At 65.1% G+C, this 47,444-nt stretch carries 41 protein-coding genes and 1 tRNA gene (1 of these 42 running past the window's edge); 16 read left to right on the forward strand and 26 right to left on the reverse strand.

All coding sequences use genetic code 11. The features are described 5' to 3' along the window. The 3 genes from ASG32_RS08840 to ASG32_RS08845 form a co-directional block, all read right to left on the reverse strand. A protein-coding gene (locus tag ASG32_RS08840) for a helix-turn-helix domain-containing protein (RefSeq protein ID WP_056524687.1) crosses the window boundary here: on the reverse strand, window positions 1-42 show its 5' portion. Its footprint begins 165 nt before the window's first position; 42 of the gene's 207 nt are visible here — the first part of the coding sequence; the start codon lies at window positions 40-42; its stop codon lies off the left edge, out of view. A gap of 652 nt (window positions 43-694) precedes the next feature. Next, entirely contained in the window at window positions 695-1,273 is a 579-nt protein-coding gene (locus ASG32_RS32295) for a MucR family transcriptional regulator (RefSeq protein ID WP_082557798.1), read from the reverse strand. Window positions 1,274-1,749: 476 nt separating this feature from the next. Then, a complete protein-coding gene (locus tag ASG32_RS08845) occupies window positions 1,750-2,619 on the reverse strand; it encodes a LysR substrate-binding domain-containing protein (RefSeq protein WP_056524691.1) in 870 nt (289 codons plus the stop codon). Between the two features lie 96 nt (window positions 2,620-2,715). On the opposite strand from ASG32_RS08845, the gene ASG32_RS08850 reads away from it, so the two are divergent. The 6 genes from ASG32_RS08850 to ASG32_RS08875 all read left to right on the forward strand — a co-directional run bounded on the left by ASG32_RS08850 (window position 2,716) and on the right by ASG32_RS08875 (window position 9,737). After that, on the forward strand, window positions 2,716-3,363 hold the full coding sequence (locus tag ASG32_RS08850; protein ID WP_056524694.1) for an RraA family protein: 648 nt from the start codon (window positions 2,716-2,718) through the stop codon (window positions 3,361-3,363). A gap of 165 nt (window positions 3,364-3,528) precedes the next feature. Then, window positions 3,529-4,518, forward strand: a complete 990-nt coding sequence (locus ASG32_RS08855; protein WP_056524698.1) for a phosphoglycerate dehydrogenase — start codon at window positions 3,529-3,531, stop codon at window positions 4,516-4,518. Further along, a complete protein-coding gene (locus ASG32_RS08860; RefSeq protein WP_244491863.1) occupies window positions 4,496-5,893 on the forward strand; it encodes an MFS transporter in 1,398 nt (465 codons plus the stop codon). The genes ASG32_RS08855 and ASG32_RS08860 overlap by 23 nt, the downstream gene beginning before the upstream one ends. 130 nt (window positions 5,894-6,023) lie before the next feature. Then, window positions 6,024-7,310 (forward strand): MFS transporter, encoded by a 1,287-nt coding sequence (locus ASG32_RS08865; protein ID WP_056524704.1) that lies wholly within the window; start codon window positions 6,024-6,026, stop codon window positions 7,308-7,310. Further along, window positions 7,303-8,295, forward strand: a complete 993-nt coding sequence (locus tag ASG32_RS08870) for an SMP-30/gluconolactonase/LRE family protein (RefSeq protein ID WP_244491864.1) — start codon at window positions 7,303-7,305, stop codon at window positions 8,293-8,295. The genes ASG32_RS08865 and ASG32_RS08870 overlap by 8 nt, the downstream gene beginning before the upstream one ends. A gap of 65 nt (window positions 8,296-8,360) precedes the next feature. Continuing rightward, on the forward strand, window positions 8,361-9,737 hold the full coding sequence (locus tag ASG32_RS08875; RefSeq protein WP_056524706.1) for an MFS transporter: 1,377 nt from the start codon (window positions 8,361-8,363) through the stop codon (window positions 9,735-9,737). Window positions 9,738-9,820: 83 nt separating this feature from the next. Here the strand turns inward: ASG32_RS08875 and ASG32_RS32300 are convergent. The 4 genes from ASG32_RS32300 to ASG32_RS08900 all read right to left on the reverse strand — a co-directional run bounded on the left by ASG32_RS32300 (window position 9,821) and on the right by ASG32_RS08900 (window position 13,624). Beyond that, a protein-coding gene (locus ASG32_RS32300; protein ID WP_107351937.1) for an IS630 family transposase occupies window positions 9,821-10,917 on the reverse strand; the annotation gives its coding sequence in 2 pieces (ribosomal slippage) (window positions 9,821-10,386 and window positions 10,386-10,917; 1,098 coding nt in all). Window positions 10,918-11,145: 228 nt separating this feature from the next. Continuing rightward, window positions 11,146-11,865 carry an amino acid ABC transporter permease gene (locus tag ASG32_RS08890; protein WP_056524712.1) on the reverse strand — a complete coding sequence of 240 codons (720 nt, stop codon included), beginning with the start codon at window positions 11,863-11,865 and terminating at the stop codon, window positions 11,146-11,148. Further along, entirely contained in the window at window positions 11,865-12,563 is a 699-nt protein-coding gene (locus tag ASG32_RS08895) for an amino acid ABC transporter permease (protein ID WP_056524716.1), read from the reverse strand. Before ASG32_RS08895 ends, ASG32_RS08890 begins: the two co-directional genes overlap by 1 nt. A 41-nt stretch (window positions 12,564-12,604) precedes the next feature. Then, entirely contained in the window at window positions 12,605-13,624 is a 1,020-nt protein-coding gene (locus ASG32_RS08900) for an ABC transporter substrate-binding protein (RefSeq protein ID WP_244491865.1), read from the reverse strand. 26 nt (window positions 13,625-13,650) lie between these two features. Here ASG32_RS08900 and ASG32_RS08905 point away from each other — a divergent pair, with 26 nt between their 5' ends. Continuing rightward, entirely contained in the window at window positions 13,651-14,628 is a 978-nt protein-coding gene (locus ASG32_RS08905) for a LysR family transcriptional regulator (protein ID WP_082557801.1), read from the forward strand. Between the two features lie 114 nt (window positions 14,629-14,742). On the opposite strand, the gene ASG32_RS32305 is transcribed toward ASG32_RS08905, so the two are convergent. Continuing rightward, window positions 14,743-15,509, reverse strand: a protein-coding gene (locus tag ASG32_RS32305) for an IS5 family transposase (protein ID WP_107351938.1) whose coding sequence is annotated in 2 segments (ribosomal slippage) — window positions 14,743-15,194 and window positions 15,194-15,509 — 768 coding nt in all. Because the reading frame shifts where the segments join, the coding sequence is not laid out codon by codon here. A gap of 193 nt (window positions 15,510-15,702) precedes the next feature. Between ASG32_RS32305 and ASG32_RS08920 the strand changes: the two genes are divergently transcribed. Further along, window positions 15,703-15,957 (forward strand): hypothetical protein, encoded by a 255-nt coding sequence (locus tag ASG32_RS08920; RefSeq protein WP_244491866.1) that lies wholly within the window; start codon window positions 15,703-15,705, stop codon window positions 15,955-15,957. 136 nt (window positions 15,958-16,093) lie between these two features. On the opposite strand, the gene ASG32_RS32310 is transcribed toward ASG32_RS08920, so the two are convergent. Beyond that, window positions 16,094-16,912 (reverse strand): helix-turn-helix domain-containing protein, encoded by an 819-nt coding sequence (locus ASG32_RS32310; RefSeq protein WP_244491867.1) that lies wholly within the window; start codon window positions 16,910-16,912, stop codon window positions 16,094-16,096. A 308-nt stretch (window positions 16,913-17,220) separates the two neighbouring features. On the opposite strand from ASG32_RS32310, the gene ASG32_RS08930 reads away from it, so the two are divergent. The 3 genes from ASG32_RS08930 (at window position 17,221) to ASG32_RS08940 (ending at window position 21,375) form a co-directional block, all read left to right on the forward strand. Beyond that, window positions 17,221-18,540, forward strand: a complete 1,320-nt coding sequence (locus tag ASG32_RS08930; RefSeq protein ID WP_056524739.1) for an MFS transporter — start codon at window positions 17,221-17,223, stop codon at window positions 18,538-18,540. A 181-nt stretch (window positions 18,541-18,721) separates the two neighbouring features. Continuing rightward, window positions 18,722-19,969, forward strand: a complete 1,248-nt coding sequence (locus ASG32_RS08935) for an alpha-hydroxy acid oxidase (protein ID WP_082557809.1) — start codon at window positions 18,722-18,724, stop codon at window positions 19,967-19,969. Between the two features lie 239 nt (window positions 19,970-20,208). Beyond that, on the forward strand, window positions 20,209-21,375 hold the full coding sequence (locus tag ASG32_RS08940) for a beta-propeller fold lactonase family protein (RefSeq protein ID WP_244491868.1): 1,167 nt from the start codon (window positions 20,209-20,211) through the stop codon (window positions 21,373-21,375). A 109-nt stretch (window positions 21,376-21,484) separates the two neighbouring features. Here ASG32_RS08940 and ASG32_RS08945 read toward each other — a convergent pair whose 3' ends face one another. The 8 genes from ASG32_RS08945 to ASG32_RS08980 all read right to left on the reverse strand — a co-directional run bounded on the left by ASG32_RS08945 (window position 21,485) and on the right by ASG32_RS08980 (window position 31,805). Next, entirely contained in the window at window positions 21,485-22,447 is a 963-nt protein-coding gene (locus ASG32_RS08945; RefSeq protein WP_056524742.1) for an amidohydrolase family protein, read from the reverse strand. 29 nt (window positions 22,448-22,476) lie between these two features. Further along, complete coding sequence (locus tag ASG32_RS08950; RefSeq protein WP_056524745.1) at window positions 22,477-23,415, reverse strand: amidohydrolase family protein; 939 nt, start codon at window positions 23,413-23,415, stop codon at window positions 22,477-22,479. 13 nt (window positions 23,416-23,428) lie between these two features. Beyond that, complete coding sequence (locus tag ASG32_RS08955; RefSeq protein ID WP_056524748.1) at window positions 23,429-24,349, reverse strand: SMP-30/gluconolactonase/LRE family protein; 921 nt, start codon at window positions 24,347-24,349, stop codon at window positions 23,429-23,431. A 34-nt stretch (window positions 24,350-24,383) separates the two neighbouring features. Then, the gene (locus ASG32_RS08960; RefSeq protein WP_244491869.1) at window positions 24,384-25,658 is read right to left on the reverse strand and encodes an MFS transporter; all 1,275 of its coding nucleotides are present in this window, start codon (window positions 25,656-25,658) and stop codon (window positions 24,384-24,386) included. A 125-nt stretch (window positions 25,659-25,783) separates the two neighbouring features. After that, entirely contained in the window at window positions 25,784-26,458 is a 675-nt protein-coding gene (locus ASG32_RS08965) for an RraA family protein (RefSeq protein ID WP_056524754.1), read from the reverse strand. Window positions 26,459-26,494: 36 nt separating this feature from the next. Next, entirely contained in the window at window positions 26,495-27,403 is a 909-nt protein-coding gene (locus ASG32_RS08970) for a DUF1932 domain-containing protein (RefSeq protein ID WP_056524757.1), read from the reverse strand. Window positions 27,404-27,420: 17 nt separating this feature from the next. After that, window positions 27,421-30,474 carry an FAD-binding and (Fe-S)-binding domain-containing protein gene (locus ASG32_RS08975; protein ID WP_056524760.1) on the reverse strand — a complete coding sequence of 1,018 codons (3,054 nt, stop codon included), beginning with the start codon at window positions 30,472-30,474 and terminating at the stop codon, window positions 27,421-27,423. 5 nt (window positions 30,475-30,479) lie between these two features. Beyond that, on the reverse strand, window positions 30,480-31,805 hold the full coding sequence (locus ASG32_RS08980) for an MFS transporter (RefSeq protein WP_056524763.1): 1,326 nt from the start codon (window positions 31,803-31,805) through the stop codon (window positions 30,480-30,482). A 174-nt stretch (window positions 31,806-31,979) separates the two neighbouring features. On the opposite strand from ASG32_RS08980, the gene ASG32_RS08985 reads away from it, so the two are divergent. Further along, on the forward strand, window positions 31,980-32,684 hold the full coding sequence (locus ASG32_RS08985; RefSeq protein ID WP_056524766.1) for an IclR family transcriptional regulator: 705 nt from the start codon (window positions 31,980-31,982) through the stop codon (window positions 32,682-32,684). Between the two features lie 271 nt (window positions 32,685-32,955). Here ASG32_RS08985 and ASG32_RS08990 read toward each other — a convergent pair whose 3' ends face one another. The 3 genes from ASG32_RS08990 to ASG32_RS08995 all read right to left on the reverse strand — a co-directional run bounded on the left by ASG32_RS08990 (window position 32,956) and on the right by ASG32_RS08995 (window position 35,895). Beyond that, window positions 32,956-33,306: a hypothetical protein gene (locus ASG32_RS08990; protein ID WP_244491870.1), complete on the reverse strand. Its 351-nt coding sequence runs from the start codon at window positions 33,304-33,306 to the stop codon at window positions 32,956-32,958. 59 nt (window positions 33,307-33,365) lie between these two features. Next, window positions 33,366-33,767, reverse strand: coding sequence for a hypothetical protein (locus tag ASG32_RS34970; protein WP_244491871.1), 402 nt, complete (start codon window positions 33,765-33,767; stop codon window positions 33,366-33,368). Between the two features lie 82 nt (window positions 33,768-33,849). Beyond that, a complete protein-coding gene (locus ASG32_RS08995) occupies window positions 33,850-35,895 on the reverse strand; it encodes a TonB-dependent siderophore receptor (protein WP_244491873.1) in 2,046 nt (681 codons plus the stop codon). Window positions 35,896-36,233: 338 nt separating this feature from the next. On the opposite strand from ASG32_RS08995, the gene ASG32_RS32320 reads away from it, so the two are divergent. Both ASG32_RS32320 and ASG32_RS09000 read left to right on the forward strand, forming a co-directional pair. Next, entirely contained in the window at window positions 36,234-36,986 is a 753-nt protein-coding gene (locus tag ASG32_RS32320) for a helix-turn-helix transcriptional regulator (protein WP_082557805.1), read from the forward strand. A 692-nt stretch (window positions 36,987-37,678) separates the two neighbouring features. Further along, a complete protein-coding gene (locus ASG32_RS09000) occupies window positions 37,679-38,380 on the forward strand; it encodes a recombinase family protein (RefSeq protein WP_056524773.1) in 702 nt (233 codons plus the stop codon). A 74-nt stretch (window positions 38,381-38,454) separates the two neighbouring features. Here ASG32_RS09000 and ASG32_RS09005 read toward each other — a convergent pair whose 3' ends face one another. The 4 genes from ASG32_RS09005 to ASG32_RS09015 all read right to left on the reverse strand — a co-directional run bounded on the left by ASG32_RS09005 (window position 38,455) and on the right by ASG32_RS09015 (window position 44,147). Then, complete coding sequence (locus ASG32_RS09005) at window positions 38,455-38,718, reverse strand: hypothetical protein (protein WP_056524776.1); 264 nt, start codon at window positions 38,716-38,718, stop codon at window positions 38,455-38,457. A gap of 546 nt (window positions 38,719-39,264) precedes the next feature. Then, on the reverse strand, window positions 39,265-42,036 hold the full coding sequence (locus ASG32_RS09010; protein ID WP_056524779.1) for a DUF3987 domain-containing protein: 2,772 nt from the start codon (window positions 42,034-42,036) through the stop codon (window positions 39,265-39,267). Between the two features lie 612 nt (window positions 42,037-42,648). Beyond that, window positions 42,649-42,996, reverse strand: a complete 348-nt coding sequence (locus ASG32_RS33735) for a hypothetical protein (protein WP_157861922.1) — start codon at window positions 42,994-42,996, stop codon at window positions 42,649-42,651. Further along, the gene (locus ASG32_RS09015) at window positions 42,993-44,147 is read right to left on the reverse strand and encodes a tyrosine-type recombinase/integrase (RefSeq protein WP_244491874.1); all 1,155 of its coding nucleotides are present in this window, start codon (window positions 44,145-44,147) and stop codon (window positions 42,993-42,995) included. The genes ASG32_RS33735 and ASG32_RS09015 overlap by 4 nt, the downstream gene beginning before the upstream one ends. Before the next feature lie 222 nt (window positions 44,148-44,369). Between ASG32_RS09015 and ASG32_RS33740 the strand changes: the two genes are divergently transcribed. Further along, a tRNA-Ser gene (locus ASG32_RS33740) sits at window positions 44,370-44,471 on the forward strand. Between the two features lie 276 nt (window positions 44,472-44,747). Here ASG32_RS33740 and ASG32_RS09020 read toward each other — a convergent pair. After that, on the reverse strand, window positions 44,748-45,854 hold the full coding sequence (locus ASG32_RS09020; RefSeq protein ID WP_056524787.1) for a ring-opening amidohydrolase: 1,107 nt from the start codon (window positions 45,852-45,854) through the stop codon (window positions 44,748-44,750). A 331-nt stretch (window positions 45,855-46,185) separates the two neighbouring features. On the opposite strand from ASG32_RS09020, the gene ASG32_RS33745 reads away from it, so the two are divergent. Then, window positions 46,186-46,347: a hypothetical protein gene (locus tag ASG32_RS33745; RefSeq protein WP_157861924.1), complete on the forward strand. Its 162-nt coding sequence runs from the start codon at window positions 46,186-46,188 to the stop codon at window positions 46,345-46,347. Between the two features lie 9 nt (window positions 46,348-46,356). Here the strand turns inward: ASG32_RS33745 and ASG32_RS09025 are convergent, their stop codons facing one another. Continuing rightward, window positions 46,357-47,301: a LysR family transcriptional regulator gene (locus ASG32_RS09025; RefSeq protein WP_056524790.1), complete on the reverse strand. Its 945-nt coding sequence runs from the start codon at window positions 47,299-47,301 to the stop codon at window positions 46,357-46,359. Window positions 47,302-47,444 lie beyond the last annotated feature (143 nt).

The following is a 47,444-nucleotide window of genomic DNA, read 5'->3' on the forward strand; positions in this document are numbered from 1 at the left end:
GCCTTCCACGGCCCAGTTTTTGATCGGTCCGTGGTCGCTCATAAAGGCCTCTCGTTGCTCCTCGCGGCCACCTGCCCCCGATGGAACACTGGCAGCTTCGTCCTCTTCATCGGCCGCAACGCGCGGTTACTGCCGGGAAGTAGCCCGCTACGGCGCTGCGCAGAGCGGGCTGAGGAGGTTCGTGGCCTCAGGGACGAACTAGGAGTCGCTATGGCAAGGCTCGTTCCACAGCCTGTGGCTGGCGGATCACTTTGAGCCGCCGCTGCCGGTCGAGCCGACGCGAGACGGCTGTCCCTCGTTGCCTGCTGCCGCAGAATCGGTCGCAACGCCATCCGCCGCGCGGCCGGTCGGCGAATAGGTAACTGCGGGCACCGACCCTGTTGAGCCAGGCTGCTGGGTTACGACACCGGGAGCGCCCGGAGGCGGAACGGCGACGGCGGCACCGGTTGGGGTCTCAACGACACCCTGGGCGAGCGCAGGGCTAACGACGGCGAGTACGATGGCCGTGGCGTAAACAATTTTGGTCAAGACGTTCTCCTGTCGGGAGTGGCGCGGCAGGAAACTCCTGGGGCGGCGGACAAACTCCGGTTGTGGCAAAGGGATCCGAAGTGAAACGAAAAAGCCCCGCGCGGCGGTGCCGGCGGGGCTGAAGGGTCTATGCTTGGGATGCCTGGGTAGACGCGCGGGAGGCGCATCAGTTCCGCCTCCGGATCTGGCCGCAACAGCTGCGCCTACTTGGCTTTACGAGTCCGCGAGGGCTTCTCGGCCGACGTAGGGCCACCTTCTTCCGGCCACGGGCCTTGGGCGCCTCCGCAACTGTCTCATCGGCGGCAGCAGCCTTCGGGGCCGCATTCCGGCGCTGAGTTCCTAGCCCCGCCTTGCGAGCGAACTCGGCGCGCATGGCTGAGTAGTTGGCCGCCGTGGACGGGTAGTCCCGCGGTAGGCCGAAGCGCTCCCGGTAATCCTCGAACGTCAGGCCGGCGCCGGTCAGGTGGCGCTTGAGCGTCTTATACGGCTTGCCGTCGATGAAGCTGATCAGGGCGTCGGGTGTGATGGATTTACGGATCTGCGAGGGCGTCGCTTTCTCCACCTTGGGCTCGGCAGAAGCAGAGGGGCCATTGAGACCAGAGAGCGCGCCGTGAACCTCGGCTAGGAGATTCGGAAGGTCCGCCGGTCGAACCGAGTTCTTCGACACGTAAGCCGCTACGATGTCGGAGGTGAGCTCGATGAAATTGGTATGTCCCGACGCGGAAATTGAAGTGCTCTTGTCCATTTGCAACTCCTCGATGGATGCGCCACGAACGAGACCAATGTGAATGATAGTCAAGAGACATTCGCGGTTTTCTGCGAGAATGCGGCGGATATCGATCTCTTCCTTAGAAGATGTCTGATTTGCATCAGCGGAAACGCTCGCTTAGCTCCAGTCGCACAGGTTTCCCCTCCGCTTCTGACTCGCTGATGCCAAGGTTCATCGACATGCCACCTAACCCGCAGATCTTGAGTGCCGAAGCCCAGCAGTCGCTCAGGTTCGGGCCCATGACCTCAATCTGGGCTTGAAATCTCATGCCTGTCGGTGTCATCGCCGGAAGCAGACATGCCTTCCGAGGCGTCATCGAACTAGCCCTGAGTGTACAGGTGCAGCCTTGAAAACCTGCGAGGCCGTCGAATTACCTGCCGTATAGTCCGAGATTGTTCAACAACAAAGTCTCTGGACTCGAATTTTGGAAGAAGACCTATTCCGTGCGGCGTCTACGAGATCGAACCATTCTTGATTGCTGCGTGGAAGGCCTCAATGAGTGAGATACGCGCACCCCGCCGATAGAGGATGCCGACCGGCCTGCTATAAGCGCGGTCACCGACGATCACTTTCCGGATGCGGCGCTCCCGGCTCGACTCGAAGCCGTAATCCGGTAGAAGTGAGACGCCGAGGCCCTGCGAGACCAGAACGAGAATGACTTCGGCGGCCTCGATTTCGAAAAGTTCCTTCGCAACAATCTTCTTGTCCTGAATAAATCTCTCCGCGATCCGTCCCGTCGGCGAATTCCTGTACATGCGGATGATCGACGACGTGGATAGGCACGCCTCGACTCCCTCGAAAGGAAGGTCGGCCGGGCATACCAGCGTCAAGGGCTCCTCTCGGATCAGGTGCCAGCCGAATTCCTTGGCGATCTCGAAGGTCGGCCTGATCGTGATGGCGCAGTCGATCGCACCGCTCTCCAACATGTAGAGAAGCTGGGATGATGTGCCGGGTATGATCTTGAGGGCAATCTCCGGGTGATGCTCAGCCATGTATCGCAAGGTCGGCGGCACGACCGACATCAGTGCGGTCGAGACCGATCCGATCCGCAAGGTGCCGCTGAGCCGCCCAAGTTGGGCGACCTGTGTCAGGTCCGCGACCCGCGTGAGGATTTCTCGACCCGCAGCGACGACGGCACGACCCTCGTCCGTCAGGGCGACGGCGCGTCCAAGTCGGGTGACCAGCCGGACACCGAGTCCTCGTTCGAGGGTCTGGATCTGCTCGGCAACGGCGGCGCTCGATAGCCCAAGGGCGCGTGCCGCCCCGGCGAGCGAGCCGGACTCGGCCACGACGCAGAGGGTGCTGAGGAAGCGTGTGTTCAAGGCCTGGAATTTCCTGCGCCAGAAGCTGGGAAAACACTGGTTCTCCTGTCCCCTCAAGCCCGTACTCTCCCCGGCCAAAGAAATTGGAGGAATGCCGTGGCGAATGTCAGCCTCAACCCGCCCGCCCCGGCGGTCGACCCAGCCACGATCGCGGCCTTCCGCGACGCCACGACGCCGTCGATTAGCGACAACCTTGATCGTCTGCCCGGACTCGTCGGGCTGCGCCCATTCCATCGCGGCGGCAAGCTCGTCGGTACGGCCTTCACCGTGCAGGTCCGCTCCGGTGATAACCTCGCCATCCATCAGGCCCTCAACGAGGTCCGCCCGGGCGACGTGCTGGTCGTCGCCGGCGGCGGCGACACCAGCCGGGCGCTCGTGGGCGACATCATGAAGGCCATCGCCGAGAGCCGGGGCTGCGCTGGCTTCGTCATCGACGGCGCGATCCGCGACGCGGGCGTCTTCGCCGCCTCCGATTTCCCCTGTTACGCGCGGGCGGCGATCCATCGCGGGCCCTACAAGCAGGGCCCGGGCGCAACCAACGTGCCGGTTTCCATTGGCGGTTGGACCGTAAATCCAGGCGACGTGGTGGTGGGCGACGAGGACGGCGTCGTGACCTTCCCGGCCTCGGTCGCACCCTCTCTGATCGAGGCGGTGCGCGCGCAGGACCAGCGCGAGGCCGAGGTTCTCCAGATGATTCGCGAGGGTCGCTATGACGGCCGTTACGGCAAGGTCCCCGCCGCTTAAGCAGGGCGCCCTTCCCCCGGCCATCCCTCAATCCGAAGTAACGGCCCCCGGCGCACGCGGCGCGGGCCCTCGACCGGCCAAGCCCCACGAGAGGGATGCCGGCGATGGGGTCAAGCCACCCCGGCGAACCAGGAGGAAATAACCTTGAACCCAATCGAGAACCGGATGCGGGTGCTCGTCACGCCGCGGGGCTTCGACTCGGAGGCGCGGGCGTATCTCGAAGAGCAGGGCTTCGAGGTGCGCCAGCCCGACCTCAACAACACCGACCCCGCGCCCGACACGTTGCCGGACCTGCTGGAGGGTGTCGACGGCTGGATCGTCGGAAGCACCTTCGTTGGCCACGACCTGATGGCGCGCTTTCCCAGGCTGAAGGTGCTGGCGCGGCGGGGCGTCGGCTTCGAGCAGATCGACCATCTCGCTGCGGCGAGGCTCGGCAAAGTTGTCACCATCGCCGCCGGTGGCAACAGCCCTTCTGTGGCCGACCACACGATCGGCCTGATGCTCGCGGTGGCCAAGCGGCTGGCGACCTTTCCCCTGTCCCTCCGGGCGGGCGACTGGACCTACCGCATCGGCGAGGAGCTGACGGGCAGCACGGTCGGTATCATCGGGATCGGGCGCATCGGCCGGGGCGTCGCTCACCGCTTGGCCGGCTTCGATGTCAAGATCCTCGCCACGGACATCGTGCCGGATGACGGTTTCGCTGCCGTCCACAAGGTTGCGCGGGTTGATCTGGATACACTGTTGCGCGAGTCGGATTTCGTCACCCTGCACGCGCCCCTCGACGCGTCGACCAGGCATCTGATCGACAGGAGCGCCCTGACCCGGATGAAACCGGGCGCGATCTTCATCAACACCGCCCGGGGCGGGCTGGTGAACGAGCGGGATCTCTACGAGGCGATCGTCTCCGGCCACATCGCCGGAGCGGGCCTCGATGTGTTCGAGGCCGAGAAGGACCCCGCGGCCAGTCAGGCCGCCAAGGCGCTGATCGGGCTGGAACGGGTCGTCGCCACGCCGCACACGGCCGCCGCCACCTATGGCGGCCTCGCCCGCACCAACCTGATCGCGGCCAGGACTGTGGTCGACGTCCTCACCGGCCGGTCCCCGCCCGCCGACTGCATCGTCGCCGACGGCCGTGCCGCGCTGGAGATGTGCTGACGTGCGTGCCAACCTCGCCCTCGACACCCCCGCCGCGGCTACGGCCGCGGCCCGGCCGGCCAAGAGCGGCTTCCGCTGGGTCGTGCTGACCCTGTGCTTCCTCATCTACCTCGTCGCGGGGGCCGACCGTGCCAATATCGGCGTCGTCGTCCCCTATATGAAAAAAGAGTTCGAACTCTCGAACACCGATATCGGTGCGCTCGCGAGCCTCTTCTATATCGGATACGCCATCATCCAGGTTCCGTTCAGCCTGCTCTATCAGCGTTTCGGCGTGCGCTGGCCTTTCAGCATGGCGATGATCGCGACCTCGATCGCGACCTTCTTCATGGGTTTCGCCGGCAGCGCCCTGCAACTCAAGATCGGACGGGCCGCCTTGGGCGTCGCCGAGGGACCGATCAACATCGGCATCCTCACCATCATCAACCGGTGGTTCCCGTCCCAGGAGAAGGGTACGGCGACTGGCGTGTTCATGGCCTCGATCAAGGCCGCGCCAGCATTGGTGCCGCCGCTGTGCGCCCTCATTATCTATCATTTCGGATGGCGCGAAGTGTTCTTCATCTTCGCAGTGCCGGGGTTCGTGCTGGCCGTGGCGTGGCTACTGATGGTCCGCGATACCCCAAAGGACAGCCGGTTCGTCTCAGAGGTCGAACTGGCGCGCATTGAGACGGGGCCGGGTGCGGCGGCGGGCAAGCCAGTGCTGCTGCACCGGGAGATGCCGCGCCTCGACCGGCTGATCAGGGCCCGCGCCTGCGCGCCGCTCTCCACAACCCGGGACGTGCTGCGCTCCTGGGACGTCTGGGCCTGCGCGATCGGGTACTTTTTCATGGTGGGCATCGCCTACGCCATCATGACCTGGGTGCCGACCTACCTCGTCACCGTGAAGAAGTATCCGCTGTTCGCGATGGGCTTTGTCGCCTCGACGCCTTGGATCGGCGCCATCATCGGCAACGTGCTCGGCGGCCTGATCTCCGACAAGCTGCTCGGCGGCCGCCGCAAGCCGATGATGCTCCTGACCTCGGCGGCGACCATTGTCACGATGTACGGCCTGATCTACTCGCCGGCAGATCCGTGGCTGCTGGCACTATTGTTCACCGCGACCGGCCTTCTACTCAACCTCGGCTATTCGACCTTCCTCGTCTACCCGATGGGGCTGACCGCCAAGGAGAAGACCCCGCTAGCGGCGGCGATCGTCAACACTGGCGGCTCGCTCGGCGGCGCCTTCGCGCCCTTCGTGGTCGGGGTGGTGCTCGATTGGGCGAGCTGGGACGCCGTGTTCCTATTCCTCGCCTCGACCTCGCTGCTGACCCTGCTCACCGTGGTCAGCATGCGCGAGCCGATCCTCCGCGGCACCGTGGCGGAGCCCCCGGAACGCTAAGAGCGGCCTGGCGGCTCATAAGGACGCCGCAGAGCGTCATGAGACCACAGAGGGTTTCCATGCAGAGGCGCCGCACATGCGCCACTGAATGCAAAATAACAATAAGCATATCTATACAATTGGAGGGAACATGAGCAAGAAGCGCTATCTCGTATATTTAGGAATTTTTCTTCTCGTCGCGTTCAACTACGTCGACCGGGTCGCCCTGTCCGTGGCGGCGCCCTCGATCGCCAAGGAACTCGGCCTCAGCCCCGTCGAGATGGGCTACCTATTCTCGTCCTACATCTGGACCTATCTGCTCTTCCTGATTCCCTGTGGGTTCCTGACGGACCGCTATGGTGCCAAGCTCGTCAACGGCGTCGGCGTAGCCTTCTGGTCGGGCGCAACGATCCTCACCGGGCTGGCCGGCACCTTCGCCGGGCTGCTCGGCTCGCGCATGCTAATGGGTGCGGCGGAAGCGTCCACTTACCCGGCCGGCGGTCGCGCGTTGCGCGATTGGGCGCCGCGCTCAGAGTTCGGTCTCGCCGCGACGATGCTCAACAGCGGCGGCTATGCCGGGCCGGCTTTCGGGACCCTGCTCCTCGGGTGGGTCGTCTCGATCTCGGACTGGCGCTGGGGCTTTTACACGGCCGGCTTCATCGGCTTCGCTTGGCTAGTGGGCTGGCTGGTCTGGTACCGGAAGCCTGAGACGGCGACGTTCGTCTCCGAAGAAGAGCGCGCCTTCATCCTGCGGGAACGCGACACGGCGGCCAAAGTCGACAGCCCAGCTGGCGGCTTCGGGCGGCTCCTACGCTCGCGGAGCATGATCGCCATTGCATTCGCGCACGGCTGCGCGGTCTACACTCAGATCGTGTTCCTGACCTGGTTGCCGAGTTACCTCGCCAATGTGAAGGGGCTATCGATCGTGAAGTCGGGCCTGTTCACGGCGTTCCCGTATTTCCTCGCGACGGTGCTCTCTTGGTGGCTCGCCCATCTCAGCGACCGAATGCTGACCAGGCAGGGCGGCTCGGCCACCGGGCGGCGGCGCCTGATCATCGTCGCCTCGATGCTAAGCGCGGCGGTGATCCTCGCCGCGCCCGTCATCGACAGCGTGCCGCTGATCCTCGCGCTGATCACCCTTTCGCTGACCGGCCTCGCCACCGGCATATCTCTGAACATCGCGTTGACCGCCGACCTGCTGCAGTCGCCTCAGGATGCCGGTAAGGCGATGGCCATCCAGGTCAGCGGTGGCAACGCGTTCGGGATCGTTGCGCCGATTGCCACGGGCTACATCATCGCCGCCACCGGAAGCTACGACCTGGCCTTCGTGGCCGGCGGCATCCTGCTCGTCATCGGCGCGGCCGTGACTTTCTTCCTGACACGTGCCCCCATCGGCGCTGAGATCGCACCGGTCGCCGTCACCCTACGACATGCGTGAGGCCACCATGTATGCAGCACCGCCCCAGCGCGAGACGACGGTCTTCGCCACCTATCCGCAGGCATGGCGGGTCGCCACGCCGGACAACGAGTGGATCCGCAACCAGCCGCGGGGCATGCCGCTCGGCTCGTTTCTGGAGGGGCCGTCCTTCGACCGCGACGGCAACCTCTGGTGCGTCGATATCCCCAACGGCCGCATCCTACGGGTCGCCCCAGACGGCGCCTTCACGATCGTGGCTGAGTACGACGGCTGGCCGAACGGCCTCAAGATCCACAAGGACGGCCGGGTGTTCGTCGCTGATTACAAAAACGGTATCATGGTCGTCGATCCGGTCTCCGGCGCGGTGGAACCGTTCCTAGTCCGGGCCGGGATCGAGCGTTTCAAAGGCGTCAACGACCTGTTCTTCTCGCGGGAGGGCGACCTCTACTTCACCGACCAGGGACTGACAGGCTGGCAGGACGCGAGCGGCCGGCTCTTTCGGCTCAGAGACGACGGCGGCGGTGTCACCTGCTTGCTCGACGGCATCCCGAGCCCGAACGGGCTCGTCATGAACCTTGCCGAGGATTCCCTGTACCTTGCCGTGACGCGGGCCAATGCGATTTGGCGGGTGCCGCTGATGCCGGACGGCACCACCGCCAAGGTTGGCACGTTCATCCAGATGTCGGGTGGAGCCGGGCCGGATGGCCTCGCCCTCGACGCGCGCGGGTGCCTGGCCATCGCGCATGCGGGCAAGGGCACGGTATGGCTGTTCGATGCCACCGGCGAGCCAGTCCTGCGCATCGCGTCCTCCGCCGGCCCGCACACCACCAATGTGGCCTTCGGCGGCCCGGACGGACGCTCGCTATTCATTACGGAGTCCAGCTCGGGAACCATCCTGCGGGCCGACCTCGACACGCCGGGGAAACCAATGTTCTCGCACTGGGAGGTCGCCGACGGATCAAGATTCGCTCGTGAGCCGCGTCTCCAATGCTCCTCCTCGCCCTAAGGCAACGACCTGAGCACGATCGCCGGACTCAAACGGGGCGCGGCACCCCATCAGAGGACACGGACATGGCCAAAGGTGCAGCCCCGACGGCGGCGGCTCCCGCGATAGCGAGGATGACCCGATATCGCTGGGTCGTGATGGGCCTGATCTTTATTGTCTACACCTTGGCCGCGGCCGACCGGGCCAACATTGGCATCGTACTCCCCTTCGTGAAGAAGGAGTTCGCAATGACCAACACGGAGGCCGGCGCAGTCGTCAGCCTGTTCTTCGTTGGCTACTCGGTCATGCAGATCCCGGCAGGCCTTCTAGTGAAGCGGCTCGGCACGCGGGTCGTCTTCCCGATCTTCATGATCCTGACCTCGCTGTTCACTGGGCTCCTGGGCACGACAGGCTCGGCACTGGCGATGAAGCTCAACCGGCTCGCCCTTGGCTTCGCCGAGGCGCCCCTTCCGGTCACCATGCTCTCGACCATGAACCGGTGGTTCCCGGCCCAGGAGAAGGGTACCGCGGTCGGCCTCTTCCTCGCGGCCGCCAAGTTCGGTCCCGTCATCGTGCCGCCGCTCGGCGCGCTGATCATCGCCACGCTCGGCTGGGAGTACGTCTTCTTCATCTGTGCGCTGCCGGGGTTGGTCTTCGCCGTGCTCTGGTACATCCTCGTGGTGGACGAGCCGGCCCGCAGCCGTTTCGTGTCCCCGGCCGAGGCTGCCCATATCGGGAGCGGCCTTCCGTCCGCACCCGCCAACCGTACGCCGTCGACGGCGCCGGCTTCGACTGGAGCGCCGCGCTTCACTCGCCTCGACCGCGTCATCCGGGGTCGGCCGGTTCGGCCCATCGCCACCGCGAAGGAGACGTTCGCGTCCGGCAACATCTGGGGGTTGGCCATCGGCTACCTGATGATGACCGGCATCATCAACGTCATCCTCGCCTGGCTCCCGACCTATCTGACCAACGTCAAACAGTTCTCACTGATGAACGTGGGGTTCGTCGCCTCGGCCCCCTTCGTCGGCGGCGTGCTCGGCAACATCATGGGCGGCCTGTTCTCCGACCGGATCGTCGGCAAGCGGCGCAAGCCGACCATCCTCATCAGCACGATCTCGACCGTGTTCATGATGTACGCGCTCATCCACGCGCCGAACGAGCCCGTGACGCTCGCGTTCCTGCTGTTCCTCACCGGCTTCCTGCTGAACGTGGGCTACTCCTCCTTCACCGTCTATCCGGCCGGGCTGACGACCAAGGATGCCTATCCTCTAGCTGTGTCGGTGGTGAACACCGGCGGACAGGCCGGAGGCGCGCTGTTTCCCTTCCTAACCGGGCTGATCCTCGACGCCTACAGCTGGGATGCCGTCTTCCTGTTCCTCGGCGCGTCGTCGCTCCTGGCGTTGGGGGTGATGCTGCTGGTGGTCGAGCCAATCGAAACCAACGTTCAGGCGCAGGTCTCTTAGGCACCGGACTCTGCGGATCGGCATTGCAGCCCGATTCGGCTGCGAACCCCTTCAGAACCCTGGTTAATACTAACTCTCACTGATCAGAACTCATGAGCCCAGGCGCGCAGGCCGATGGACATGATGCGCCAGGGCTGGTCGATGAGCTTGTTCCAGGCGTCGCAGCAGTGGTAGAGGATGGCCTCGTATGAAGCAAAGATCCGATTGCCGAGCCAGTTCTCACGGATGAACTGCCAGAGGTTCTCGACTGGGTTCAGTTCGGGCGAGCGGGCTGGCAGCGGCAGCAGGGTGATGTTGGCAGGGATCACGAGCTTCCGGGTCATGTGCCAGCCGGCCTGATCGAGCAGGAGCACGGCGTGCGCGCTCGACGCGACGGCCCTGGCGATCTCGGCCAGGTGCAGGTTCATCGCCTCGGTGGTGCAGTGGGGCATAACGAGCCCGGCTCCCGTGCCACGAGCCGGGCAGATCGCGCCGAAGAGGTAAGCGGAGGCGGTGCGCTGGTCCTTCGCGGCCACTGGGCGCGTGCCACGGCGTGCCCAGCGGCGGCTGATCGTGTTTTTCTGCCCGATCCGAGCCTCGTCGGAAAACCAGATCTCTATCGGCTTGCCGCCCGTGGCCTGCGCGATCTCTGCCAGGCGGGCGGGAAAGGCTTTTTAAAAACCGGGATGGCGTCCTGATCCTGCGCGTGATGGCGCGGACGAGCCGAGAGCTTGCGGTAGCCCATGCTCCGCAGAACCCGGCTCAGCGTCTGCTCGGAGACCGAGACCCCGTGATCTTCGAACAGGATCTGGGCGAGATCGATCAACCGCCAGCGCACCACCCCGTGGGCGGCCGGCATCGGACCCTGCTCGACCAAGGCACGCAGCGCCTCCCGCTGCTCGACGTTCAGGCGCGGGCGAGCGCCGGGAGCCTTGCCGCCGATCAGCCCATCTGGCCCCTCAGCGTTGAAGGCGAGCACCCAGTCCCGCACGGTCTGGAGCCCGACGCCGCCGAGAGCGGCCGCCTCGGAGCGCGGGCTGCCCGCGTAGATCGCTGACAGGGCCAGCAGGCGGCGGGTCTGATCCGGCTCAAGCGAACGCTTCGCCAGGGCACGCAGGGCCGCGGCATCGAAGTCTGGCCGCAGCGGTATAGGAGCCGCCATCCCATCCTCCTCAGGCTCGAAACCCGAGGACAGAATCACACCCCTGTCCGAACCGCTACCCCGCGTGAGTCCCGCTCAACGAGGCTTGGTATAAGTCCGTCTCTGAGGGTCCTCCGAACCGAGATCCGGCGGACCCTCAAAACAGCCCGACAATTTGGACGGGCCATGGGCCAAAAAAATCTACTTTTATGCTTCAAAAGCTTGCGCTCGGCGTGGATCAGTTTGCTGGGTCTGGGTCATACAGAAGCCTGCCGCCCGATCTGCCGCTCAGATGTTCGCGCTCTGGATCTGCGTTACGCCGGCTTGTCGGCGGCTCTGGGCGAGACGCCATTCGAGGAGGCGCGCGCAGGATGTGAGCGTGAAGCAGAGCGTGAAATAGGTCAGCGCAAGAAGCCCGTAGACCTCGAAGGGCTGCGTCAGCAGCACATTGTTGACCTGCGCCGCCGCGAACGTGACCTCATGGGCGCTGATCACGTAGCCGAGGGACGTTTCCTTGATGGTCGAGACAAATTGGCTGACCATGCTCGGCAGCATGTTGTGGAGGGCCTGCGGCAGTACGATCGACAAGGTCGTCGGCCAGTAGCCTAGCCCTAGGGCCGTCGCCGCCTGCACCTGCCCCTTGGGTAAGCCCTCGATCCCGGCCCGGATGACCTCGGACAGGTAGGCGGCCTCATACACGACGAGGGTGATGATCAGCGTCTCGACACCGCCGACCGGGCGCCCCACCACCAGGGGGGACAGGAAGTACGCCCAGAACACGAACATGATCAGGGGCAGGCCGCGCACGACATAGACGATCGCGGTCGCCGGCAAGCGCAACAAGCGGTACGGGCTGAGGCGCGCGAGCGCCAACCCCACCGCGAAGGGGAAGCAGAGCGCGAGCGACGCGATTGCCATGAACAGCGTCATGGCGAGGCCGCCGATGGGACCGTAGGGATATTGCCCGATCAGGAAGAGGAGCCAGTTGTCCTTCAGGATCTCCAGCATCAGCGTGCCCCGACCTTGAGGTGTCGGGCACAGGCGGCGCCGATCAGCATGATGCCGAGGGAAACGGCGAGGTAGATCACGGTGGCGACCGCAAAGGCGTCGAAGGTCTGGAACGTGTCGCTCTCGACCGCGCGGGCGCGATACGTGAGCTCGCCGACGCCGATCGCCATGGCGAGGCTGGTGTTCTTGAACAGCAGCAGGGTCTGGTTGATCAGCGGCGGGATCGCGTGCCGCAGGGCCTGCGGCAGCACGACATTGCGCATCGCGCCGAGATACCCGAAGCCGAGGGAGAGCGCGGCCTGATACTGGCCCTTCGGGATGGAGCGAATGCCGCTGCGGATGTCCTCGGCAACATAGGCCGCGGCCGCGAGCCCCAACGCCGTGGTGGCGAGCAGGAACTGGCCATCATGGGCGTTTAGCCATTGGCGCGCAGGGCGCGGCAGGAGCGACGGCACGCCGAAGTACCACAGGAAGATCTGCACCAGGAGCGGCACGTTGCGGTGGTATTCAACGTAAGCACCAACGAACCACGCGCAGAGTCGCGCCGGGAGCATCCGGATCAGGGTGAGCAGGATCCCGACCGTGAGGGCGATGCACCACGCCGCCGCGGTCAGGACGAGGGTCGTCCCGATGCCGATGGCGAACCAGTCCAGGTACCGGCCCTCGAGCACGCCGCCCGATTCGAACAGGTGGATCATCGGGTCCTGCCCAGGTTCCCGCCGGAGTTCGCTAGGGCGCCTCAGTCCTTGATCGGGGTGACCGTGAAGTCGCGCTTGATCTTGTAGGGCGTGTCCTCGCCGAGCCATTTAGCGTAGATCGCGTCGAGTTGGCCGGACTCGGCGAGCTTGGTCAGGGTGGCGTTAACCGCAGCGGTGAAGGCCAGCTCATCCTTGCGCATGCCGAGGCCCCAAGGCTCAACGAACAGCGCCTTCGGGATGATGAACATCGGCACCTTCGACTGGTGCTGGAGCTTCACGAGGATCAGCTCGGAGGCGCACAGGGCGTCGACCTTGTCCTGTGCCAGGGCCAGGAAGGCCGAGGACGTGTCCTGGAAGGTCACCGTCTCGGCGGTTGGGATGAGGCGGCGCACGCCCTGTTCGGAGGAGGAGCCCTTCAGGGCGGTGATCTTCTTGCCGGCGAGCTGATCGATCGCGGTAAGGCCGGATTCCTTCGTGGTCATCAGCTTCTGCTGACTGACGAAATACGTGTCGGAGAACTGGATCTGCTTGCCGCGCTCGGCCGTGTACCCGAGGTTGGCCGCGAGGATGTCGACGCGCCCCTGGGTCAGTTCGGGGATCCGCGCCTCGACCGCGATGGTCTTGAGTTCGAGCGGCACGCCGATCGCGTCGGCAACCTTCTGGCAGATATCGACGTCGTAGCCGACGATCTGGCGCGATTGCGGATGCTGAAACGAGAACGGCTCGACGGTCCCGAGCGTCCCGCAGATCAGCTTGCCTCGGGCCTTGATGTCGGCAAGCTGATCGGCCTGGGCGGCACCGGCAACGGCGACGAGTGAGGTGACGAGGACGGTCAGCGCCGCCAGGATTGAACCGAGCCCGGAAGGAGTCAATCGCGAAATCAGCTTCATGGAAGAGCCACCGTCTGATTGTGCACGTGGAATTGCGACCGCGCCGTCGCCGGAGGCTTGTGCCCTCAGGATCTCGGCGCGCGGCCCGCGCTTTCCGCCGGGACCGGGGCATTGCTGGGAGGGGCACGCCAGTCGCTGGACGGCATGGGAGGCCCGCCGTGAAAGAATCACAAACGTTGTGATGAAGCTTGACTACCATGAAAGAAAGCGAAGAAAATTCGCTGCCAGCATCGCCTTTTTTCATGCGCGGCCGGTTCGGCGAGATGGCAGCCAGCATCAAACAGCTCGAAGCGTTCTACTGGGCGGCGACGCTGGGCGGCTTCACGGAGGCGGCCCGGCATCTGAACCTGGCGCAATCGACGGTCTCGAAGCGGATCATCGAGCTTGAGAGCGTGGTCGGGGGTGCGCTGTTCGACCGTGGCGCCTCCGCGCTCGCCCTGACGCGTGCAGGCATGGCAAGCCTCCCGATCGCCGCCGACGTTCTGGCAGCGGAACTGCGGTTCCGCGAGGCTGCGAGCGGCACGGCGCCGTTCACCGGGGCATTCCGGTTCGGAACCACAGAGCTCGTGGCGCTGACGTGGCTGTCGAGCCTGATCGTCGCTCTGAAGCGCACGTATCCCAATGTCGTGCCCATGCCGGACGTGGCCGCCAGCCGCGACCTCTTCGCCCGGCTCGGCGCCAACGAACTCGACCTCGTCATCGCGCTCGATCCGCCGCCACGCCCGGACTTCAAGGCCATCCCGTTGGCGAGCGTGACCCTCGAATGGGTGGCGGCACCGGGCTACGGGCCTGCTTCGGACCAGGTCCCGCTGGCCGAGATGGCTCGATACCCCATCCTGAGTCAGGCCCACGGATCGGGCCTGCAGGCTCTCGTGCTGGACTGGGCCGCTGCAAACGGCCTGACCTTCAACCGCGTGGCCGAATGCAACAGCCTGAACGTCCTGGCCGGTCTCGCCGCGGCGGGGCTCGGCGTCACCTATCTGACCGCGAGCTATTTCGAGGCCGATATCGCGCGCGGCTCGCTCCGGATCATCCGGACCGATCCGCCCATCCCGCCCATCCGCTATTTTGCGGTCTATCGCGCGCTGGACGTTTCGCCACTGCCCGCCCGCATTGCCGCGATCACACAGAAGATTTGCGACTTCTCGGCGCGGAGCCTGCACGGGAAGAATTGATCCTTTAGGAGCCCCGCAGACCCACGCGGGAGTCGCTCACTCAGCCAAGAGCAAAGCGGGTAGGCCTGCGAGGGCATCCGTTCCGGCGTGCGCCGGCCTGTCTAGGATCTGTCGTCACCTGAAGTAATCGAGGGCAGCGGCGAGGCAGAGAATGCCGCTGAAGCTGGCGGCGGTCTTCTCGTAACGCGTGGCAACCGCTCGCCATTCCTTGAGCCGCGCCCAGAGCCGCTCGACGATGTTGCGGTTGTTGTAGATCCAGTCGGGGCAACGCACCGGAGCCTCGTTCCGCTTGGACGGGATCGCAGGTTTTGCTCCGGCCTCCGCGATCTGCTGCCGGAAGCGATGGCTGGAGTAGCCCCGATCCGCCACCACCCAGCGAGGCACGCCCGGCAGTCGGTCGAGCAAGGGCAGCGCATGTGGCAGTTCATGGGCTTGCCCCGGTGCAATCCGAAAGGCGATCGCGTGGCCTGCGCCGTCAGCAATCACGCAAGCCTTGGTGCCATAGCCGCCACGCGAGCGGCCAACAGCTTCACGAGCGTCTCGCTCGGCTGCAGATCCCCCCTTTTGGCCGCGCCTGCCGCCTTCTGGTGCGCACGCATGTTGGTGCCGTCGAGGAACACCATGCCCAACTGAACGCCGCGCTCCTGCACGAGGCCGAGCAGACGTTCCCACACGCCGCTGCGCGACCACCGGATGAAGATCTGCGCTGATCGCCACCACGGCCCCAGTTCCTGCGGGATCGCGCGCCACTTGGCACCGTTCTGATGGCGCCACAGGATTGCCGAGAGCGTGCGCCGCAGATCCTGCGGCGGCGTCTTCGCCTTCGGCCGACAAGCCTCAACCAGCGGCTCCAAAACAGCCCATTGCGCGTCGTCCAGCATCGTCCCTCCTTGATCAAAGGTACAAAACGCGTGCTACGCCAGATGGTTCAGGCGACGACAGACCCTAGGTTCAGAGGCTCGCCAAGACGATCAATCCTGACGGAGTGGATACCGAGTTCGTGGCCACCTTGAGGTCGGTGATCCGTCCCCGCTGGCGCTGACCGACCGGATCACCGTCGCCAAGGCGCCCACCTTGACGGCCATGCAGCCGAGAGCGGTGCCGAACCGCTTGACCGCCGTACCGGCGGACGGTCGCGAGATCGTCCGGCAGGTCGACGATGTCCCGGGCTTCGTGGCGCGGCCGATGACCCGTGACGACGTCGAGCGCAAGTCCCGCATGAATGCCGGCAAGCGTCTCGACACGCTCGAGGTTCGCTGCTTCCGCGACGTCTTCTGGACGATCGATGAACGAGCCGATCTGACTGGCCTGCTCTCGTCTCTATCCTAAGCAAGACAAATACGAGCAACCACCTCACTTCTGTCGAACCAATCGCCAACGGTTGGCGCAATGGAAATACTAATCGATGAATTGTATTAGTTATGTTCCGGCGCTGAAAATACAATTATCGGTGCTAAACTATATCTCAAGGCAGGCTTAGTGATGATTTTTCAGAGATACTTGAAGCCAGCCGCCGAAGCGTTTCACGCGCTGCCTCGGCGCGCTCCGCCGTGAAGCGCGAAAGTGGTCCCGAGACCGTCATCGCCCCGAGCAGACGACCTTCGGCGTCAAAGACCGGCATCGACATCGACGCCACATGCGGATCTGTCGTTCCACTCGTGTAGAATGGAGCGTCGGCAAGGTCGGCTCGGCCTTCCAGCCCATCGAAGCGGCGAAGAACTTGCGCCGTCGATGAGTTGTCCATGGGCCGCAGGTCGCCCGGGCGAACATCGATCCTGAGACGGGACGGCGACATTACACGAAACATGCAGAGGCGTTGATGGCCTCGCCGAACATAGAAAAAGCCTGTTTCCTGGGTGGCAGCCACCAATTCCTCGAGCACGGGAACGACTCGCTGCCCGAGCCCGTAACCTTCGAGATAAATGGATCCCAGTCGGGCTACCTCCATTCCCAAATGGTATTTACCCTTCGCGTTGCGCTGGATGAGGCCGAATTCCTCAAGCGAGATGCACAAGCGCATGATCGTGCTTTTGACGAGCTGGGTGCGCTCGGCGAGTTCGGCAAGGTCCAGCGCCGCGTCGCCGCGCCGAAACGCGGTCAGCACGGTCAGCAGACGACCGGCCGAGGCGACCCCTTCGAGCTTCGGACGTGTTTTGGTTTTGCGCACCCGGCTTGAGCCGTTTTCTTGAAGATTCTTATCTTGCATGGTCGCGTCGTCGGCCTCGTCTAACCGGCTCTTCCCGGCGGCCGGCCTGTATATGACGCGGTCGAGTGCCGCCGCCACTCGCACCACTCCGCACCCATTTGGACACGGCTGGCTCTGGGTGGAGCGCAACCACGCGCATCGGACGTATGCGTGATCCGGCGGATCGCCGAGCCTGGTGCTTCGTCACTCCAAGCGACTGCAGCTCGCCCGACAGGTTGGACCCTTGCCCTCACGGCTTTGATCATCTATCAAAAATGAAACTGCGATTTCAAAATCGCTAACATCGACGCGCTCGGCGCGAAAGCGCGTGTGGCATTGGTGACGGGTCGCGTGATGCCCACCGCCAGCCATCGCTTGCAGCCGTCGGATCACAGGGAGGATCGCGCATGGCGTTAACGATGGACGATCGCCGTCTCGAGCGAACGACCATGCGCCGGGTCATCCTGCGCCTCGTGCCGTTCCTGATGCTCTGCTACTTCTTCGCCCTGCTCGATCGAGTGAACGTGGGCTTCGCTGCCCTGCAGATGAACAAGGACCTGGGGCTGACCCCCACGATGTTCGGCTTCGCGGCAAGCCTGTTCTTCGTGTCCTACTTCTTGGTCGAGGTGCCGAGCAACCTCGCGCTCCAGAAAGTCGGCGCACGACGCTGGATCTCGCGGATCATGATCACATGGGGTCTCGTCACCATCGGCATGGCCTTCGTGACGGGACCCCATTCCCTATACATGATGCGCTTCATCCTAGGCGCTGCCGAAGCCGGATTCTTTCCCGGCGCGATCTTTTACCTGACTTGCTGGCTGCCAACGCAGTATCGAGCGCGAATACTGGCAACTTTTACGGTTTCAATCCCGCTCGCCACCTTCCTCGGCTCGCCGCTGTCGGTCTCGTTGCTTGAACTCGACGGATTGCTCGGCTTGCGTGGCTGGCAGTGGCTTTTCATCCTCGAAGGGCTACCGACGATCCTGCTCGGTCTCGTCTGCTTCGTTCTTCTGACCGACCGGCCGCATCAAGCCCGCTGGCTCGACGACGACCAGCGGGCGTGGCTTACCGGCCGGATGGCTGAGGAGGCGTCGTCGAAGAGGCCGATAGGCCACCTGACCCTTTGTCAGCTCGCGACCAACAAATACTTCCTGACGATGGCGCTGGTCTGCTCGGGCGCCTCGGCCACGGGCAGCGTGCTGTCGGTCTGGCAACCTCAAATCCTCAAATCATTCGGCCTCACCAATCTTGAGACCGGCTTCGTGAACGCGATTCCTTACGGCATCGCGACCGTCCTCATGATCTTCTGGGGACGCCGCTCGGACCGCCGCGGCGAGCGGCGCTGGCATACGGCGGTCCCTCTGTTCCTGGCCAGTTCGGGACTGGCCGCTCTCAATGGCTTAGCCGGGCTACCCATGACGGTCGTGGCGGTCAGTTGCGCGCTGGTGGGTGCCTACGCGTTCAAAGGGCCGTTTTGGGCTCTTTCATCCTCATGGCTATCGGGTGGAACGCTTGCGGCCGGTCTCGCCGGCATCAACGCCATCGCCAACCTCGTCGGAGGCGGTGTGATGGTCAACGTCGTGGGCCTGATCCGGAGCGCGACAGGCAGCTTTGCCCTTGGCCTCCTTCCGGTTGCACTCCTCGACGCAGCGGCTGCAGTCGCGGTTCTGCTCATGAGCACACGGCACGCGCGACTGATTCGCAATGGCTCGACCCAGACAGCGTGAAGTCCAGAGACCTTTGCAACGGTCTCTCAGACACATGCGAGATGGAATACCACGGTGAGACGAGTTCGTGCTGTCCTCAGCTCGGCCGAGCCAACTAAAGGACCGGGGAAATGACTGATGTGAGGGCATTGAAATAACATCGAAGATCGAGTTGGGCGGAGATTGAGACATGGAGGGACGAATGAGCGAAGGGTTGGACAGGCATGCCGATCCCCGTCCGTCCGAAACGCCGAAGATTGCTGCGCTGAGCCCGCAGGGGGATCTACCCACCATTCTCTGCCTCGGCGACTTCAAGGCGCACGCCAAGCGACGACTACCTCGACCGCTCTTCGGGTACATCGCCGGCGCGAGCGAGACCAACGCATCTCTCGAGCACAACAGCCGATCGTACCGGCACTACGGGTTCAGGCCGCGAATCCTGACCGACGTGTCGCGAAGAAAGCAGCGCAGGTCCTTGCTCGGTATCGACTACGCCGCACCGTTCGGGATCGCGCCGATGGGCATCAGTGCCCTGATGGCGTACCGGGGCGACCTCGTTCTGGCGCAGGCTGCGGAAGCCGGACAGATCCCGATGATCATGAGTGGGTCTTCGCTCATTCCGCTCGAGGATGTCGTAGCGGCCGCGCCCTCGGCATGGTTCCAGGCGTATCTTCCCGGAGAGCCTGATCGCATCGACGCGCTCGTCGATCGCGTCGCAGCCGCCGGCTTCGGCACGCTGGTTCTCACGGTCGACACGGCGACGCTCGCCAATCGGGAGAACAATATTCGTGCGGGGTTCTCGACGCCCCTTCGCCCAAGCCTCCGCCTGGCCTGGGAAGGGATCTCGCACCCGCGCTGGACGGTCGGGACGTTCCTGCGCACCCTCGTCCAGCACGGCATCCCGCACTTCGAGAACTCTTACGCCACGCGCGGCGCGCCGATCATCGCACGATCCGTGATGCGCGATTTCGGCAAGCGCGACCACCTGAATTGGAGCCATCTCGCACGGATCCGCGCGCGCTGGTCCGGGAAGCTCGTGGTCAAAGGTGTCATCCGCCCGGACGATGCGCTGAAGGCCGTCTCCTGCGGCGCAGACGGTATCGTGATCTCCAACCACGGCGGTCGCCAACTCGACGGAACCCTGGCGCCCCTCGATGCCCTGCCGTCCGTGGTCGCGGCGTTGAAAGGTCAGGCCGCGGTCATGATCGACGGCGGGATCGTGAGGGGAACCGACGTGCTGAAGGCCCTGACTCTCGGGGCGGATTTCGTGTTCGTCGGGCGGCCGTTCCTATACGCCGCCTCGGCCTTCGGCAGGGCGGGTGTCAACCGGGCCATCAGCCTCCTGAAGGAGGAAATTCACCGGGATATGGCGCTCCTTGGCATCGATAGCCTGAGCGATCTGAACGAGAGCTTTCTGTGGCGAGCCGATCTGCCGGTCTCCGCTGATTGAGGTCACCCGTCGCCTCCTTCGTCCGGCGGCCCTCCTCCGGCGGGCGGGGCCGGAAGCGAGGAAAACGGGCTCGGGTCCGCCCTGTTCGAGGGCGCGCCGCCGAAGGATTGCGGTTCGAAGAGTTTGAAATCGAAAGCGCAGAGCCGGCCCAAGTTACGGTGTGGCTTGAAGACGATCTGACACGCAGCTCAGTCGAGCGTGACGGGGCCGGAGCGATTATCCGCAATAGGAGGAACACAATGTTCATGAGATACAAGCATATGCTTTCCGCGGGCCTGGCGATTGCGCCTCTGGTCGTTACGCCTGCTGCGGCCAAGACGATGGTGTATGTTTCGAATTCGGTTGATGGGACGATCGACGTCTTCTCGATGGATCCGGTCAGCGGTGACTTGCACCCGCAGGATAAGACTACGGTCGCCAAGATCGTGATGCCGATGGCGGTTTCGCCGGACAAGCATCACCTCTACGCGGTCGTCCGGTCCGAGCCGACGCGCGTTGTCACCTACGCCATAGACGATCGGACCGGCGCTCTGACGAAGGAGGCTGAGGCGCCCTTGCCGGGAAGCATGCCCTACGTCTCGACGGATCGTGCCGGACATTTTCTGTTCACGGCCTCATATGCCGGCAACCGCGTCGCGGTGAGCCCCATCGACAGAGACGGCCGGGTCACCCGCGAAGCCATTCAGGTCGTGCCCACCGGCAACAATGCCCACGCCATTCAGGCCGACCGCACCAACCGCTTCGTCTTCGCGAGCAATCTCGGAAGTGATCAGATAGCCCAGTTTCGCTTCGATGCTGCGACCGGGCAATTGTCGCCGAACGCCCCGCCTGTCGTGAAAACAATACCCGGCGAAGGGCCGCGGCACTTCATCTTCTCTCCGGACGATCGATTCGTTTACGTGCTCCACGAACTCGCAGGAACGGTCGCGCGGTTCGCTCTCGACCAGACACGTGGAACTTTGACGCTGCTGGACACAGTTGAATCGGTGCCGCCCGAGTCCAATCTGGAACGGGGCGTCGTTCAGGGACCCATCACGGCGGCTCGTCTGGCCGCGCGAGCCGAAGCGCCTCCAACGGAGGCGAAGCGCAGGATGTCGGCTGCCGATATCCAGATCACGCCCGATGGCCGATTCATTTACACGACAGAACGAACTAGCAGCAAGCTCGCCTTATTCGAGGTCGACACGCCCGCCGGCAAACTTCAATACATCGAGAATATCTCGACAGCCACACAGCCGCGGGGGATCCGAATTGATCCACGGGGGACATTTCTTGTCGCCTCGGGCGAGAAATCGAATCATGTCCTTGTCTACCGTATCAATCGGGAAAACGGGCATCTTTCGGAAGTTGGCCGTTACCCTGGTGGTGAGGGGGCCAACTGGGTGGAGATCGTCGATCTTCCGTAAGAATTCGGATTGCTTGTATTCGAGCAACAACGTCGTCGGCAGACCAGCGCGTGCGTGGAGTGGACCATACTCAGTAGGAAGGGTCCACATCATTGAACTGATCCCACCCCTAGCCGAAGCCGTAGAGCTTGGCCGGATTGTCGACCAGAACCCGCGCCCGGGCCTGGTCGTCGGGTATCCATGCGGCCAGAAGATCGAGCAGCTGAGCGTCGTCGGGCAGGTGCTTTTCGCCCCGGTGTGGCCAGTCGCTGCCCCAGACCATACGCTCCGGCGCCGCCGCCGCGAAAGACTTCGCAACCGCCGTGGCGTCGGCATAGGCGGGGGGCCCGCTCGCGGTGTTGAGGTAGGCACCCGACAGCTTCATCCACGTCCGGCCGCCGTCGAGCAGCCGGCGCACGACGCCGTAGGCCGGATGGCTCACGCCCTGGTCGGGCGGAAGCCGCGCCAAGTGATCGATGACCAGGGGCGTCGGCAGGCGGTTCAGGACGGGTTCGAGTTCCACGATCTTGTCGCCGGTCGCGTAGATCTGGACGTGCCATCCCAGCGGCGCGACCTTGCGGGCCATCGTCTCCAGACGCTCCGCGGTGGTCGGCCCCCAGGATTGCGGCGTGCCGAAGTTCACCCGGATGCCGACCGCGCCCTGGGCCGCCATCGCCCGGAGCTCGGCCTCGGTTATGTCGAGATCGACCACGACCACCGCGCGGGCCGAGGGGCCGAACTGCGCCACGCCGTCGAGGGTCGCGCGGTTATCGGTGCCGTAGGTCGAGGGCGTCACCACCACCACGCGGCTGGTCCCGAGGCGGGCCTGCACTTGGCGATAGGCGGCGACGTCGCTGTCCAGCACCGGCTGCCCCTTCCAGTGCGGCGAGGCCGGAAAGCGGGTCGACAGGATGTGGATATGGCAGTCGCAGGCCTTCGGCGGAACGGCGATCGTCGGCGCTTCCGTCCCCGACGAGAAGGGAACGGCTTCCGCGGCGTGTGCGGTCCGGTGACGAAGTCCGGTGGCGATGGTGATGGCAAGCGCGGCGCCGTCCTTGAGGAGGGCGCGCCGGGAACGGGTTTGACTGTGCATGGGCGTGGTCCCTCTCGTCCGGGTTCGGATCAGAAGCCGTAGAGCTTGGCTGGGTTGGCAACGAGGATCCGGTTCCGCACCGCCTCGTCGGGGGCCCAGTTCGCCAAGAGATTGAGGAGCACGGCATCGTCCGGCTTCGCGTCGGCCGGGGAGGTCGGATGCGGCCAGTCGCTGCCCCAGACGAGGCGCTCCGGGGCGCGTTGCACGTAGGCGCGGGCCAGCCGGCCCCGGTCAGCGTAGCTCGGCGGCCCGACCTTCGAGAGAATGTAGGCGCCGGTGAGCTTCACCCAGGCGCCGTGCGTCTCGATCAGGTCGGCGATCACCTTGAAGCCCGGATGGTCGGGCCCGGCGGGCTCGGGCAGGTGGCCCATATGGTCGAACACGACCGGGACCGGCATGCCCTTCAGGGTGTCGGCAAGCTCCACGATCTTGTCGCCGTCGGAGACCAGCTGGATGTGCCAGCCGAGGTCGGCGATCTTGCGGGCGACCGGCACCATGTCGGTGATCGGCGCACCGCCCGGCAGGCGCGTCCCGAACCGCACACCGCGGATACCGGCCCCGTCCAGGCGCTTTAGCTCCTCGGGCGTGACCGAGGCGTCGAGCATCGCGATGCCGCGGGCGGTCGGCCCGAACGCCGTCAGGGATTGGACGAGGAGGCCGTTGTCGACCCCGTAGGTCGAGGGCTGCACCACGACGTGGCGGGTGATGCCGAGTCGCTGCATCACGAGACGGTAATCGGCGACGCTCGCATCCGGCGGCCGCAGGGTCGCGCCGGGCGCGGCCGGGAAGCGCGCATCGTAGATGTGGTGGTGGCAGTCCGTGGCGCCCGGCGGCACGATGAAGGTCGGCCGATCCGTGCCCGAGGACCACGGCACGGTCTGGGCCGCAGCCGGCCGCAGGCCGGCGGCGAGGGCGCCGCCGGCCATGAGGACCGCGAGATGCGCGCGGCGGGTTATCGAGGGGGGCATCCGTCCGGTCCGTTCAGTGGCGCGAGAAGAGGGTCTGGCCGGCGGCCGGCATCCGCGCCGTGAGGATGCTGCCGGTCTGGGATTCGGTGATGAACAGGGTCGCCCCGTCCGGGCCGCCATAGGCGACGTTGGTGGTCGAGATCCCGGCGGGGGACTTCACCCGCAGCAGCGGCTCGGCGACCGGCGACAGACGCCAAATCGACCCGAACCCCGTGTGGGCGACGATCAGGCAGCCCTCGGCGTCCAGCGCGATGCCGTCCGGGCCGCCGAGGCCGCCGTGCAGCTGCGCGAACACGCCGACTTTGGCCACGAGGCCGCTGCCGTTCAGCGGGATGCGCCAGATCTGCTGGGCACGGGTCACGGCTACGAACAGGCTCCCCATGGCGTCGTCGATGACGATGCCGTTCGGGCTCGGCACGGTGTCCACGAGGCAGGTCAGCTCACCGGTGGGGCGCAGGCGGTAGACCCGGCCGGTCGGATCCTGCAGCCCGGTCTGGCCCTGGTCGGTGAAGTAGAGGTCGCCGTTCCTGGCGAAGGTCAGGTCGTTGACCCCGCGAAAGCCCTCCGAGCCCGCCGTCTCCAGGAACGGCGTCACCGCCCCCGTGTCGGGATCAAGCAGCATCAGGCCGCGCTTGTAGCAGGTGATGAAGATCCGGCCGTCCCGGTGGATCTTCATGCCGTTCGGCCAGCCGTCGTATTCAGCGACGAGCTCCCACTCGCCGGCCTCGTCGATGCGGAAGATCCGGCCGAAGGGGATGTCTGTCACGTAGAGCCGCCCGGCGCGGTCGAAGACGGGTCCCTCTAGGAAGGAGTCGATGGCGTGCCCACCCCGGTTGGCGTTCGCCCAGGCGGTCGGCCGGACGTGGCGGAACCGGTCGGGCAGGCGCGTGAAGACTTCGGCCGTCACGGTCGGCGGGGGAGCGAAGAACGACATCGCATGTCCTTGGTTACGGGGCGTCGGAGGTGGCTCAGGCAGGCTGCGCCGCCGCGTGTGCCTCGCGGGCATGGGCGCGGCTGATCAGGAGCACGCTGATCGCGGCGGCGGCATCCAGCGCGGCGACGGGGAGCATCCCGAGGGCGAAGCTGCCGGTGGCGTCCTTCACGAGGCCGACCACGTTCACCATCAGGCCGCCGCCGATCAGATTGGCGATGGCGTTGATGCCGGCGAGCCCGGCCGCCAGCGTCCCCGGCGAGAGCCACCCGGCGGAGAGCGCCCAGAACGGCCCCTTGAAGGAGTAGGCGCCGACAAGGGCGAAGGTCACGGCCATGATGGCTGTCGCGATGCTGCCGGTGAAGTTGAGGTACGACAGGCCGAAGGCGGCAAGCAGCAGCGGGATCGCCGTGTGCCAGCGCCGCTCGCCCTGCCGGTCGGAGTGGCGGCCCCAGAGCACCATCAGCACCGTGGCGATGCCGTAGGGGATCGCGTTGACGAAGCCGGTCTGCAGGTTCGTCAGCCCGAAGGACTTGATCATCTGCGGCTGCCAGACCGAGAGCACGCTCCCCGTCGCCGAGGCGCCGGAGCAGACCAGGGCCATCGTCAGGAAGTATTTGTTACGCACGAGCTGCCACAGAGAGATGTGGCCGATGGGCTTCTTGCGGGCCGCCTCTTCGTCGAGCCGCCCGACGAGCCAGGCGCGCTCGTCGTCCTTCAGCCAGCGGGCGTCGCGGGGCCGGTCGGTCAGCACGAACAGGCAGGCGATGCCGAGGCAGACGGTGGGCAGGCCCTCCAGCACGAACAACCACTGCCAGCCCTTGAGTCCGAGGGCACCGTCGAGTTCGAGGAGCGACACCGAGAGGGGCGAGCCGAGGAAGGTCGCAAGCGGGATCGAGACGGTGAAGGTCGCCAGGATCCGCGCCCGGTATTCGCTCGGCAGCCAGTAGGTCAGGTAGAGGATCGCCCCGGGGAAGAACCCGGCCTCCGCCGCGCCCAGGATGAAGCGCATCGCGTAGAGCGAGTACGGCCCGACCACGAAGGCCATGCACGCCGTCACCAAGCCCCAGGTGATCATGATCCGGGCGATCCAGCGTCGTGCGCCGACCTTCTGCAGGGCGAGGTTGCTCGGGACTTCGACCAGGAAGTACGAGACGAAGAACAGGCTCGCCGCGAAGCCGAACATGGCCGGGGTCAACCCGAGATCCTTGTTCATCTGCAGGGCGGCGAAGCCGACGTTCACCCGGTCGAGTAGGGCGAAGAAGTAGCAGAGCATCAGGAACGGCACGAGCCGCAGGATCACACGACGCATCGTCGCTTTCTCAAGCGCGTGCGTGTCTTGTTCTAAGACGCTCACGTTCCATCCTCCCATCACTGTGAGATGCGGCCCGTCCGACGTTCGTCGCGCTTGAGCCTCGTGATCCTGTGGCCTGGAGGTCAGATCCCCTCGCAGCCGGCCTCCGCGAGGGCGCGCTCGACCCAGGAGCGGTCCACGGTGCCGGCCGCGATCGCCGCCATGGTCTTGGCCTCGCCCTGCTGCTTCTTGTCGGCGGCGGCGAAGATCGCCTCGGTCTGGTCGAAGGGCACGCAGACGACGCCGTCATCGTCGCCGACGATCAGGTCGCCCGGCTGGATGACCATGCCGTCGATGGCGATGGTGGCGTTCACTTCGCCCGGCCCGTTCTTGTAGGGGCCGCGATGGGTGACGCCGGCGGCGAAGACCGGGAACGTGTTCTGGCGGATCCAGCCGTAATCGCGGACCGCGCCGTTCAGGACGACGCCCGCCAGCCCGATCTGCTGAGCGTGGGACAGCATGAGTTCGCCCATCAGGGCGTTGGTCAGGTCGCCGTCGCCATCGACGACCAGCACGTCCCCGGGCTTCGCACGGTTGAGGGCTGCGTGAATCATCAGGTTGTCGCCGGGGCGCACCCGCACGGTCAGGGCGACGCCGCTGAGCACGCCCCCGGCATGGAGCGGCCGGATCCGTGCGCCGCCGTGGCTCATGCGGCTCATCGAGTCGCTGATGTTGGCGACCGCGATCGCCTTGAACTTCTCGATGGTGGCGGGCTCGACCGTGCGGGTGCGCGGGTGGATCTTGAAACCGATGGGCATGGGTTCTTGTCCTTCAGTGCGGGGGTGAGTGGGGCGTCAGGCGACGGGCTCGAGGCCGGCCTTGAGCACCATGGCCTCCAGGGCCTCCTGGTAGGTCCGAGGAACGACGCCCTTGAAGTGATCCTTGAGGCCGAGGCTGGCCTTCCAGCGCAGGCGCTGGGCGATGGCCCGGGCCATGATCGGCTCGACACCGGCATCGGCGACGGCGTCGGCCGACATCTCCAGCTCCTCGGCCCGGCGCTTGGCGTGGATCACCCCCGACGGGGTCAGGCTCTGGACCGTGTCCATCCACGGCCGGGCAAGGGTCTTGGAGGCCGAGGCGAGGACGATCTCGTCGATCCCATACTGATGGGCGGCGAGCAGCATCTCGTCGGTCAGCGCCTCGATCCCCTTGATCAGGACCGAGCGGATGATCTTGATCCCCGAGGCGGTGCCGAGCACCGGGCCGGTGTAGGCGATCTGCATACCCCAGGGGTTCAGCAGCTCGCAGACCCGCTCACCGGCCGGGCCGCTCGACAGCATCCGCATGGAATAGCCATGCAGCGGGGTCCCTTCGATGGAGCAGTCGCCCAGCAGCGCGCCGGTCACCTCGAGCTTGCTCGCGACGCCCTGCTTGATCTTCGGCGTGGCCGAGGCGAAGTCGAGGAAGGTGTGGCGGGTCGTGAGCACCGGGGCGAAGGCGTCGGCGCTCTCCAGGGAGGACGCGCCGGGGGTGACGCTGGCGATCAGGTCGGCGGCCTCGGCGAGCTCCGCGTTCGAGCGGACGAGGGTGACGCCCGCCTCTTTCGCCCGCGCCTGGATGAGATCCGCGTAGGGGCCGTCGAAGGCGTACTTATCGTAGCAGGCGATCGATTCGAGGCCGGCGCCGCGCAGGCCCGCGCCGAGCGTGCTGCCGATCTCGCCGTAGCCGACGAGGCCAAGCCGGAATTGCGTGCGATCTGCCATGGTGTGCTCCTGAAGGTCTATGCGGTGAAAGGGGTGGTCCGCCGGCCCGCGAGCGGGTCGGCGGCGAGGCGATCGCGCAGAATCTCGACGGGGTGGGGCAGGCGCAGGCCGTCGACGAGTTTCACCTGCGAGCGGCACGAATAGCCGTCGGCGAGGAGGCGGCCGGACCGGCCCTGTCCGGCGACGTGCCCGGCCCAGCTAAGGCCGTAGATCCGCTCCGACATCGCCCGGTGCTCGGCCTCGTGGCCGTAGGTGCCGGCCATGCCGCAGCAGCCGGAGGGCAGCACCGACAGGCGCAACCCCAGGGCGGCGAAGACCCTGGTCCAATCGGCGAGTGCAGGCTGCGCTGTCGCCCGCTCGGTGCAGTGGGGCAACAACCAGTACGGCTCGGCCGCGGCGGTCGGGCGGACGCCATCGAGCCGGCCGGCGAGCCATTCCTGGACGAGGTGGACCCGCGGCAGGTCCCGCCCCGGCAGGGCCTGCCGGTACTCGGAGCGATAGGTGAGCGTCATCGACGGATCGAGACCGATGAGGTCGACGCCTGTGGCAGCGAGGCGGCCGAGCTCGTCGGCGTTGGATGCCGCCAGACGCGCGAACCGGCCGAGGAAGCCGTGGACGTGCAGCGGCTTGCCGTTCGGGCGGTACGGCGCGAGCCAGGGCCGCAGGCCGAGCCCGATCAGCAGGTCGAGCAGGGCGAGGAGGACCGGTGTGTCGTAGTGGCTGGTGAAGGCGTCCTGCACGACGACGACGCTCGTCAGCCGCTCAGCCTCCGGAAGGCGGGCCAGGGTCCGTGCCTCGGCCAGCGCCACGCCGCGGCGGGCGAGTTCCTGAGACAGCACCAGCCCCGATAGCTGCGGGACGTGGACCAGCCCGATCATTCCGGTCAGCCCGAGGGACGTCGCGGCATTCGCGAGCCGGGGCGCCCTCGCCAGCAGCGGCACGGCGCCCTCCAGGGCGGCAACCGCATGATGGCGCAGCGGCCGCAGGTAGCGACCGTGATAGAGTTCGAGGAACTTCGCACGGAAGGTCGGCACGTCGACCTTGATGGGGCACTGCCCCGTGCAGGACTTGCAGGCGAGGCAACCGGCCATCGCCTCGTGGACCTCGTCGGAGAAGTCGTCCCGCCTCCGCAGGGTCGCGGCGAGGCGGCCGGGGAAGGCGAGCCAATTCGGACGGGCGCGCAGGCGCTCCGCCTCGCTGAGCGGGTCGCTGCCTTCGACGGCGAGCCGCCGCAGCCACTCGCGCATGAGCTGGGCGCGGCCCTTGGGCGAGTGCCGCCGCTCGCGGGTCCCCTTCCAGGACGGGCACATCGCCTCGTCCGGGTCCCAGGTGAAGCAGGCGCCGTTGCCGTTGCAGTGGAGCGCCTCGTCGTAGCCGGCCCGGACATGCGCGGGGATAGCCCGGTCCCGCTGACCCTTGGTCGGCACGCCGTCGACGGTCAGGAGCGCGGTACCCTCCGGGGCGGCGATCTTGCCGGGGTTGAACTGGTTGCGCGGGTCGAAGGCGGCCTTCACCGCTTGGAGCACCGGGTAGAGCGGGCCGAAGAAGCGGGGCGAGAACTCGGAGCGCACGCCCTTGCCGTGCTCGCCCCAGAGCAGCCCGCCGTAGCGCTGCGTCAGGGCGACGACATCTTCGGTCACCGCGCGGACCAGCGCCTCGGCGCCGGGCGCCTTCATGTCGATGGCCGGGCGGACATGGAGCACACCGGCATCGACATGGCCGAACATGCCGTAATCGAGCCCGCGCCGGTCGAGGGTGTCGCGGAACTCGGCGATGTAGTCGGCGAGGTGTTCCGGCGGGACGGCGGTGTCCTCCACGAAGGCCATGGGCCGCCGGTCGCCCTTGGTGTTGCCCAGCAGGCCGACCGCCTTCTTGCGCATCGCCCAGAGGCGGCCGACCTCCGCCTCGCCCCGGGCCACCGTGTAGCCGCGCCGGCCGCTGGTCCTTCCGGCTTCGTCCAGGGTTGCCGTGAGACGGGCGAGCGCCGCCTCGACCGCCGCCGCACCGTCGCCAACGAACTCGATGAGATTGACGCCGCGGGCCCGCTCGCCCGCATCCTCCGGGAAGTAGGCGGCGACGGCTTCCCAGATCGGGTCTTCCTGTGCGAGCCCCAGGACCTTGGAATCGACCGTCTCGACCGAGGCCGCGCCGAAGGCCGCGAGGGTCCGCGCGTCCCGTAGGGCCGCGTCGAAGCTGTCGTAGCGCAGGTTCACCAGCGCCGCGTGGCTCGGCAGCGGCAGGACGTTGAGGGTCGCCTCCGCGAGGAGGCCCAGCGTCCCCTCTGAGCCGCACAGCACGGCGTTGAGGTCGAAGCATCCGTCCGTGCGGCGCAGATGGGCGAGGTCGTAGCCGGTGAGGCAGCGGTTCAGCGGCGGGAACACCGCCTCGATCAGCGCGGCATTCTCGCGCTGAAGCCTGTCGACCTCCCGATGGATGGCTCCCGCGAGACCGGGCCGGCTTTGGGCGGCCTCCAGCCCGGCCGCGTCGAGGGGTTCGGAATGCCAGACCGTCCCGTCGGCGAGCACCGTGGTGAGGCCAAGGACGTGGTCGCGGGTCTTGCCGTAAAGGCAGGAGCCCTGGCCGCAGGCATCCGTCGAGATCATCCCGCCGATGGTGGCGCGGTTCGAGGTCGAGAGTTCGGGCGCGAAGAACAGGCCATGCTCGGCCAAAGCCGCGTTGAGCTGGTCCTTCACAACCCCCGCCTCGACCCGCGCCGTCCGGCGCACCGGATCGATCGCGAGGATCCGGTTCATGTGCCGCGACAGGTCGACCACGATCCCATCCGTGAGGGACTGGCCGTTGGTCCCGGTCCCGCCGCCCCGGGGTGCGATCCGCATCGCGGCGAACCGCTCCTCCGCGAGCAGGGTGGCGATGCGCACGAGATCGTCGAGACCGCGCGGGAAGGCGATGGCCTGCGGCGTGATCTGGTAGATCGAGTTGTCCGTGCCGAGCACGGTGCGATCGGCCTCGCTGAGACTCAGGTCGCCCGCGAAACCCCGCGCGCGCAGCTCGGCGCCGAAGGACGCGGTGAGCGACGGCGCCTTCGGCCCGGGTGGGAGATGCGGGATCATGGCGGTTACGCCGCGACCGCGACGGGCATAGTTTCCCGCCGGATCTGCCGTCCCAGGGCCAGCATCATCAGGGCGCCCAGGAGCAGGATGCCTCCGACCGCCAGCAGCGGCGCGGTGAATCCCCCGGACAGCTCGCGCATCACGCCGATCAGGTACGGGCCGGCGAAGCCGCCGAGATTGCCGATCGAGACGATCATCGCGATCCCGCCCGCCGCCGCGCGGCCGGTAAGGAAGCCCGAGGGGACGGCCCAGAAGGTCGCCGTGTAGGAGTTGATGCCCATCACCGCGACGCAGAGCGCCACAATGGTCAGGCCCGGTGTCGGGGTCAGGGTGCTCGCGGTCAGGCCGACGGCACCGAGGGCCAGGGAGAGGGCCGGATAGATCGTGCGGTCGCTGCCCCGGTCGGAGACGCGGCCCCACACCACCATCGCCACCGCGCCGCAGATATAGGGAATGGCGGCGACGACCCCGACCACCGAGCTCGCGAGCCCGAGCTGCTTGATCATCTGCGGCAGCCACAGGCCGACTCCGAGGGAGCCGATGATCGCGCAGAAATTGATCGCCGCCAGCAACAGCACCCGCCAGTTCCGGAGGGCCTGGGCCAGGGTCATCGGATGCTTCTTCTCGATGACGGCCTTCTCATGTTCGAGGGTGGCAACGAGGACCTCGCGCTCCGCGGGCGTGAGCCACTGCGCCTTCTCCGGCCGGTCGGTGAGAACGAAGAGGCAGACGATGCCGAGGATCACCGCCGGCAGGGCTTCGAGGATGAGGAGCCACTGCCATCCGGCGAGGCCGAAGCCCTCGATCTGCACCAGCGCCCCGGAGATCGGCGAGCCGATGATGTTGGCGACCGGGATCCCGAGCAGGAAGAGGGAGGTGGCCCGCGCCCGCACCGCGGAGGGGAACCAGAAGCTCAGATAGAGGAAGACGCCGGGCACGAACCCGGCCTCGCCGAGGCCGAGGAGGAACCGGGCGATGCCGAACTGGATCGGTCCGGTCACGAAGGCGGTGGCCGCCGAGACGAGGCCCCAGGTGATCATGATCCGCGCGATCCAGAGCCGGGCGCCGACGCGCATCATGATCAGGTTGCTGGGGATCTCGGCGATGAAATAGCCGAGGAAGAACAATCCCGCGCCGATGCCAAAGGACGTCGCGGTGAGGCCGATGTGCTCGTTCATCGTGAGCGCGGCGAAGCCGACATTCACGCGGTCCAGATAGCTGACCACGTAGCACACGAACAGAAACGGCAGGATCCGCCGCATCATCTTGCGATGGAGGTTACGCTCGTCGACCGGGCGGGCCGGAGCGGGGACCTGTTGCCCTTGCGCCATGACGTCTGCTCCCGAATCGCCAATTTTGAAATGGCGTTTCGTTTTACATGAATCAAACGGCCGGTGCTGTCAACGATGCCGTGGGCAAGGCGGTGTCACGGCTTGGTGAGCCGGGGGCTGATGGCTATGGATCGCGCGTCCCGAACACAGCGAAACCGGAACGAGTGCGAAGCGATGGCGAAGGAGGCGCGTGCGCGGCCCAATCTCGAGGGTGTGGCTTCAGCCGACCGGGTGCTGACGGTGCTGACGGCGTTCCGACGGGGCGACGACGCCCTGGAACTCTCCGAACTCGCCCGCCGCACGTCGCTCGTGAAGAGCACGATCATGCGGCTCTGTATCTCGCTGGAGAAGTTCGACCTGATCGAGCGGCTGGATGACGGGCGCTACCGCCTCGGCGTCGAGGCGGCGCGGATCGGCTCGGTCTACCAGCAATCCTTCGCGCTGGAGGAGCGGATCGTCCCCGTCTTGGAGCGGCTTGCGGCCGAATCCCTGGAGACGGCCTCGTTCTACATCCGCCGGGGCAACCAGCGCCTCTGCCTGTTCCGGGCGGACTCGCCGTCCCCGCTGCGGATGAACGTCCGCCCCGGCGACATGCGGCCGATGGACGAGTCGGCCATCGCCCGGGTCCTACGGACCTTCGGCGACACGGGCGCGTCGCAAACAGTCCCGGTCGAGGTCCCGCTCTACACTTCGGGCATCACCGATCCCCATGTCGCATCGCTTGCAATGCCGGTCTTCGGGACCGAGCGGCGCCTGATCGGCGCCCTCGCGCTCTCGGGTCCGTCATCGAGGCTGACGGCCGAGCGGGCTCAAGCCCTCAAACCGCACCTGCGAGATGCCGGTGAGCGTTTGTCGTCAGAACTCGGTGCACAGCTTTAGCGAGGTTTGTGGCTAAAGAAGCTGGAACACGAAGAGTGCTCCGCCGCCTTCGCGTACCTCACCACTGATGTCCGGTTATTTGTACGAAAGACCTGCGAGCGGTCGTTCGGCTTTCGGCCAGCATCAGCCGTCTCAGGCCGCCTGCTTTAGCGTCTGAGAAGGGTGGATATGCGACGGTCTGCTCCCGCGCAAAACTGAACAAGAGCAGACGTTCTATGCCTACCTATTCGCCTCTTCCAGGAAACAGAGACGAGTCGCTCCAATGCGCATATCAGCTATCGCTCAATAAGCGAGAAGCAATCGACAGAGCTTCATTGCGATTTGTAGCCGCAATGATTGAGAAGCCCCAAAAAGCTCCAAATCCCGGGGCGAACGACTTAATTGCAGCACGCTTTAGCGTATTTTCTTCGACTACAATCATTGCTAAGACCAAGATGCGTAAGCGAATTTTATGCCTCTTCATCCAAAGTGCCGTACGCTTCTTTTCCTCCTTGCTGTGTTCATGGTCATTGGAAGGTGGATCTTGGGTCAATATAACGAAATGTCTTCCGCGAGAGAGCAATTCTTCGAAGTCAGCTAATTCGTCATCGTGGTCGTGTCCCGGCTCGTCCGCGAAGCTCATCCATACGATCGGGAAATTTTCACAGTTCATTGTCATTTCAGAAGTCCTTTCTTCGGGTATCAGATAGACACAGATCGAACATTGCGCCACGAGAATAGCATCGCTATCAATCCGGGCATAGTAATCGCAATGATCGCAATGATAATTAAATTGTACCCGTCGCGGATACCGTCGACGACGCCGCCTAACGTATTCAGAAACACAAGAAGGCCGCCAAATATGAGTGTGCCCCAACGCGCCCGGTTGCCCGTAGACAACGCAAGCAGCGGCGGTATTACCCAGCATCCGTAATATGCCGAAATTATTGTTATTTGAGCGGGACTAAACGCGATGGCAGGCGTAACATTGCCCGGAGCGTGTTGAGAGTTCAAATATGTAAAAATCTGGATTGCCATGAATATTGAAACGCCTGCTGCTGTGACAAGCCACGCAATTGCCGTTCTTACATCTGGATGCTTCATCCTTATTTTCTCCTCAAATGATTTCGACCGGCGGCACACCGCTGTTAGTATTCTGCTGCCTGATCGTTTGCCTCCAAGGCAGTCACCAACGATATCCGACGCTTGCGGTGAAACGGCGCACTTCTCCATAGTTGCAAGAAGTAATGGCGCTGCAAGCACCGACATAGCGTCTGTCGGCGATATTCGAGACGTTCAAGGCGAAGCGCCATCCATCTCTGACATAGTGCACGGCGGCGTCGAACAAGATATATTCCGGGACTTTAAATGTATTGAGCGCGTCGGCATAAGAGTGCCCTACGTATCGAAGCCCCGCCCCAAAACCGAACCCTGCCAAGTCGCCGGTCGCTACCGTATAGTCTACAAAAATCGAAGCGAGCGTGCTCGGCGTCGCGACGGGTGTCTTTCCGATTTGCCCGATTGAGCCCCGAGTGATGGCGATATCAAAGGTGGTAAATGATCCTACTAGGCTCAGCTCTCTATTGATGTTGGCGACGATCTGGGTCTCGAAACCCTTCGATCGCGTCTCGCCGATTTGAAGCTGATTGAAGGGATTTGTCGGGTCTGCCGTCAACGTGTTGGATTGCGTGAGGTCGAACAGTGCGAAAGTGGCTGACAGGTTGGACGCCGGAGGCTGATACTTGAGTCCGGCTTCGTATTGATCGCCCGTCACCGGTTTATAAGGTGTGCCTGCGATGTTTGTCCCAACTTGCGGGTTGAAAAACGTTGAGTAGCTGAGGTACGGTGCGAAACCGCTGTCGAAATTGTAAATCAGAGCATAGCGCTGTGTACCAATATTAGCTTCTTGGTGAGTCTTGGTGTTTCTTAATTTGTCGTCGACGTCATTCGTCGTGAAATCACCCCGTCCGCTGACGACAAGTTTCAGCCCATCAGTCAATGTGATTTGATCTTGCGCGTAGATGCCGATTTGCTGAAAGGCGTCCCTGTTCAAGAGGTAGGGGAAGATTGGCGCGGCCGGGACGCCGTAATTCGGTGCCAGGATGTCGAAACTAGCCACAGGGCCGCTGCCCGCTTGAGTGTCGTGCAGTTGGTACCGTTTGTAATCCAATCCGACCAAGAAGGTGTGTCCAAATAGGCCGTCGTCAAACCGAGCGGTCAACTGATTGTCCACATTGAATACGCGCGCTTGTGACGTCAAACGGTACCGCGCGCGGGGTATTATTGTTTGGAGTGCGTCGGAATAACCTTGTCCCGAAAACAACAGAGTATCCAGGCTCTCTACCTGCGAGTATCGAAGGTTTTGGCGGAACGTGAACGTGTCGTTGAACGCGTGTTCAAACTCATACCCAATATGGAATTGTGTCCGTCTGAAAGTGTCGAGTTTCGGGTCCGCTATGTTGAATGATCGGGGAATGCGGAGACCCAATGCCTGCGGCCGTACCGTTCCGTAGTAGGGAAGAAACGGGCTCAGCCGACCCGTATCGTCATATTGAAAACTAGCAAGCAGGGTGAAAGACGTTGCCCCGTCGGGCTTGTAAGTGATTGCAGGCGCGATGTATCCGCGATTGTCTTCCACTCCATCCACTTGGGTTCCGCCTTGCCGACCTATTCCCGTGATGCGGTAGAGCCAATGACTATCGGTCGTGGACGGGCCTCCGAAGTCGAACGCAACGTACTTCTGTCCGAACGATCCTCCGCCCGTCTCGACATGACCGAACGGCACTTCGGTCGGTCGCTTTGTGATCAGATTGATGATTCCCCCAGGACCTCCCTGGCCAAAGAGAACCGCGGCAGGACCGCGTAATACATCGATGCGTTCCAAGCCAAAATTTTCAGCCTGAAATCCAGAAAAACTATACCCGACGAGTTGAAGCTCGTCCTTGTACACCCCGGTTCCAGTCGCATCGAACCCGCGAATGCTGAAAAAATCTCCGATCGTTGCTGGGCCGGGCGTACTGTAGACGCCTGCGGCGTAAGCGATGGCATCCGACACAGTGTGCGGCTGCAAGTCGTCGAGCTGTTTGCGACCGATTACGGTGATTGACTGCGGAGTTTCATTCAGGGGCGTATCTGTCTTCGTCGCCGTAGCTGATCGTTGCGCGACGTAGCCATCAATCGGTCCGCGCGGATCGTCGGTTGAGCGATGGCCGGTGACCGACAGTGGCTCCAACGATACAGCGGTGTCTGACGACCCAGGAGCTGTCGCTGTTCGCCGTTGTGGATCCATATTCTGGGCATATACCTCAGTGGCCATGAGTGTAAGGCACAGGCCCGCTAGCAGATACATCGTGCCGCAGCGGCTGTGCGCCTCCAGTGATTGAAGACGTTTGTGTGATTCGCGCAGCGAGATACATACAGCCAGAGGATGGAACGTTTCTCGCCTCACTACCGTGTGCATCTCAGACCTCGGTCACCTTAGCTCAGTGGAGCAGATGCAAATTGCATCTTTCGCGGGGGGCATCGACGAGGTATCACAGTTCCTTTTTCACGGGTCGCCAATATCTTCATATGAAACGCCAATCGACATTCCTTGAATTTAGAACAATTCAAGGTAAGTTTGCCGCCGGTTACGTGTACGATCGTCACGTTCACGAGCAGGCGCAACTCATCTTCACTGTGTCGGGCACCATTCAGGTGACGACAGATATGGGACGTTGGCTCGTTCCACCGCAGTTGGCTGTCTGGGCCCCGACGAACGCTGCGCACAGTGTGGAAGTCGTTTCGAATGCCGAAAGCTGGTCGGTCTTCTATGATGCTCAAGCATATCGCTCTTGGGCGCCGCGATCTTTGCCGAATAGACCTTTCGCGGTTCGTATGACTCCCATTCTGCGGGAGCTTCTACGGGGCCTTTTCGGGACTTCTCCAGAGTCCGAAAAGGCCAATCTTATGGTTCGGCTCATTCTCCACGAGCTTATCGAATATACGGACTCGCCAATATTTCTTCCTTTGCCCGCCAGTGATCTTGGCAGGCGAATAGTAAATTTGGCAATGGCTGATCCAATGTGCAGCCTCAACCTTTCTCAGTTGGCCGAAGCCGCCGCAACTTCACCACGCACCGTCAGCCGAATTTTTCCAGATGAGACCGGACTGACCTTCAAACTTTGGCGTCAACGCGCTCGTATCTTCACGGCGATCGAACGTTTGGCGGCGGGAGCCGACATCACTGAGGCCGCGGCGTACGCGGGGTTTGCCTCAATCAATACGTTCGCGTACTCGTTCCGAGAAGTGACTGGCACTTCGGTATATAAGTTCGGGAAATGAGCGTTGCCACATAGGTGTCAGCTCCACCGAGGCCGGTGTTCAGATGAGAATGGTTGGTGAGCTGGATTCCCGGAACGGTTTGATGTGCGGTCGGCGTCACCGACGCCAGTTTGAAGCGGGTCAGGCGATAGCCTGAGTGGTGTCCCGGAGAGAGCCAATGACGTTGGTCGTCGCTTGGAGCACGACTTCGACGTCCGCGGTCTGGAACGCGAGCCATCAGGGGGCCGCGTACCACCGTCCCTCGGTGTCGAACGGGAAGAGCGCGATCTCCGGGCGGCGTTTGGGGACCATCCGACCGTCTAACCTAACCGGCATTTTGGACCGAGCAGTGGGAGGCTATTGCATGGCCGCTTTCGAGACACGCCGGTGGCTGTCCGCGCGGCTAGGTTGGGTCGATAGGAGGCCGTCCGCTTTTCCGGCGTGTAGGTACCAGATTGGACCAGCCAACGATGGTCGTGAGGACGCATGCAACGGCTCGGACAATTTGTCCGAAGCGTTTCAACGAGCGCAATTTTGTCCAGGAGTCTGGCAAGCGCTAACAGATCGCTGCGAGGGTGTACCCGGGGGCCCGGGGGGCGCCTGCGTGGTGCGACGATCAATGACGCCGCGACGCTCACCCAAGCATCGTTGACATCGAGTCGTACCGTATCATCATGAGCAACGTCCGTTGCATAGAATGGTATGGTCATTCGATGACCCATGGCCGCTTCATCTCATACCTGCGCGTCAGCACTGATCGTCAGGGCCGATCCGGTCTCGGGCTAGAGGCGCAACGTGCAGCCGTCACCGACTATCTAAACGGCGGTGCCTGGACGCTGATCGCCGAGGTCGTCGAGATCGAGAGCGGTGCTAAGAGCGATCGACCTGAATTGGATCGCGCCCTGGCGCTCTGCCGGGCTCACCGCGCGATCCTCGTCGTCGCCAAGCTCGACCGCCTTGCCCGCGACGCGCACTTCCTCCTGGGCCTGCACAAGGCCGGCGTCGACTTCCTCGCCTGCGACATGCCTTCGGCTAATCGAATGACCGTCGGCATCATGGCCGTGGTGGCCGAGGAGGAGCGGCGGATGATCTCTGCACGGACGAAAGCGGCGCTTGCTGCTGCGAAGGCGCGCGGTCGCGTACTCGGCGGCTTCCGCGGTCGAGCCGGTACGGGTGACGATACAGCCCGAGCCCGCGCTGCCCTCCAATGCAACGCTGACGAGCGGGCGGCAGCACTAGCGCCAATCCTGAAGCGACTCGATCCCGACGGTACAGCCTCGCTGAATGCACTGGCGCGGGCGCTAACGGCCGAGAACGTGCCGACGACGCGGGGGCACAGCCTATGGACGCCGGTCGCCGTGGCGCGCCTGCGAGCTCGCCTCGTACCCGCTTCGCAACGGCAGGCCACGCTTTGATCTAATCCCGCAAGCCCGGGGCTTGGTCGTGGCCGCCCTACCCTGCCCCGACGCAGTCCTCGATCGACCATGGCTCAGTCGAATAGGCCGCCGATCGATGGCTCGTCTTCAAGCTCGCTCATTTCGGCGTCAAGCCGCGCCAGGTGAGCACGAAACCTCGCCCGCAGTGCGTCCAGCTCGGCTCGATCCGGCGTGGGCGCTGAGGGTGTCTCCTGCATGATCGTATGGAGCCAGTGCCGGGCTTCGCGTGCGCGGCGCCCAAACGTCCGATCGCGTTCGCTGCCCGGTTTGTGCGTGTTCCTCCATGCTTCCAGCCGCGCCAGCTCCTCGGCGGTCATGGCGGCGATCTCAGCGCGCCGCTGTCTACGTTTGCGAGCTTTGTGTGCGTCGCTACGCGGCTTGCCGGTCGGAAGGCCGTCTGGAAATCCCGGCGTGTGCCAGCCAGCTGGCCCATCGCCGCGTGGGGTGGCTCCCCCATGAAAGCGGCAGCGGGTGCGCCCTTTCGCGGGAGTCTGTCGGCATGGCTCGCCGGTTGATCGGGCCATGGCACCACACATCGGGAAGGTTTCGCGCTCGGCATGGAAGCGCCGCAGCGCCCGAGCCCCAATGGACGGGAAGTCTGGCCGAACGGTGCGGCGTGAGCCACGTGATTCAGGACGCGTGCTCGCGGGGGGACGGCGGCGGCTCACGGCGTTCCTCCATGCGGTATGTCGTTGCGACCTCCACAGCCCCGATGGGGCATCCGATCCAGCGCCGGCAATGCCGCTCGCGTGCGCGTGAAGAAGTTCGGGAATGAAGGGGTCTGTGGAATATAAAGGTAGAAGAGAGAGGAAAGAGACATACCTATCGCGCATGCGAGCGGCATTGTCGGCGCCTCTTGGGCCTCAGACATCGCGAAGCTCCCGTTTCGCCGACAATGCCGCTAGCATTTGGGTGTGCGCTTGGGTGCGCCGCGCCTTCTCACGGTCGGCTCGTTCGGCGAACCGCACATGGATTCTCGGATCGATAGTCCACTTCGTCGGCCCGTCCGCGCCCATCTCAGCGACCGATACCCATCCAGCGTCCGCGAGCGCGCGCATCGCGGAGCGCGTAAGGTGCCGTTTGCCGCTGAGCGGCCGCCTCGCCTTCTCAATGTCTCTCGCCGTTACGGACAGGATGTCTGGTCGCGTGAGCAGATATCCGGCCACCTCGCGCGCCTCGACCGTCTCTTCCGCCGGCTCGCAGAACTCGCTGTAGAAGCGTAGAGCGTGGCGGACGAGGAACGCGACGAAGCGAGATGCGCGTTGCGCGGTCTCAGCGGTCACCTCGTGTCCCGACTCTGTCGACACCCCTCCCGTTAGATCCCAGGTGTCGAGCGCGTGGAACGTCAGGGCGATCCGGTAGATCAGCCCCTCCCATTTGGATATGTGGCCTTCCCAAGCCGCTGAAGCACCCGGCAGGCGACCCAGCGCCCGTACCCGCGTCCATGTCCCGGTGAGGATCGTGCGGGCCTCCGGCGAGAGCTGCACTGTACGCCCGGCCGCCGCGCGGAGCGCGAACATCCCTCGTACAGCTCGCTCGTACTCAGCTACCGCAGCACCGTCTGCGGGCACATCGAGCGGCGTCCGCTCCGCACCGTCATCTGTCACGAAGATCAGGCGCTGTAGGAAGCCGTCAGTGCCGAGGTTTTGCGCGTGCTGACGGATTTTGTCTGGCTGCGTCGAGGCGATGAGGCCCATCAGGGCACTGTCGGCTCGTGTGGAGCCCGTCATGCGATCGACGCTGATGTCGCCGCCATCGATCAGGCGAAGCATGGTGCTTCGATCGCCGTCGCCGTTGCGCTTATAGGCTCCGAAGCTGCCGAGAAACGCGAACAGCTCGTCGGGCGCGCGAATGATCCCGCACGGATTGTCTGCATGGATGCGAACCTGCTTCTCCAGGGTCGCATCATCGACCCAGAGCCGCCGCATGGGCGGTGCAGGCGGGAGTCCTCCGGCTGCCTCACGCTTGCTCTTCGCCGCCCGCACCATGGCTTCGCGAGCGGCCTGCTCCTGGCAGCTCTGGCGATACAGCTCGCGATCAATCTGTTTCACCGGTCGCAGTACCGCAGCGATTGTGGGCGACTTTTTCCGACCGGGCCGGGCCACAATCACCACGGACAATGTGGCCGGCACGCTGAAGTCGGCGCTGTGTGCGTTCACCTGAAGCTTGAGTGCGTTGCCGATCGTGCCGGCGAGGGCTGCCACGGCCGCGGTCGCGACGAAGCTCTCGGGCACGCCCATTTGGGTCGCGATAGTGCGCGCGATCCCTTCGATCACGCCCGGCAGGCTGCCGGCGGGCGATGTCGACAGATCCGCCGGATCATCGTCGCCGAAGATGTCCACCAGCTCGCCGATCTCGCTGGCGGCCTTCTCACCCTCCCTTCTGCCGGCCGCTTGGACCCCATCCTCGCCCCCGTCCTGGATGGGCTTAAAGAAGTCCCCGGGCTGAGTGTCCGGCTTGACCCGGGCCAGAGCGTTCGCGACGGTCTTGCGCAGGTAGTACTCGGCCCGCCCATCGTCGCGGGCCTCGGCTTCCGCCTCGAACTTATCCGGTGAGTACGCCGCAATGATCGCGGCCACGTCGGCTGGTTCCGAGATGCCGGCCTGGATCACCGCGGCGGCAACGGCGTAGTCTCGCGCCGAGCGATCGCCCGGCATCGCTTCTGCTGCCAGGCATTTGTCGAGCTGAGGGCGCGCTGCTCGCGCACGCGTCAGCCGCTCCACCAACTCCGGATCCAAACGCTCCGGGGCTCCGACTGCCTCCCACGCAGCCGAGAGATCGAAATTGAGCTTGGCGGCGGTGGCCGCTCGGGCAGTGGCCGCTCGGGCAGTGGCCGCTCGGGCGGTGATCGGAGGTGCCAGAATGGCGAGGTGGTCGAGCGTGTGCAGGCGCCGTGGGTCGTACACCTTGCCTAGCACCGGGGCGGGCACGCGCTTGCGCGCCCGCTTCTTCGCGTTCGGCAGGTTGACGGTCCCGGGCATGCGGAACAAGTGCGAGACGTCGTGGGTGTTGTCGCCGCCGTTGAGCAGCGCGAAGCCGCGCGCCTGCGCCTCCGCGGCTGCGATGGTCTGTGGCGTGGCCGGCAGCGATTCCCGCAGCAGCCACACTCCTTGATAGCCGCCGCCGCTGTCGATGACGGCGCTGGCCTCCTGTCGTTGGCGCCAGTCAAGCGCCTGATGCCAGAGTCTTTCCCGCTCCTTGCTCAGGCCGCCATCGTCGGCGGTGGGGTCGAAGTGCGGATCGCAATCGATGGCGATGCCGCGGATGCGCGCGATGTCCGCCTTGCACACGCGGCCATGCTTGCCCTGCTGTTGCTCCCGAGGGACTGGCTCGTTCAGTGTGAAGTAAAGATTGTGCTTGCCCTGGCGCGCCTCGATCCACCGGCTCAATGCATCGCGCTCGGTCGGCAGCGCGAAGGTCGCCCCGTGGCAGCCGCCTAACTCTGGATCGATCGCCGCGACCGCGAGAAGCCCTGAGCCAATCAGCGCTATGAGAAAGGCGACCGCCGCTTCCGTGTCCCAGGCTGGCAGGGCCGGCGCACGCATTTGGACTGATGCGGTGATTGCGGGCACGGGTGCCTGGCTACCGACCATTGGCAGGTGGCCGCTGCCGCTCTCCGGAGTGCTTGCGTCCATGATGAAGTTCCGGCGAGCGTTGTGTGGTCGGCACCCGGCCCGCGTGGCGGCAAGGCCGAGGCGGCGACTTCCTAAGGATGGGTGGGCTGCGCTCGAGCGCGGCGTGTACGGCGTGCTGCTGGAGCTGCGACTCTCGTCAGATCACGACTTGGATCGCGTGCAGGATCGACTAGCGATCGTTCGCGATGGTCGAGCGCTGAGTACTCGGCTCCTCACCGAAGGGCGGCGCGGGCCGCCTCGGATCGCTTCGCCCGAGCCGCAGCGCCACGAGTCCCAGGCCGCCAAGGCTCAGCGTTTTCGACCAGCGTTAGGACACCCGAGGTCTCAACGACGACCCGACCGGCGAGGCGCCGGAGTGTGAGCCGGCCGTCAGAAGCGAGGCGATAGATCGTGCTCCGCGACAGCCCGGTCACCTCGGCCGCCACATCCATCCGTAGATGAGGGCGCTTCTGCCACGGGATGGCGTCTGGACGTTCGCGGTGCTTAGCGGTTGGACGTGACATGCTACAGCCTGCCCTTGTCTGATCTGTCTGACGACAAAGAGACACGGCTTCGCATGGGCGTCACGGCGGGGCTAAAATGATTCTCTATCTGCCTGTGCAATAAGCATAATCAGTCGAAAGTCCATCTGCTTTCTTTTCGGCGCTCTTCCCGCTTGCGTGCCTCGCTTCGGTCTCGCCGCAGCCGCCGCTTCACAGTCTCCTCCTTGATCTCGTTCCCTGTTCCCTCTGCCGCTAGTTGCTTCGCGAAGCCGGCTTTGTTGAAGCCGACCTCCATCTGAATGAAGCGCAAGATCATTGGCTTCAGCGCCACCGGCGGGCGCCCACGTCTCTCGGGTTTTCGAACTGTGGGATCGCCAGAGCGGCTCGTTTCCGGGTCGTAGGACCGGCTTCCAGGTGGCCGGCCGCGGAGTTTGCCGGCCTTCGTCCACTTCTTCTTGGCGCGCTGCCGCTCCGTCACGCCGCGGCTCCATCGACAGGCTTCAGCGTAGCGACTGCGCTCGGCGCCAGCGGAGTGACGGCTCGACGGGCGATCTCCTCCGTCGCCTCAACGATGTATGCGGAGTAGTGGTCCTCGATCATCTGCACGCTGGTGTCGTGCAACGCCGCGACGAGTCTCACCGGCACGCCGGCGCTCAGTGCTCGTACGATTGAGCTATGTCGCAGGCACAGCATGACTGTCCCAGGAGGCGCCTCTGCGCGGGTTCGAGCCCTGTCCCAAAGGCGCAGCGCTGCTGAGGCTGTGGCCCAAGGCCCCCTATCAACCCGCTCCCAAGTAACGGGCCCGACCTGTCTATGCCGCCAATGGAGCAGGAGCGGCTCGTGACTGCGTCGGCCGGCAAGGGCGACCTGGAGCCGCTCGATCACGTCGGCTCCGACCGGCACGGCAATTGGCGTCGGGCGCTTACCGGCGCGGCCCTTGTTCGAGGGTGGCACCATGATCCGACCACGCGCGACCTGCACGTCGCCCACGGTGATCCTGGCGACCTGAGAGTGGCGAGCCCCGGTGGCTGCCATGACCAGAACGAGCCGCCCGAAATCACCGGTCTCGTCGACAGCAAAGGCCGCGTCGACAAGGCGGCGGATCTCAGCATCGGGCAGGACCTGCTTGCGCGCGCTCGACCCTGCCGAGTTCGCCTTCGTACCGGCACGGATCTCGGCGGCAAGAGTAGCTGGAAGCACGCGACGATGGTGTTCTGCGGCTGCGTTGAGCGCAGCGCGCAGGTCGTTCAGCAGCCGGTTGACGGTCGTGGGTTGCAACTCGCTCGATAGACGCTGTCGCCAAGTCCGGATGGTGCTCGCGTTGAGCTTCGCCAACTGCGTCTCGGCGAAAGCTTGATCGGAGAGGACGTGCTTTCCGAGGCGCTTCTCGGCGTCCTTCCCCGCTGTGGGGGCACGCTCTGAGCGAGTGGCGACATAGGCCCCGACGGCAGTGCGCACGGTCGGGACCTCGGCATCGTCCCCCTCCCCTTCACCGTCGAGACGACGTACCTGAGCGCGCGCCCAGTCGATGGCTGCCGTCACGGCAGCTGGGTACGAGAGGGCATCCGGATCCGAGCCAGGATCGTCAGCTTGGGCGAGGCGTTGCTCGACGCGGTTCCCATCGATCACCAGCTTGACGATCCAGGTACCCGGTCCTCGCGCTGGCTTGCGGTAGCCCAGGCTAACGCCGCCTCGGCCTCCCGAAACACCCTGCCAGCGTGGGTTCTTGGCCGACGGAAGCCGGACCCGCTTAGCGACGCTATCGAAGCTGCTAGGCTTTGCCATCGATCGGTCTCACAGAGCGTCTCACACAGACGGTGAGACCAACTATGATAGTGGGAGACGAAAAAAGCGAGTGCGCAGAGGGGAATGGGGTGTGCGCCTCTGTCCTCTTTGTCTCGTAGCGGCCCTTTCACGGCGAAAACACGGGTTCGATTCCCGTAGGGCGCGCCAATAAAATCAAGCGCTTGGCTGCATCTGGCGGCCTGCCTAGCTTCTCTTGGGAAAAATTCGCGGCGAAATGGCTCCTGCCGTGTACCCGTGGCTTGGCCTGTTCCTCATCGCCCTTGGATGCGCAGGCCGATTTCGCTGTTGCGGCCTTGCGCCCACTCTCGCAGCCTGATTTTCACCAACGGGCGGTTGCAGAGGGCCGGTGCAGGGGACGGGCCGAACGGCCTTGTCCCTCACTCTCGGCAATGCGGACGCACTTCTGCTTCCCCGCCCCCGGCTTCAGTCCCTCAGGCGGGCGATGACCGCTACCGGGCCGCCGCCATCCGGCCCCTGATGCTCAGCGCCGCCGGAGACGAAGAGGTCCGTCCGGCCGATCGCTGCGGCGGCCACGCCGCCGACCAGGGCGCGGGCGTGCCGGGTGGCGTTGATGTCGCTGTCGTCGTTCATGATGTGGCGCCGTCCCCGGATCAGGCCGTCATGGGAGGGCTCCGCTTTGGCGAGCAGGGCGATCACGCGCTCCGCCTCAGGAGGCGGCAACTGCCCCGCCTCCAGGAAGCCGAGGTCGGTGAGCACCCGCCGAATCGCGGACAGGTCGATGCCGTCGTCCATGACCCGGTGGGCGATGGCGAGCGGGCCGGTCCAGCCCTGGGCGTTGCCGAGCACGATAATCTCGTTGCGCATCAGCTCGATCCCCGCCGAGCAACTGGCGCGGCCGGAGAAGAGATCGCGTCGGGTGCCGATGGCGGAATCCGCGAGATGTTCGCGGTCGACCTCTCCTAGGGCGAGCGCGATGCCGAGCGCCGAGGCGCCGCGGGATAAGCCCATCGAGGCGTAGGTGTCGTATGTGGCGACGCCGTGGCCCCGGGCGGCCGCCTCGGCGATCCGAGCGCTCGTCAGGAGCGGGCACTTCACCTGCACGAAATGCACGTCCGCGGGATCGGTGAGCCCCGCCTCTGCCATGGCCCGGCCGACCGCCGCCGCAGTCGCCTCGACCTGCGCCATCCGGCCGATCTCCTCCGCGCGGAACTCCTGGGTGAAGGCCGTGCCGATGGCGAGCGCCTTGCCCTCCGGCACCGCGGGGCCTTCACGCCGGGCGAGGACGAGGAAGTGCGGCGACAGCCCGCCTTCGGTGCCGCCGGACATGACGAGGGCGATCCGCGCTCCGACCTCCGCCGCCGTACAGCCGAGGGCGGTGGCGAGCGCCGTCTCCAGGGCCATCACCGCGAGCTGCCGGGTGAAGTCATTCACGCAGCCGTTGCCCTCGGTCTTGCCGAAGATCGCGACGATCTCGGTCGCGTCCACCGCCCCGGAGGCGACGAGGCCCATCACCTCGGAGACGTCGGCGGGATGCTGCGCGGGCACGCGGAAGACGAGGCATTCGGGCATGGGGGAACCGGGGTGGAACAAGAAGGGGCGCCGCCCTTCCACTGGGGCGATCCCGTCGTCTGTCCGCGTCCAGCGACGACAGGGACCGGCACGATCGGGTGGCCAGCACGGGCAAGCACAGACCGGACCATCTTCGGAGAATCCCCGAGCCTTCTACTGCGCGGGAGAAGCAACGCGTTGATCGGCTCCCGACGCCGAACCAGCAGGATGGCCCAATCTGTGGTAGAAGCAGATCGTCTCTAGACCACTCCATGCCGCCGTTCCGGTAGCGACCCTGGCTGTGTCGAAACCTCGATGGTGGTAGCTCTGTCCGGCACGCCCGGGGGGCGGCATGGAACGGTTCGTTGTCGGCGCCGAGCGCGATCAGACGACGCTGTTCCCGCCTTATCTCGAAGATCGGATCGCCGAGGACAACCCTCTCCGGGTCGTCGATGCCTTTGCTGCCTCCAGGGGCACCCAAACGGAAAAGTGGCTCAGGGACCGAGGGGCGTGAGGCTACGAGTTATACCGCGTCTTCGTGGGCACTACCGGCCTCCCGTCCCAGGCGAACCATGACCTCCCGCAGCCAGCGATGGGCGGGATCGCGGTCATAGGAGGCGTGCCACAGCATGGAGATGACGATCTCCTCGGTCGGCACCGGCACGGGGCTCGTCGCCAGGCCGAGCTGGGTCGCGAAGGTCGTGGCCAGCTCGTCGGCCATCGTGGCGATCAAGGGCGCGGCCTGCACGTGAAACGGCACGGTGGCGAAGCGCGGCGTCGTCGCCGCCAGCCTCCGCGTCCGGCCCACCTTCGCGAGCGCCTTGTCCACCACCCCCGGGCCGACGCCGGTCAGGTACGTCAGGATGTGCGGGAAGCGGACGAAGTCGTCGAGCGAGAGCGGACCGCTCACGCCGAGCAGCCGGGGATTGAACAGGCTCAGGAAGCCGAAGCGATAGAGCGGCCGCACCTTATGGTGGATCTGGCCCTCGGAGATCATGCCGACGGCCATGTCGATCCTGTCGGCGTCGAGGTCCCCCAGCACGCTCCCGTAATCGAGGCCGACCAGGTGCAGGCGGATGCCGGGCGCCTCGCAGGCGAGGAACGCGAGCAGGCGCGGGATGAGACGTACCTCGACGCTGCCGGGAATGGCGAGCGTGAAGGACCGCTCGACCTGCGAGGGGACAAAGTCGTCCTCCCGGAGGACGATGCCCTGGAATTGGCGCAGGGCGGCGCGGACCGGCTCGACGAGGGCGAGCGACCGCGGTGTCGGGCGCATGCCGTCCGGCGTGCGCGTCAGGAGCTCGTCGCCGAGGAGTCTACGCAGGCGGGCAAGGCTGCTGCTCATGGCAGATTGCGTGATGCCGACCTTCGCGGCAGCGCGCGTGACGCTGCTCTCGGTCAGGAGTGCGTCCAGCGCCACGACCAAGTTCAGGTCGATGCCCGCGAGGTCACGGTGCTTGATCGTCATGGTCAGGTCCGCCGGTGGCTCGCGACCATGGTCTCGGCGACCGGAGGGACTGTCAGGAATTTCGTGTGGGGGCGGCCATAGTGGACCCGAAGGAGGTTCCCGATGGCACGACGCAAAGCACCCCGCATCCCTGACGCGATCCT

Origin of the sequence: Methylobacterium sp. Leaf361, from assembly GCF_001424445.1 — a bacterium.
Taxonomy (GTDB): Bacteria; Pseudomonadota; Alphaproteobacteria; order Rhizobiales; family Beijerinckiaceae; genus Methylobacterium.

Coding starts and splice junctions, on each gene's coding strand:
- ASG32_RS32295 (WP_082557798.1), bottom strand. CDS start 1,273: ATGGACAAGAGCACTTCAATTTCCGCGTCGGGACATACCAATTTCATC.
- ASG32_RS08855 (WP_056524698.1), top strand. CDS start 3,529: ATGCGGGTGCTCGTCACGCCGCGGGGCTTCGACTCGGAGGCGCGGGCG.
- ASG32_RS08865 (WP_056524704.1), top strand. CDS start 6,024: ATGAGCAAGAAGCGCTATCTCGTATATTTAGGAATTTTTCTTCTCGTC.
- ASG32_RS08870 (WP_244491864.1), top strand. CDS start 7,303: ATGCGTGAGGCCACCATGTATGCAGCACCGCCCCAGCGCGAGACGACG.
- ASG32_RS08875 (WP_056524706.1), top strand. CDS start 8,361: ATGGCCAAAGGTGCAGCCCCGACGGCGGCGGCTCCCGCGATAGCGAGG.
- ASG32_RS08890 (WP_056524712.1), bottom strand. CDS start 11,865: ATGCTGGAGATCCTGAAGGACAACTGGCTCCTCTTCCTGATCGGGCAA.
- ASG32_RS08895 (WP_056524716.1), bottom strand. CDS start 12,563: ATGATCCACCTGTTCGAATCGGGCGGCGTGCTCGAGGGCCGGTACCTG.
- ASG32_RS08905 (WP_082557801.1), top strand. CDS start 13,651: ATGAAAGAAAGCGAAGAAAATTCGCTGCCAGCATCGCCTTTTTTCATG.
- ASG32_RS08930 (WP_056524739.1), top strand. CDS start 17,221: ATGGCGTTAACGATGGACGATCGCCGTCTCGAGCGAACGACCATGCGC.
- ASG32_RS08935 (WP_082557809.1), top strand. CDS start 18,722: ATGAGCGAAGGGTTGGACAGGCATGCCGATCCCCGTCCGTCCGAAACG.
- ASG32_RS08940 (WP_244491868.1), top strand. CDS start 20,209: ATGTTCATGAGATACAAGCATATGCTTTCCGCGGGCCTGGCGATTGCG.
- ASG32_RS08945 (WP_056524742.1), bottom strand. CDS start 22,447: ATGCACAGTCAAACCCGTTCCCGGCGCGCCCTCCTCAAGGACGGCGCC.
- ASG32_RS08950 (WP_056524745.1), bottom strand. CDS start 23,415: ATGCCCCCCTCGATAACCCGCCGCGCGCATCTCGCGGTCCTCATGGCC.
- ASG32_RS08955 (WP_056524748.1), bottom strand. CDS start 24,349: ATGTCGTTCTTCGCTCCCCCGCCGACCGTGACGGCCGAAGTCTTCACG.
- ASG32_RS08960 (WP_244491869.1), bottom strand. CDS start 25,658: ATGCGTCGTGTGATCCTGCGGCTCGTGCCGTTCCTGATGCTCTGCTAC.
- ASG32_RS08965 (WP_056524754.1), bottom strand. CDS start 26,458: ATGCCCATCGGTTTCAAGATCCACCCGCGCACCCGCACGGTCGAGCCC.
- ASG32_RS08970 (WP_056524757.1), bottom strand. CDS start 27,403: ATGGCAGATCGCACGCAATTCCGGCTTGGCCTCGTCGGCTACGGCGAG.
- ASG32_RS08975 (WP_056524760.1), bottom strand. CDS start 30,474: ATGATCCCGCATCTCCCACCCGGGCCGAAGGCGCCGTCGCTCACCGCG.
- ASG32_RS08980 (WP_056524763.1), bottom strand. CDS start 31,805: ATGGCGCAAGGGCAACAGGTCCCCGCTCCGGCCCGCCCGGTCGACGAG.
- ASG32_RS08985 (WP_056524766.1), top strand. CDS start 31,980: ATGGCGAAGGAGGCGCGTGCGCGGCCCAATCTCGAGGGTGTGGCTTCA.
- ASG32_RS08990 (WP_244491870.1), bottom strand. CDS start 33,306: ATGAGCTTCGCGGACGAGCCGGGACACGACCACGATGACGAATTAGCT.
- ASG32_RS34970 (WP_244491871.1), bottom strand. CDS start 33,767: ATGAAGCATCCAGATGTAAGAACGGCAATTGCGTGGCTTGTCACAGCA.
- ASG32_RS32320 (WP_082557805.1), top strand. CDS start 36,234: ATGAAACGCCAATCGACATTCCTTGAATTTAGAACAATTCAAGGTAAG.
- ASG32_RS09000 (WP_056524773.1), top strand. CDS start 37,679: ATGACCCATGGCCGCTTCATCTCATACCTGCGCGTCAGCACTGATCGT.
- ASG32_RS09005 (WP_056524776.1), bottom strand. CDS start 38,718: ATGACCGCCGAGGAGCTGGCGCGGCTGGAAGCATGGAGGAACACGCAC.
- ASG32_RS09010 (WP_056524779.1), bottom strand. CDS start 42,036: ATGGACGCAAGCACTCCGGAGAGCGGCAGCGGCCACCTGCCAATGGTC.
- ASG32_RS09020 (WP_056524787.1), bottom strand. CDS start 45,854: ATGCCCGAATGCCTCGTCTTCCGCGTGCCCGCGCAGCATCCCGCCGAC.
- ASG32_RS33745 (WP_157861924.1), top strand. CDS start 46,186: ATGGAACGGTTCGTTGTCGGCGCCGAGCGCGATCAGACGACGCTGTTC.
- ASG32_RS09025 (WP_056524790.1), bottom strand. CDS start 47,301: ATGACGATCAAGCACCGTGACCTCGCGGGCATCGACCTGAACTTGGTC.